Source organism: Robiginitalea marina (genome assembly GCF_024006985.1).
GTDB classification, from domain to species: domain Bacteria; phylum Bacteroidota; class Bacteroidia; order Flavobacteriales; family Flavobacteriaceae; genus Robiginitalea; species Robiginitalea marina.
The window spans coordinates 1-57,416 of the sequence record NZ_JAMXIB010000004.1 but is presented as its reverse complement, the minus strand read 5'-3'; the positions used below and the strand labels follow the sequence as shown (position 1 = coordinate 57,416).

Annotated in this window: 55 protein-coding genes (1 of these 55 running past the window's edge); 34 read left to right on the top strand and 21 right to left on the bottom strand. The window is 56.4% G+C overall.

The annotated features are described in order from the left end of the window. From NG653_RS06305 to NG653_RS06285, 5 genes are all read right to left on the bottom strand, one after another. Positions 1 to 142 carry the 5' portion of a TraR/DksA family transcriptional regulator gene (locus NG653_RS06305; protein WP_252740836.1) on the bottom strand. Its footprint begins 242 nt before the window's first position, so the window shows 142 of its 384 coding nt (coding positions 1–142); the start codon lies at positions 140 to 142; its stop codon lies beyond the left edge, outside the window. Positions 143 to 146: 4 nt separating this feature from the next. Beyond that, positions 147 to 3,548: an isoleucine--tRNA ligase gene (gene ileS, locus NG653_RS06300; protein ID WP_252740835.1), complete on the bottom strand. Its 3,402-nt coding sequence runs from the start codon at positions 3,546 to 3,548 to the stop codon at positions 147 to 149. A 99-nt stretch (positions 3,549 to 3,647) separates the two neighbouring features. After that, positions 3,648 to 4,367: a DNA repair protein RecO gene (gene recO / locus NG653_RS06295; RefSeq protein ID WP_252740834.1), complete on the bottom strand. Its 720-nt coding sequence runs from the start codon at positions 4,365 to 4,367 to the stop codon at positions 3,648 to 3,650. 99 nt (positions 4,368 to 4,466) lie between these two features. Next, complete coding sequence (gdhA, locus tag NG653_RS06290) at positions 4,467 to 5,819, bottom strand: NADP-specific glutamate dehydrogenase (protein WP_256470432.1); 1,353 nt, start codon at positions 5,817 to 5,819, stop codon at positions 4,467 to 4,469. Between the two features lie 132 nt (positions 5,820 to 5,951). Next, the gene (locus tag NG653_RS06285; RefSeq protein ID WP_252740833.1) at positions 5,952 to 7,112 is read right to left on the bottom strand and encodes a cystathionine gamma-synthase; all 1,161 of its coding nucleotides are present in this window, start codon (positions 7,110 to 7,112) and stop codon (positions 5,952 to 5,954) included. A 117-nt stretch (positions 7,113 to 7,229) separates the two neighbouring features. On the opposite strand from NG653_RS06285, the gene NG653_RS06280 reads away from it, so the two are divergent. From NG653_RS06280 to NG653_RS06245, 8 genes are all read left to right on the top strand, one after another. Next, the gene (locus tag NG653_RS06280) at positions 7,230 to 7,964 is read left to right on the top strand and encodes a DUF3298 and DUF4163 domain-containing protein (protein ID WP_252740832.1); all 735 of its coding nucleotides are present in this window, start codon (positions 7,230 to 7,232) and stop codon (positions 7,962 to 7,964) included. A 156-nt stretch (positions 7,965 to 8,120) separates the two neighbouring features. Then, the gene (locus tag NG653_RS06275; RefSeq protein ID WP_252740831.1) at positions 8,121 to 8,474 is read left to right on the top strand and encodes an arsenate reductase family protein; all 354 of its coding nucleotides are present in this window, start codon (positions 8,121 to 8,123) and stop codon (positions 8,472 to 8,474) included. Next, entirely contained in the window at positions 8,471 to 9,382 is a 912-nt protein-coding gene (locus tag NG653_RS06270; RefSeq protein ID WP_252740830.1) for a DMT family transporter, read from the top strand. Before NG653_RS06275 ends, NG653_RS06270 begins: the two co-directional genes overlap by 4 nt. A gap of 85 nt (positions 9,383 to 9,467) precedes the next feature. Beyond that, entirely contained in the window at positions 9,468 to 10,439 is a 972-nt protein-coding gene (locus NG653_RS06265; RefSeq protein WP_252740829.1) for an NAD(P)H-dependent flavin oxidoreductase, read from the top strand. A 38-nt stretch (positions 10,440 to 10,477) separates the two neighbouring features. Next, complete coding sequence (locus tag NG653_RS06260) at positions 10,478 to 11,440, top strand: YheT family hydrolase (RefSeq protein WP_252740828.1); 963 nt, start codon at positions 10,478 to 10,480, stop codon at positions 11,438 to 11,440. Between the two features lie 44 nt (positions 11,441 to 11,484). Next, positions 11,485 to 11,967, top strand: a complete 483-nt coding sequence (locus tag NG653_RS06255) for a c-type cytochrome (protein ID WP_252740827.1) — start codon at positions 11,485 to 11,487, stop codon at positions 11,965 to 11,967. Between the two features lie 76 nt (positions 11,968 to 12,043). Further along, positions 12,044 to 12,625: a 2'-5' RNA ligase family protein gene (locus NG653_RS06250; protein WP_252740826.1), complete on the top strand. Its 582-nt coding sequence runs from the start codon at positions 12,044 to 12,046 to the stop codon at positions 12,623 to 12,625. Between the two features lie 136 nt (positions 12,626 to 12,761). After that, the gene (locus tag NG653_RS06245; RefSeq protein WP_252740825.1) at positions 12,762 to 14,885 is read left to right on the top strand and encodes a glycoside hydrolase family 97 protein; all 2,124 of its coding nucleotides are present in this window, start codon (positions 12,762 to 12,764) and stop codon (positions 14,883 to 14,885) included. 3 nt (positions 14,886 to 14,888) lie between these two features. Here NG653_RS06245 and NG653_RS06240 read toward each other — a convergent pair whose 3' ends face one another. Then, on the bottom strand, positions 14,889 to 15,860 hold the full coding sequence (locus tag NG653_RS06240) for a phytanoyl-CoA dioxygenase family protein (RefSeq protein ID WP_252740824.1): 972 nt from the start codon (positions 15,858 to 15,860) through the stop codon (positions 14,889 to 14,891). A 156-nt stretch (positions 15,861 to 16,016) separates the two neighbouring features. Here NG653_RS06240 and NG653_RS06235 point away from each other — a divergent pair, with 156 nt between their 5' ends. Further along, positions 16,017 to 17,018, top strand: coding sequence for an NAD(P)H-dependent glycerol-3-phosphate dehydrogenase (locus tag NG653_RS06235; protein ID WP_252740823.1), 1,002 nt, complete (start codon positions 16,017 to 16,019; stop codon positions 17,016 to 17,018). A gap of 27 nt (positions 17,019 to 17,045) precedes the next feature. Here NG653_RS06235 and NG653_RS06230 read toward each other — a convergent pair whose 3' ends face one another. From NG653_RS06230 to NG653_RS06220, 3 genes are all read right to left on the bottom strand, one after another. Further along, a complete protein-coding gene (locus NG653_RS06230; protein ID WP_252740822.1) occupies positions 17,046 to 18,716 on the bottom strand; it encodes a glycerol-3-phosphate dehydrogenase/oxidase in 1,671 nt (556 codons plus the stop codon). 101 nt (positions 18,717 to 18,817) lie between these two features. Further along, a complete protein-coding gene (locus tag NG653_RS06225) occupies positions 18,818 to 19,138 on the bottom strand; it encodes an antibiotic biosynthesis monooxygenase family protein (RefSeq protein WP_252740821.1) in 321 nt (106 codons plus the stop codon). Then, on the bottom strand, positions 19,135 to 19,491 hold the full coding sequence (locus NG653_RS06220) for a hypothetical protein (RefSeq protein ID WP_252740820.1): 357 nt from the start codon (positions 19,489 to 19,491) through the stop codon (positions 19,135 to 19,137). The genes NG653_RS06225 and NG653_RS06220 overlap by 4 nt, the downstream gene beginning before the upstream one ends. 59 nt (positions 19,492 to 19,550) lie before the next feature. Between NG653_RS06220 and NG653_RS06215 the strand changes: the two genes are divergently transcribed. From NG653_RS06215 to NG653_RS06195, 5 genes are all read left to right on the top strand, one after another. Then, positions 19,551 to 20,051, top strand: a complete 501-nt coding sequence (locus NG653_RS06215; RefSeq protein WP_252740819.1) for a CvpA family protein — start codon at positions 19,551 to 19,553, stop codon at positions 20,049 to 20,051. Positions 20,052 to 20,313: 262 nt separating this feature from the next. After that, positions 20,314 to 20,787 (top strand): CAP domain-containing protein, encoded by a 474-nt coding sequence (locus tag NG653_RS06210; protein WP_252740818.1) that lies wholly within the window; start codon positions 20,314 to 20,316, stop codon positions 20,785 to 20,787. 93 nt (positions 20,788 to 20,880) lie between these two features. Beyond that, positions 20,881 to 21,426: a 3-hydroxyanthranilate 3,4-dioxygenase gene (locus tag NG653_RS06205; RefSeq protein WP_252740817.1), complete on the top strand. Its 546-nt coding sequence runs from the start codon at positions 20,881 to 20,883 to the stop codon at positions 21,424 to 21,426. A 184-nt stretch (positions 21,427 to 21,610) separates the two neighbouring features. Continuing rightward, entirely contained in the window at positions 21,611 to 23,164 is a 1,554-nt protein-coding gene (gene amaB, locus NG653_RS06200; protein ID WP_252740816.1) for an L-piperidine-6-carboxylate dehydrogenase, read from the top strand. Between the two features lie 422 nt (positions 23,165 to 23,586). Continuing rightward, positions 23,587 to 24,111, top strand: coding sequence for a hypothetical protein (locus NG653_RS06195; protein WP_252740815.1), 525 nt, complete (start codon positions 23,587 to 23,589; stop codon positions 24,109 to 24,111). A gap of 18 nt (positions 24,112 to 24,129) precedes the next feature. On the opposite strand, the gene NG653_RS06190 is transcribed toward NG653_RS06195, so the two are convergent. After that, positions 24,130 to 24,855 carry a metallophosphoesterase family protein gene (locus NG653_RS06190; RefSeq protein WP_252740814.1) on the bottom strand — a complete coding sequence of 242 codons (726 nt, stop codon included), beginning with the start codon at positions 24,853 to 24,855 and terminating at the stop codon, positions 24,130 to 24,132. 316 nt (positions 24,856 to 25,171) lie between these two features. Here NG653_RS06190 and NG653_RS06185 point away from each other — a divergent pair, with 316 nt between their 5' ends. Then, positions 25,172 to 26,125 carry a carbohydrate kinase family protein gene (locus tag NG653_RS06185; protein WP_252740813.1) on the top strand — a complete coding sequence of 318 codons (954 nt, stop codon included), beginning with the start codon at positions 25,172 to 25,174 and terminating at the stop codon, positions 26,123 to 26,125. Beyond that, on the top strand, positions 26,122 to 28,068 hold the full coding sequence (locus NG653_RS06180) for an amylosucrase (RefSeq protein WP_252740812.1): 1,947 nt from the start codon (positions 26,122 to 26,124) through the stop codon (positions 28,066 to 28,068). Before NG653_RS06185 ends, NG653_RS06180 begins: the two co-directional genes overlap by 4 nt. Here the strand turns inward: NG653_RS06180 and NG653_RS06175 are convergent. From NG653_RS06175 to NG653_RS06165, 3 genes are read right to left on the bottom strand one after another with little or no spacing between them, the layout of a single operon-like run. Then, positions 28,065 to 29,201 carry an ATP-binding protein gene (locus NG653_RS06175; RefSeq protein WP_252740811.1) on the bottom strand — a complete coding sequence of 379 codons (1,137 nt, stop codon included), beginning with the start codon at positions 29,199 to 29,201 and terminating at the stop codon, positions 28,065 to 28,067. The two genes, NG653_RS06180 and NG653_RS06175, sit on opposite strands and share 4 nt — an antisense overlap. Then, positions 29,198 to 29,947, bottom strand: a complete 750-nt coding sequence (locus tag NG653_RS06170; RefSeq protein WP_252740810.1) for an SDR family NAD(P)-dependent oxidoreductase — start codon at positions 29,945 to 29,947, stop codon at positions 29,198 to 29,200. The genes NG653_RS06175 and NG653_RS06170 overlap by 4 nt, the downstream gene beginning before the upstream one ends. Positions 29,948 to 29,958: 11 nt before the next feature. Then, a complete protein-coding gene (locus NG653_RS06165; protein ID WP_252740809.1) occupies positions 29,959 to 30,834 on the bottom strand; it encodes an aldo/keto reductase in 876 nt (291 codons plus the stop codon). A gap of 158 nt (positions 30,835 to 30,992) precedes the next feature. Here NG653_RS06165 and NG653_RS06160 point away from each other — a divergent pair, with 158 nt between their 5' ends. From NG653_RS06160 to pheS, 13 genes are all read left to right on the top strand, one after another. Continuing rightward, positions 30,993 to 31,994, top strand: a complete 1,002-nt coding sequence (locus NG653_RS06160; protein WP_252740808.1) for an AAA family ATPase — start codon at positions 30,993 to 30,995, stop codon at positions 31,992 to 31,994. Between the two features lie 64 nt (positions 31,995 to 32,058). Next, positions 32,059 to 32,925 (top strand): DUF58 domain-containing protein, encoded by an 867-nt coding sequence (locus tag NG653_RS06155; RefSeq protein ID WP_252740807.1) that lies wholly within the window; start codon positions 32,059 to 32,061, stop codon positions 32,923 to 32,925. Next, positions 32,926 to 34,584, top strand: coding sequence for a hypothetical protein (locus NG653_RS06150; protein WP_252740806.1), 1,659 nt, complete (start codon positions 32,926 to 32,928; stop codon positions 34,582 to 34,584). Next, on the top strand, positions 34,581 to 35,582 hold the full coding sequence (locus NG653_RS06145) for a vWA domain-containing protein (RefSeq protein ID WP_256470431.1): 1,002 nt from the start codon (positions 34,581 to 34,583) through the stop codon (positions 35,580 to 35,582). The genes NG653_RS06150 and NG653_RS06145 overlap by 4 nt, the downstream gene beginning before the upstream one ends. Before the next feature lie 7 nt (positions 35,583 to 35,589). Next, positions 35,590 to 36,636, top strand: a complete 1,047-nt coding sequence (locus NG653_RS06140; protein ID WP_252740805.1) for a VWA domain-containing protein — start codon at positions 35,590 to 35,592, stop codon at positions 36,634 to 36,636. Next, the gene (locus NG653_RS06135; RefSeq protein WP_252740804.1) at positions 36,637 to 37,467 is read left to right on the top strand and encodes a tetratricopeptide repeat protein; all 831 of its coding nucleotides are present in this window, start codon (positions 36,637 to 36,639) and stop codon (positions 37,465 to 37,467) included. Next, positions 37,468 to 39,252 carry a BatD family protein gene (locus tag NG653_RS06130; protein ID WP_252740803.1) on the top strand — a complete coding sequence of 595 codons (1,785 nt, stop codon included), beginning with the start codon at positions 37,468 to 37,470 and terminating at the stop codon, positions 39,250 to 39,252. Positions 39,253 to 39,254: 2 nt separating this feature from the next. Then, positions 39,255 to 40,025 carry a tetratricopeptide repeat protein gene (locus tag NG653_RS06125; RefSeq protein ID WP_252740802.1) on the top strand — a complete coding sequence of 257 codons (771 nt, stop codon included), beginning with the start codon at positions 39,255 to 39,257 and terminating at the stop codon, positions 40,023 to 40,025. A 106-nt stretch (positions 40,026 to 40,131) separates the two neighbouring features. Then, positions 40,132 to 40,398, top strand: a complete 267-nt coding sequence (locus NG653_RS06120) for a hypothetical protein (protein ID WP_252740801.1) — start codon at positions 40,132 to 40,134, stop codon at positions 40,396 to 40,398. A 60-nt stretch (positions 40,399 to 40,458) separates the two neighbouring features. Beyond that, the gene (locus NG653_RS06115; protein ID WP_252740800.1) at positions 40,459 to 42,042 is read left to right on the top strand and encodes a SulP family inorganic anion transporter; all 1,584 of its coding nucleotides are present in this window, start codon (positions 40,459 to 40,461) and stop codon (positions 42,040 to 42,042) included. A 12-nt stretch (positions 42,043 to 42,054) separates the two neighbouring features. Further along, a complete protein-coding gene (locus tag NG653_RS06110) occupies positions 42,055 to 42,681 on the top strand; it encodes a carbonic anhydrase family protein (protein WP_252740799.1) in 627 nt (208 codons plus the stop codon). A 99-nt stretch (positions 42,682 to 42,780) separates the two neighbouring features. Continuing rightward, positions 42,781 to 44,649, top strand: coding sequence for a SulP family inorganic anion transporter (locus NG653_RS06105; RefSeq protein ID WP_252740798.1), 1,869 nt, complete (start codon positions 42,781 to 42,783; stop codon positions 44,647 to 44,649). Positions 44,650 to 44,768: 119 nt separating this feature from the next. Next, positions 44,769 to 45,788 carry a phenylalanine--tRNA ligase subunit alpha gene (gene pheS / locus NG653_RS06100; protein WP_252740797.1) on the top strand — a complete coding sequence of 340 codons (1,020 nt, stop codon included), beginning with the start codon at positions 44,769 to 44,771 and terminating at the stop codon, positions 45,786 to 45,788. 2 nt (positions 45,789 to 45,790) lie between these two features. On the opposite strand, the gene NG653_RS06095 is transcribed toward pheS, so the two are convergent. The 3 genes from NG653_RS06095 to NG653_RS06085 are packed head-to-tail and all read right to left on the bottom strand — an operon-like array spanning position 45,791 to position 47,438. Beyond that, a complete protein-coding gene (locus tag NG653_RS06095; RefSeq protein WP_252740796.1) occupies positions 45,791 to 46,276 on the bottom strand; it encodes a YciI family protein in 486 nt (161 codons plus the stop codon). Next, positions 46,264 to 46,737, bottom strand: coding sequence for a CYTH domain-containing protein (locus NG653_RS06090; protein ID WP_252740795.1), 474 nt, complete (start codon positions 46,735 to 46,737; stop codon positions 46,264 to 46,266). Before NG653_RS06090 ends, NG653_RS06095 begins: the two co-directional genes overlap by 13 nt. Next, positions 46,734 to 47,438: an NAD(P)H-binding protein gene (locus NG653_RS06085; protein WP_252740794.1), complete on the bottom strand. Its 705-nt coding sequence runs from the start codon at positions 47,436 to 47,438 to the stop codon at positions 46,734 to 46,736. Before NG653_RS06085 ends, NG653_RS06090 begins: the two co-directional genes overlap by 4 nt. Before the next feature lie 26 nt (positions 47,439 to 47,464). Here NG653_RS06085 and dinB point away from each other — a divergent pair, with 26 nt between their 5' ends. Continuing rightward, entirely contained in the window at positions 47,465 to 48,565 is a 1,101-nt protein-coding gene (gene dinB / locus NG653_RS06080; protein ID WP_252741025.1) for a DNA polymerase IV, read from the top strand. Positions 48,566 to 48,570: 5 nt separating this feature from the next. Here dinB and pyk read toward each other — a convergent pair whose 3' ends face one another. The 5 genes from pyk to NG653_RS06055 all read right to left on the bottom strand — a co-directional run bounded on the left by pyk (position 48,571) and on the right by NG653_RS06055 (position 52,920). After that, complete coding sequence (gene pyk, locus NG653_RS06075) at positions 48,571 to 50,013, bottom strand: pyruvate kinase (RefSeq protein WP_252740793.1); 1,443 nt, start codon at positions 50,011 to 50,013, stop codon at positions 48,571 to 48,573. A 5-nt stretch (positions 50,014 to 50,018) separates the two neighbouring features. Further along, entirely contained in the window at positions 50,019 to 50,480 is a 462-nt protein-coding gene (locus NG653_RS06070; protein ID WP_252740792.1) for an IPExxxVDY family protein, read from the bottom strand. Between the two features lie 104 nt (positions 50,481 to 50,584). Further along, on the bottom strand, positions 50,585 to 51,319 hold the full coding sequence (gene rnc, locus NG653_RS06065; protein ID WP_252740791.1) for a ribonuclease III: 735 nt from the start codon (positions 51,317 to 51,319) through the stop codon (positions 50,585 to 50,587). 6 nt (positions 51,320 to 51,325) lie between these two features. After that, the gene (gene fabF, locus NG653_RS06060; protein ID WP_252740790.1) at positions 51,326 to 52,576 is read right to left on the bottom strand and encodes a beta-ketoacyl-ACP synthase II; all 1,251 of its coding nucleotides are present in this window, start codon (positions 52,574 to 52,576) and stop codon (positions 51,326 to 51,328) included. A gap of 107 nt (positions 52,577 to 52,683) precedes the next feature. Further along, on the bottom strand, positions 52,684 to 52,920 hold the full coding sequence (locus NG653_RS06055) for an acyl carrier protein (protein ID WP_252740789.1): 237 nt from the start codon (positions 52,918 to 52,920) through the stop codon (positions 52,684 to 52,686). A 146-nt stretch (positions 52,921 to 53,066) separates the two neighbouring features. Here NG653_RS06055 and purN point away from each other — a divergent pair, with 146 nt between their 5' ends. The 4 genes from purN (at position 53,067) to NG653_RS06035 (ending at position 57,218) form a co-directional block, all read left to right on the top strand. Then, a complete protein-coding gene (purN, locus tag NG653_RS06050; protein ID WP_252740788.1) occupies positions 53,067 to 53,642 on the top strand; it encodes a phosphoribosylglycinamide formyltransferase in 576 nt (191 codons plus the stop codon). Positions 53,643 to 53,645: 3 nt separating this feature from the next. After that, positions 53,646 to 54,281, top strand: coding sequence for a ribonuclease H1 domain-containing protein (locus NG653_RS06045; RefSeq protein ID WP_252740787.1), 636 nt, complete (start codon positions 53,646 to 53,648; stop codon positions 54,279 to 54,281). Positions 54,282 to 54,359: 78 nt separating this feature from the next. Further along, positions 54,360 to 55,286 carry a PfkB family carbohydrate kinase gene (locus tag NG653_RS06040; protein ID WP_252740786.1) on the top strand — a complete coding sequence of 309 codons (927 nt, stop codon included), beginning with the start codon at positions 54,360 to 54,362 and terminating at the stop codon, positions 55,284 to 55,286. A 33-nt stretch (positions 55,287 to 55,319) separates the two neighbouring features. After that, complete coding sequence (locus NG653_RS06035) at positions 55,320 to 57,218, top strand: amidophosphoribosyltransferase (protein ID WP_252740785.1); 1,899 nt, start codon at positions 55,320 to 55,322, stop codon at positions 57,216 to 57,218. Positions 57,219 to 57,416 lie beyond the last annotated feature (198 nt).

Here is a 57,416-nt window from a genome sequence, read left to right as displayed (position 1 = left end):
CCGTACCGTTGTTCCCGTCGTTCATATAGGAGCTCTTCAGCAGGTCAAGGTGATTTTTGGCCTTTTCGATTTTCTCTTCGATGATCGCCCTGAATTCTTCCAGTTCCTTGTCGGAATATCTCACTTTTACATCTTGTTCCATAGTGTCAATGTTTTTTAATAGACAATTTCGTGGCGACCTCATCGAAAGCAATTTCCGTGCCTTCTTCCAATTCATCCGCAAACTGCAGGCCGGCCGCCAGGGTTTCTGACTTAATATACTGCAAATTGCTCAAAACGGCCTTTTCAACCGTTTCATCTTTCAAAAATGTAATGTCAATCCGGTCGGTTACCTCAAACCCGGAATCCTTCCGGAGGTTCTGAATCCGGTTGACCAGCTCCCGTGCAATACCTTCCCGGCGCAGCCCGTCGCTTATGGTCACATCCAGGGCTACCGTGGTATTGCCTGAAGAAGCCACCAGCCACCCCTCAATGTCCTGGGAGCTGATTTCTACATCTTGTAACTGTAAAGTAAGACTTTTATTTTCCAGTTCAAGGAGAAATTCCCCTTCCCGCTCGATTTGCTGGATATCTTCCTGGGTCATGGCCGCCACGGCAACAGCAATGGCTTTCATATCTTTCCCGTACCTGGGGCCCAGGGTTTTGAAATTGGGTTTGATGCTTTTGACCAGGAGGCCGGAAGCATCATCGAGTAGTTCGATTTCCTTTACATTCACCTCCGATTTAATCAGGTCGGCCACCGATGCGATCTCTTTTCGCTGAGCGGGGTTCAGCACGGGGATCATGACCTTCTGCAGGGGCTGCCTCACCTTGATCTTTTCCTTCTGGCGGAGGGAAAGGACCAGGGAGGAAACGGTCTGGGCTTTCCCCATTTTGGCCTCGAGTCCCTTGTCGATCAGGGCAGCGTCCGACTTGGGGTAATGGGACAGGTGCACGCTTTCTTCCCCTTCCAGGATCGTGCCCCCGAGGAGGTCGCGGTAGAGTTGCTCCATAAAGAAGGGGGCTATGGGTGCCGCCAGTTGCGCGACCCTCAGGAGGCAGGTAAAGAGGGTCTGGTAGGCTGAAACCTTGTCCTGTCCGTACTCGCCTTTCCAGAACCTGCGCCGGCAGAGCCTCACATACCAGTTGCTCAGGTTCTCCTGCACGAAATCGGAGATCATGCGCGCAGCCCTTGTGGGTTCGTAGTCGGCGTAAGCCCTGTCGGTTTCGAGGATCAGGGTGTGGAGCTCGGAAAGGATCCAGCGGTCGATTTCGGGGCGCTCCACCACGGGGATCTCCGGTTCCCGGTAACAGAACCCGTCGATATTCGCATACAGGGCAAAAAACGAATACGTATTGTACAGGGTGCCGAAGAACTTGCGCTTCACTTCAACCACCCCTTCCATGTCGAATTTGAGGTTGTCCCAGGGGTTGGCATTGGCGATCATATACCAGCGGGTGGCGTCGGGGCCATGGGTGGCCACGGTTTCAAAGGGGTCCACCGCATTCCCGAGCCGCTTCGACATCTTCTTCCCTTCCTTGTCCAGGACCAGCCCATTGGAAACCACGTTCCGGTAGGCGATGGAATCAAACACCATGGTGGCAATGGCGTGCAGGGTATAGAACCAGCCGCGGGTCTGGTCTACCCCCTCGGCGATGAAATCAGCCGGGAAGGCGGTCCCGGAATCGATCAGTTCCCTGTTTTCAAAAGGGTAATGCCACTGCGCATAGGGCATGGAGCCGCTGTCGAACCAGACGTCGATCAGGTCAGCTTCGCGCTTCATGGGCCTCCCCGACGGGGAAACCAGGACCACCTGGTCCACGATATTTTTATGGAGGTCGATCTTTTCGTAGTTCTCCTCAGACATATCCCCGGGGACAAACCCGTCAAAAGGGTCGCGGTCCATGAACCCGGCTTCCATGGATTTCCGGATTTCCTCCCGGAGTTCCGCCACCGAACCGATGACCACTTCTTCCTGTTTGTCCTCCGTCCGCCAGATCGGCAGGGGGATGCCCCAATAGCGCGAGCGGGAGAGGTTCCAGTCATTGGCCGAAGCCAACCAGTTGCCGAAACGCCCTTCCCCGGTGGCCTTTGGTTTCCAGTTGATCTGCTGGTTGAGCTCAAACATGCGGTCGCGGATGGCGGTGACCTTGATGAACCAGGAATCCAATGGATAATACAATACCGGCTTATCGGTCCTCCAGCAATTGGGGTAACTGTGGGTGTATTTCTCGACCTTGAAGGCCTTGTTCTCCTCTTTCAGGCGGATGGCAAGTTCCACATCCACCGATTTTTCCGGGGCCTGGCCATCCTCGTAGTACTCATTCTTGACATATTTGCCCGCGAGTTCCCCCATTTCGGGGCGGAACTTCCCCTGCAGGTCCACCAGGGGCACGGGGTTGCCCATCTCGTCAAGCACCAGCATGGGGGGCACGGGCGGTTTCGCCGCCAGGGCTACCTGCATGTCATCAGCCCCGAAGGTAGGCGCGGTATGGACAATACCCGTACCGTCTTCGGTAGTCACAAAATCGCCCCCGATCACCCTGAAGGCGTCCCCGGCATTCTCATACGGGAGGGCATAATCAAGCAACTGATGGTAACGGACCCCGATCAGGTGTTCCCCTTTAAACCCTGCCAGGATGCGATAGGGGATTTTCCTGTCGCCGGGCTGGTACTCCGGCCATTCCCCCCCTGGGGGGCAGGCTTCGAACTTTGGACCAAACTGAGTGGAGACCAGCGCCTTTGCCAGGATGACCTTTATGGGGAGGTGGGTATACTGGTTGTAGGTTTCCACCAGTACATAGTCGATCTTCGGCCCCACGGTAAGGGCGGTATTGGACGGCAGGGTCCAGGGGGTGGTGGTCCATGCAAGGAGGTAAACCTTTCCCCCCAGCTGCCTCAGGTCGGCCGGCAGGGACTCCGGGAGGGCTTCAAACTGGGCGGTAACCGTGGTATCCGTAACATCCTGGTAGGTGCCCGGCTGGTTGAGCTCGTGGGAACTCAGCCCGGTGCCTGCCTTGGGGGAATAGGGCTGTATGGTATACCCTTTGTAGAGCAGCCCCTTGTCGTAGATCTGCCGGAGCAGCCACCATACGGTTTCCATGTATTTGGGCCTGTAGGTGACATAGGGGTCTTCCATATCGACCCAGTAGCCAATTTTTTCGGTCATCTCGTTCCAGACGTCCGTGTACCGCATTACTGCCTTTTTGCAGGCTTCGTTGTATGCTTCGATGGAGATTTCAGAACCGATGTCTTCCTTGGTAATGCCCAGTTCCTTTTCGACGCCCAGTTCAATCGGGAGGCCGTGGGTGTCCCACCCGGCCTTGCGCTTTACCTGGAACCCCTTCATGGTCTTGTAACGCGGGAAGATATCCTTGATGGTGCGCGCCATCACGTGGTGGATCCCCGGCATGCCGTTGGCCGAGGGAGGGCCTTCATAAAACACGTATGGGGTACCTCCCTCGCGGGAGCTGATGCTCTTCTCGAAGATCTTTTGGGACTTCCAGAACTCCAGGATGTCCTCAGCCACCTGCGGTAGGTCCAGGCCGTGGTATTCGTTGAATTTCATCTGGCGCTGCGCTATACGGTTCCTCAAATTTCTAAAATGCGCAAAATTAGTGAATTTAGCCGGAACCTGGAGGGTCCTGAACAGGGAAAACAGGGGGCCTCAGGAAAATACCTCATCCAGTACCGCCAGCGACTTTGGCTTCCTGAAGCCGTTCAGGTGTACTTCATAATACTGCACAAGGTGCCCCAGCAGGGCCCTTCGCTGTTTCTGCGTCATGCCAACCTGGTGGATAGCCTCGAAGCCCGTTCCCAGGAACGCCTTGAAGTGGGCCACTTCCTCCCCGGCCATACAGGGGTTCAAGGTGGGTTCCCGGCAAAAGGCGCCTTCCGCCAGGTCGAAAAACCCGGCCTCCGGGTCGTCCTGTGCCGGATAAAACCCTAAGTAGCGGCTCAGGCCAATGAGGAAAGCCAGGTGGAAATTGGCCACCTGCCCGTGCTGGTCCAGCCACTGCAGTGCCGTTTCCAAATACCTGAAAAGTGGAAGGTTGGGCTCCTCCTCCCTGAGGCTTTGGGCAAGCACCTCCGACAGGAACATGGCAATGGCGCTTTTGCGGATATCGGAGTGCAGGGAAATATAAGGGTAAGTGATGGCAGCCTCCCGCACATACCCGAGGCGGCCGGAAGGGCTTGTGGTAGCGATGATTTCCAATTGGGTGAGAGGCTGGAAATGGGCCTTCTTCAACTTCCCCCTGCGGCTCTGGAGGACCCCCCGGAGCATAAAGGACTGCACCCCTGCCTCAGCGGTAAACAGCTTTGCGATGAGGCTGTTGTCGCCATACTTGAGCGAATTCAGGACAATGGCTTTCGAATGGATGGGCACGGGCGGTTTGGCTTGCCCCAAAGATACGCCGAATCGCAAAAGAAATCCCCCGGGCCGTCGGCCCGGGGGATTAAAAGGTTACAGGTCCTGAGGGCCGCCTTAGATGACCCCCTGGGCCAGCATGGCATCTGCCACTTTTACAAAGCCTGCTATGTTTGCCCCTTTTACATAGTTGCAATAACCGTCCTCTTCCATCCCGTATTCGATACAGGAATCATGGATATCGGACATGATGGCCCGAAGGCGCTGGTCGACCTCTTCCCGGGTCCAGCTGATCCGCAGGGAATTCTGAGACATCTCCAAACCGGAGGTAGCCACCCCGCCCGCGTTGGAAGCTTTTCCGGGGGCGAATAAAATCTTCGCCTCCTGGAAAGCGTGGATCGCCTCGGGGGTAGAGGGCATATTGGCCCCTTCCGCCACACAGAGGCAACCGTTTTTGATCAGGACCCGGGCATCGTCGCCTTCCAGTTCGTTCTGGGTGGCGCAGGGCAGCGCGATCTGGCAGGGTACCCCCCAGGGGGTTTCCCCTTTGTGGAAGGTAGCCCCGGGGAACTGGTCCACATATTCCGAAATTCGGCCGCGCCGGTTGTTTTTGAGGTCCATGATCCAGGCCAGCTTTTCGGCATCGATCCCGTTTTTATCGTAGATGTACCCGCCGGAATCGGAAAGGGTCAGCACCTTTCCGCCCAGGTGGATAACCTTTTCCGCGGCAAACTGGGCCACGTTGCCTGAACCGGAAATCACCACGTCTTTACCCTCCACGGATTCGTTTCGCCTGGCGAGCATGTTTTCGGCAAAATACACGGTGCCGTAGCCGGTAGCTTCCGGGCGGATTTTGGACCCCCCCCAGGAAAGCCCTTTCCCGGTCAGGACCCCTGTAAATTCATTGCGGATTTTTTTATACATGCCGAATAGGTACCCGATCTCGCGCGCGCCAACCCCGATGTCACCCGCAGGCACGTCGGTGTTTGGGCCGATATGGCGGCACAGCTCCGTCATAAAGGCATGACAGAAACGCATGACCTCATCGTCGGATTTCCCCTTGGGGTCAAAATCGGAGCCTCCTTTTCCTCCCCCCATGGGCAGGGTGGTAAGGCTGTTTTTGAACACCTGTTCAAAGGCCAGGAATTTCAGGATACTGGCGTTTACTGAAGGATGGAACCTCAGCCCGCCCTTGTAAGGGCCGATAGCTGAGTTCATCTGAACCCGGTAGCCACGGTTGACATGGATTTCTCCCCGGTCGTCTACCCATGACACCCGGAAGGAGATCAGGCGCTCCGGCTCCACCATGCGCAGGAGGATGTTTTTTCCGTTGTAAATGTCGTGCTGGGCAATGTACGGGATGGTAGTTTCCGCTACCTCCTGTACGGCCTGGAGGAATTCGGGCTCATGACCATTTCGGGCTCTTACTTCATCCATAAAAGCCTCGATCTTCGCTTGGATATCGGACATAGTTCTTTAGGGTATGGTTGTCGATTTAAAAATATAGGCGCAAAATTATGTGTTTCCCTTAATTGCAGGAACCTTTTTTTGAAAAATCGACAAAATAATTTCCGGTGTCCACGAAGGGCGGCAACCCGCTTCCTATCCCAGCAAAGAGAGGGCCTGCCTGAGGTCCTCCACCAGGTCCCTGGCATCCTCGATCCCAACGCTCAGGCGGAGGAGGGCGTCCGTGACCCCGCTCTTTTCCCGTTCTTCCCTGGGGATGCTGGCATGGGTCATGCTGGCAGGGTGCCCGGCAAGGCTTTCCACCCCCCCGAGGGACTCAGCCAGGGTGAAGACCCTGAGGGACTCCGCGATCCGCACGGCATCCTGGTAGTCGGCGCCTTTGGGGACAAAGGAAATCATCCCCCCGAAATCGGACATCTGCGCCCTGGCGACCTGGTGGTTTGGGTGGTCTTCGAACCCGGGCCAGTATACTTTTTCCACCAGGGGGTGCGCCCGGAGGAAAGCAGCTACCTCCCTCCCGTTTTCACAGTGGCGCTGCATGCGCACGTGCAGGGTTTTGATTCCCCTAAGCACCAGGTAGCTGTCCATGGGGCCGCAGATCGCCCCACTGGCATTCTGGAGGAAATATAGCCGGTCTGCCAGATCCTTATCGCGCACGACCAGGGCCCCGGCCACCACGTCACTATGGCCCCCCAGGTACTTTGTGGCCGAATGCATAACGATATCGGCCCCCAGGTCGAGCGGTTGCTGCAGGTAGGGGGTGGCGAACGTATTGTCCACCGCGAGCAGGATATTGCGCCCGGAGGCCAGGGAAGCCACCGCCCGGATATCGATGATGTTCATCATGGGGTTCGTGGGCGTTTCCACCCATATCAGCCGGGTTTTGGGGCCGATGGCTTCCTCAATCCGCGGAAGGTGCTGCATGTCCACAAACCGGAAACGAATCCCCAGTGGCTCAAAAACCCTGCGGAACAGCCGGTAGCTCCCCCCATACAGGTCGTGTGTGGAGACGACTTCGTCTCCCGGTCCCAACAGTTTCAAAACCGTATCCATGGCCGCCAGGCCACTGGAAAAGGCAAGGCCGTACTCCCCGTTCTCAATGCTGGCGAGCGAATTTTCCAGGGCCTGCCGGGTGGGGTTTCCGCTTCGGGAATACTCGAATCCACGGTGGACCCCCGGGGATTCCTGGGCAAAGGTGGAAGTTTGGTAAATCGGCGGCATGACGGCCCCATAGGCCTTGTCGGGGTGCTGGCCTCCGTGGATGGTCCTGCTGTTGAAATGAAGGGGCTTTTTCATACCTCGGAACGGTTTGGGCAAAGGTATTCGGAATAGGGGCACATTCCAACCTTTCGCGGGAAAATGAACCCCATATCACCTCCTTTATAGTACCTTTGGACCAAGAACTAACCTTCCATGAAGAGAAGCCTTTACGTTATCCTTTTGCTCGTCCTGGGCGCTTGTGTGGAGGAAACCGCGTTCCGCATGGAAACCAGGGAATTCAGTGGGGAAGTCTGTCCCGATTGCCCCGTGGTATATATCTCCATCCCCCAGGCCAGTGGCAGGAGCGCCCTGGCCACGGCGATAAACACTTCCCTCAGGGAGGAGATCATCGATTTGCTCGACTATGATGAGGCGCGGGACGCCACCGATATCGGGGAGGCCATTTCCGCCTTCCAGGGGGGGTACAGGAAACTGCAGGAAGATTTCCCCGAGGAACTTTCGGGATGGGAGGCACGGGTGGAAGCCTTCAAAAGCTATGAAAGCCCCCAGGTGCTTTCCCTGCAGATCCGGTCGTACATTTTTACCGGGGGTGCCCACGGGTACGAGGGTACCCGCCTGCTGAATTTCGACAGGAAAACCGGGGAGCAGCTCCAGGCTGCGCAACTCTTTGCAGACACCCTCGCCTTTCGCAATTTTGCCGAAAAAGCCTTTCGGCAGCAATACCACATCCCCGAAAACGAACCGATCAACAGCACTGGATTTATGTTTCCCGGCGGGCGCTTCGAGCTCCCCGAAAATATTGGGTTTGCCCCTGAAGGCCTCGTGCTCCACTACAACCCCTATGAAGCGGCTTCCTATGCGGACGGGGACCTGGTCCTGGCCCTCCCCCTGGAGGAGGTCCGGCCCTTCCTTAAAGGGGAATACTAAGGGGTACCCCTTTTTGACCTTCCCTTTGAAGCCGTGGTTATCCAGGGCGCAGGGTGGGGGCCGAATCCGGGGCCGGCCGGCTGCCTATCCCAAAAATAGCCGTAATTTTGAACCCGGGCTCCTGATTCCCGAGCCCTAAGGACCAGCCCTGGCATCATGAAAAAGATATACCACCTCAGCACCTGCGACACCTGCAGGCGAATCATCGAAGCCCTGAACCCCCCGGCAGACACGGAATTCCGGGAGATCAAAACCGCCCCGTTGACCCGTGGGGAACTGGAAGCCCTAAAGGCGATGGCCGGCAGCTATGAAGCCCTTTTCAACAAAAGGGCACGCCTGTACCGGGAGCGCAACCTTGGGGCCCAAACCCTGGGGGAAACCGATTACCGCGACTTGCTGCTGGAACACTATACCTTCCTGAAACGACCGGTTGTGGTCGCCGGGGAACAACTGTTTGTGGGAAATGCGGCCAAAACTGTGGCAGCAGCCAAAGAAGCCCTGCACTCTTGACCAAACGGACACTGGCCATTTTGGCTGCGATCGGGGCCACTGCCATCTACGGCCTGAACCATACCATAGCCAAGGGGGTTATGCCCCATTACGTGCAGGCTTTCGGATTCATCTTCCTCAGGGTTAGCGGGGCTTCCGTGCTGTTCTGGGCCCTGGCCGCCTTCGGGCCCAGGGAACACATCGAACACCGCGACTGGGGCCGCCTGTTGCTTTGTTCCCTTTTTGGCATGGTTATCAACATGCTGGCTTTTTTCAAGGGCCTGGAGCTTTCCACCCCCATCAACAGCGCCGTGTTGATGACCATTACCCCGATCATCGTAGCCCTGCTTTCGGTTTTCCTGATCCGAGAGCGCATGACCTGGCTAAAGGTACTCGGAATCGCAATGGGTCTGGCAGGGGCGCTGGCCCTGATCTTCATGAGCGAGGATACCAGCACAAATGCCCCGAACATCCCCCTGGGGAATTCCCTGTTTATACTGAACGCCACGAGTTATGGGCTTTACCTGATCCTGGTCAAGAAACTGATCGGAAAATACCATCCCTTTACCCTCATGAAATGGCTTTTCACCCTGGCCTTTTTCATGAACCTGCCCCTGACGTTAGGCGAATTCAGGGAAATCAACTGGTCGGCAATCCCGGCTTCCGGCCTGGGGGCCATGGCCTTCGTCGTCATCGGCACCACCTTCCTCACCTACCTTTTCAATGTATTTGCCCTAACCCAGCTGAAAGCTTCCACGGTAAGCGCCTTCATTTACGGACAGCCGGTAATCGGCATCCTTTTTGCCCTTCTCACCGGCAAGGACCTGCTTACCCCGATGAAATTGCTGGCCACGCTCCTGGTCCTCTCAGGGGTATACCTGGTAAGCCGGCAGACCAGGCGGGGCTTTCCCGCCCGGCCCGGGGGCTGACAGGATATCAAAATTGGACTGATATTTGCCCAGGGGGCTTTTTTCCCCTTAAATTATCCCTATTTTTAACCCTCATATCACTCCTATGCCAGACAAAGCACCCTTTATCAAAGACCTGTCCCTTCCCATCGTAGCAGCCCCAATGTTCCTGATTTCCAATCCGGAACTGGTTATTGCCTGCTGCAAGAACGGAATTGTGGGCACCTTCCCGGCCCTCAACCAGCGCAGCAGCGAAGGCTTTGAGGCCTGGCTCATAGAAATCCGGCATGCCCTGGATACCTTTGAAAAAGAGACGGGTAAAAAAGCCGCCCCGTTCGGAGTCAACCTTATCGTGCATCCCACGAACCCGAGGCTTGAAGCCGACCTGCGGCTCTGTGTCAAACACAGGGTCCCCCTGGTTATTACTTCCCTGGGGGCAGTAAGCCAGGTGGTGGACGCCGTCCATAGTTACGGGGGGCTGGTGTTTCACGACATCATCAAGAAACGGCATGCGGAAAAAGCCGCGGAAGCGGGCGTTGACGGGCTCATCCTGGTCGCTGCCGGGGCCGGCGGGCACGCGGGTACCCTCAACCCCATGACCCTCATTTCGGAGGTTAGGAGCATTTTCGACAAGACCCTGCTGTTGTCGGGTTGCATCAGCACGGGCCGTGATGTGGCGGCAGCGCTGCAGATGGGGGCCGACCTCGCCTATATGGGAACCCGGTTTATCAATACCTCGGAAAGTGCCGCCCCGGAGGAATACCGCAACATGATTATAGAAGCCGGGGCGAATGACATCGTCTACACCGCGGCCATTTCCGGGGTACATGCCAATTTCCTCGCGCCAAGCCTGCGGGCGGCCGGGCTGACCCCGGAAGACCTGAAACGGGATACCAAAATCGATTTCGGGAAGGAACTCGACACCGAAGCCAAGGCCTGGAAAACCATTTGGTCCGCCGGGCAGGGGGTTGCCTCAATCGCCGATGTGCTGCCGGTGGAAACCCTGGTCAACCGGCTTAGGGAAGAGTTCCTGGCGGCCCTCAGGGAACAGGCTGCACTCCTGGAACGCTATACCTGATCCCCGGCCGAAATCAATCCTGAAAAGCCTGCCGATCCATGCCCCTGGTCCCTTCGGAATACACCCCCCCCTTACTCTTCAGAAACGGGCATGTGGCCACGATTTATGCCGCCCTCCTGAGAAAGGTTGCCCTGCCTGAACAGGAGCGGGAGCGCATTAGCCTGCCCGATGGCGATTTCCTCGACCTGGACTGGACCTATTCCCCGAAAGCGGCCTCGCGGCTGGTCGTGCTCCTGCACGGACTGGAAGGCAACGCACAAAGGCCCTATATGCTGGGTAGCGCCAGGCACTTCAGCCAGGGGGGCTTTGACGTCTGTGCCGTGAACCTGAGGGGCTGCAGCGGGGAGCCCAACCTGAAATTCAGGTCTTACCATTCCGGGGCCACAGAGGACCTCGAGGCGGTATTACAACACCTGATGGCCACCCGCGATTACCCTAAAACCTACCTGATGGGGTTCAGCCTAGGGGGCAACCTGATCCTGAAATACCTTGGGGAAAAACCGCTTTCCTATCCGGGAATCAGGGGGGCAGCAGCCATTTCAGTCCCCTGCGATTTACACGATTCCCTGCTGCAACTGAGCGGCCCGAAAAACCGGATATATGCCCGGCGATTCCTTACCAACCTCAGGGAAAAGCTCAGGGACAAGCAGCAACGGTTCCCCCGGGAAATCACCGATACCCTGTTGTCTCAGGTAAAAAGCCTGAAGGACTTCGACGACTTGTATACCAGCCGGGCCCACGGGTTCCGCGACGCCCTGGACTACTACACCCGGTGCAGCAGCCGGCAATTCCTGAAAGGGATCGCGATCCCCACCCTGCTGATCAATGCCAGAAACGATTCCTTCCTGGGGCCGCAGTGTTTCCCGGTGGAAGAAAGCCGCGAGCACCCTTTCCTTTACCTGGAAATGCCCGACCACGGCGGGCATGTTGGATTTGTGTCTGCCGGAAAACCCTATTATTATGAAACCCGGAGCCTCAAATTTTTTGAGGCGCACCAATAGCACGCGTTTTCTTATCTTAGGGCCCTAATCCAGATTGTATCCTCATGAAAAAGATCATCCCAATGTTCCTCTGCGCTGCGCTTGCCCTGAGCTGCGGGGAGAAAAAGGAAGAGAAAAAAGAAGGCTTCGAAATGAGCCGTACCAAAAAAGAGTCGCCTGCGGCGGAAACCGCTTCCCAGGGCGTTCCCGTGGACCTTAGCAATAAAGGTGTCGGACCCGTAAAATCGGTGTCCTTTCCCGACCAGATCGATCCGGAACTGGCAAAACAAGGCGAGGCAAAATACAAAATGCTTTGTACGGCCTGCCATATGGCCGGGCAGCGGTTTATCGGACCTGACCTTACCGGGGTGTTCGAAAGGCGCAGCCCCGAATGGGTGATGAACATGATCCTGAACCCCGATGGCATGCTTAGGGAAGATCCCATTGCAAAGGCCTTGCTGAAGGAGTATAACAATGCCCTGATGACCAACCAGAATTTAAGCGAGGAAGAGGCCCGGGCTGTAGCCGAATACCTGAGGACCCTGTAACGCGCTTCCCTGATCCTATCCAAGGCTGCGACACCCCATTCGGTTCGCAGCTTTTTTTTGCCCTGTTGTAATGGCCATGAAAAACCCAACCCATGATGCCCTGCTGCTGATTGCGCTGCTGCCCGAGGCCCCCCTTCGGGAGCGGATCAGGGCCCTCAAAGAGGAAATGCGGTTGCGGTTCGGGGCGGCCCATGCCCTGAAATCACCGGCCCACCTGACCCTGCAGATGCCTTTTCGCGCCAGCAGTTCTGAGCGCGCCGGCCTGGTCCGGCACCTGGAGGTTTTTGCCAGGCGGGAACCGGGCTTCGAAATACAGCTGTCGGGCTTCGACGCCTTCCCCCCAAGGGTAATTTTCATCAGGGTCCTGGACCATGAGCCTATTATCGGCCTGCATGCGCGACTCAGGACGATACTGCTCGAAGAGGCCGGGCTGGCCGAAGAAACCACCACCCGGGAAATCCACCCGCATGTCACCATTGCCACCCGCGACCTCAGCGAAACCGCCTTCCTGAAGGCCTGGCCCGAATTCCAGGCAAGGGGGTTTGAAGCCTCCTTCCGGGTTCGCAGCCTGTTTTTGCTACAACACAGCGGAAAGTCCTGGGAGCCCTTCCGGGAATTTCCTTTTCGCGGGGCCGAAGCACCGGGAAACAGTATATAAACCGCGATTCCACCCGGTATTTTTCTTATCTTTAGGCTTCACCAGATTCCCGGATACAGCAGGCTCCCCTGGAGCGTGTTTTCTCCATCTGAACGCTACAGGTCGGTGTCCGGGGAGGCTAACAAGTACTTACCCTATGACCCGAAATTCAGCAATGGGATGGCTCGCCGCCGTCTCCCTTGGCATCATGGGATGCCAGAGCCCCCCAAAGGAATCCATGACCCTGAAATCCCCGGAGGGAACACATGAAATCAACATTTACCTCGATGCCACAGGCAGGCCCGGGTACCAGGTATCCCGAAACGGGAAGATGGTAATCGACAGTTCCGGGCTTGGTTTCGAGTTCAGGGACCAACCGGCACTCCTGTCGGGGATGCAGTGGAAGGAAAGCACCTCGTTTGCTCAGGATGAGACCTGGGAAATGCCCTGGGGGGAACAGCGCACAGTCAGGAACCATTACAATGCTGCCAGGGTCGTGCTCGAGGAAGAGCAGGCACCGGGGAGGTCGCTCATTCTCCATTTCCGGGCCTATGAGGACGGGGTGGCGTTCCGCTATGAATTTCCGGAACAGGCCGGGGCCGATACCCTGGTCATCTCGGAGGAACACACCGAATTCCAGCTGACGGGAGACCATATGAGCTGGTGGATCCCCGGGGACTGGGACATTTACGAACACCTTTACAATACCACGCGCGTCTCTGAGATCGATGCGATTTCCAAACGGGACCACCCGAACCTGGCATCGACCTATATCCCGGAAAATGCCGTGAACACCCCCTTTACCCTCCGCACTGAAGACGGGGTGCACCTGAGTTTCCACGAGGCCGACCTGACCGACTACGCCGGGATGACCCTTAAAGTGGATACGGCCACCCTGAAACTCAGCAGCGGGCTGGTGGGGTCGGACCGCTTCAACCACAAGGTCAAACGGGCCCTGCCCTTCCAAACCCCATGGCGGACCCTGCAGATTTCGGACCGGGCGGGCGGGCTGATCGAATCCCGGTTGATCGAGAACCTGAACGAACCGAACAAGCTGGGGGACGTTTCCTGGTTCAAACCGATGAAGTACGTCGGGATCTGGTGGGAAATGCACCTGGGGATCGCTACCTGGGACTACGGCATGACCCTGGATGAACAGGGGCGCTGGGTAGACACCGGAATGGCTCACGGAAAGCACGGGGCCACCACGGAAAACACTAAACGCTATATCGATTTTGCAGCTGCCAACAATATCAAAGGGGTGCTGGTGGAAGGCTGGAACACCGGATGGGAGCGCTGGATCGGCTTTGAGGACCGGGAAGGGGTTTTTGACTTTGTTACTCCCTATCCCGACTACGACCTTGAAGCCCTTGCGGCCTATGGCCGCGAAAAGGGGGTGGAGCTCATCATGCACCACGAAACCTCGGCAGCCCCCAGGACCTACGAACAACAACTGGATACGGCGTACGCCCTTATGCAGGGCCTGGGGATCCATTCCGTAAAGACCGGGTATGTGGGGAAAATCATCCCAAAGGGGGAATACCACCACGGCCAGTGGATGGTTAACCATTACCGCAAGGTACTGGAAACCGCAGCGGATTACCAGGTGGCCATCAATGCCCATGAACCGATTAAGGCTACCGGGCTGAGGCGGACCTACCCGAATGCGATTTCGCGGGAGGGGTTGCGCGGGCAGGAGTTCAATGCCTGGTCCGTGGAAGGCGGAAACCCTCCGGAACACCTCCCCATCGTGGCCTTTACCCGCATGCTGGCAGGCCCCATCGACTTCACCCCGGGGGTGTTTGACATCGGCCTTAAACAAAAGCCTGAAAGCCAGGTCAACACGACCCTGGCGCAACAACTGGCGCTTTACGTGGTCATCTACAGCCCGATCCAGATGGCGTGCGACCTCCCTGAAAATTACGAGGGGAACCCCGCTTTTCAGTTTATCCGGGAGGTGGGGGTAGATTGGGAACAAACCCGGGTCCTGGACGGCGAAGTGGGCGATTTTGTTTCCATTGCCCGGGAGGAGCGGGAAACAGGCAACTGGTTTGTTGGCGCCATTACGGATGAAACCCCGAGGGAAGTGGAAATTGACTTCAGCTTTTTGCCGGAAGGCAGTTCCTATAAAGCCACCTTCTACAGGGACCATGCTGAGGCCCACTACCGCGATAACCCGACAGCCATTGAGATCGAAGAAGCGGCGATCGACCATGGGTCGCGCCGAACCTTCCGGCTGGCCGCCGGGGGGGGGCTGGCGATCAGCCTTATAAAACAATAGGCCCTACCAGGGGTCCAGGCCCAGCAATTTTTTGCCAAGGGCCGAGAGGCGGGCCCGGCCGTACCGGGTTTGTTCCCAGTTGCGGGGGTCCCCCGGAAAGGCGTATCCCTCGGGGGCGACCCGGTGCTTCCAGGAATGGATGCGCCATTGCCGCAGGGCTTCGTTTTCGGGCTCGGCGGGCATCATGGAAATGTACTGCGCAATGCGCACCTTGTTTTCGGAGCGGTTGGGCCGGATGCCATGCGGCAGCAGGCTGTTGAAAATAAGCAGGTCGCCGGCCTCCAGCTTTACCTTGACCAACTTGTCTTCCAGGCCGGTGATATCGGGCTGGAAAGGGTCCCGGCCTTCAGGTTGGGTTTTCTTCCAGTCGTCGTAATGCCGATAGAGCCAGGGGATGCACTGGAACCCTCCCATCTGCTCGTCCGTCTGGTCCGAAAGGGCCAGGACGCCCTGCACGTTTTGGGGGCGGGTTTCCGGGTCGTAGTCCCAATGGATAAACCCCTTTTGTTCAAAACCGGGGCGGGAGGGGAAATTCAGGTTGGCCCGGTCGATCGTCACCCAAAGGGCTTCGGTGCCCCAGATGTCCACAAAAGCGTCATAGATGCGGGGTTCCTGACGGTTTTCCCAAAGCAGCTGGTGGTTGTAGACCTCCACCATGCCGGTGCCCACAAGTTCCTTCATCTGCATTTGCGAACGGGGCGGGGTGTACCAGGTTCCCGGGTCCTGGGGGTCCTTCTCTTCAAATTCCCAGAGCAGGGCAGCGGTCCTTTCGGCCTGTTCCGTGGAAATTGCCCGGCGCACCACCACATACCCCTCCCTGGTCCAGTGGTCCCAGTCGGTTTCCCCAAGTAACCGCAGGCTTTTCCTTTCGGAACGGTCGTTGAGCTTTCGCCGGCTACTGGTGGCTGTGGAAGGGTTTCCGGGGATTTCCCTGTGGGCCTGGTTGCCCATTTCGACTTTCGGGTTCTTTTTCATCGGGGTGCGGATTAAAGCTTCCCGTTAAGATACTAAATTCCGGGGTTCGCCCTACGCCCCTTCCGAAAGGCTCCTGCCCCCGGGCCAGAAGACGGGGCCGGCTTTTCCCCTCCATTGGAAACAGCAAATTTGAGTACTTTTGGGAAAAATCACCACGTGAAGAAACTGCCGAAATTTGCCGTGCTCGGAGGGGGAAGCTGGGCCACTGCCCTGGTAAAAATGCTGTGCGAGAACCTTGGGGAAGTAACCTGGTATATGCGGAACACCGAGGCGCTCCGGTATATCAGCGAACACGGCCACAACCCGAATTACCTCAGTTCCGTGAGCTTCAACACCGCGCAGCTCAGGCTTACCGACCAGATCGATGAGGCGGTTTCAGGGGCGGAGGTGCTCATTTTCGCCATTCCTTCGGCCTTTCTGGACGGGGAATTATCCAAGATCAGCGCTTCCCTCGAAGGTAAGGTGATCGTCTCCGCCATTAAGGGGATCGTGCCGGAAAGCGGGAAGATTGTCGGGGAGCATTTCCACGACAAGTACAATATCCCCTACAAAAACATCGGGGTGATCGCCGGGCCCTGCCATGCTGAGGAAGTAGCCCTGGAACGGCTTTCCTACCTGACCATCGCCTGCGAAGACAAGGCCCGGGCCAGGCAGGTGGCTTCCGCCCTGGAGAGTTCCTACATCAAGACCCGGGTGAGCCGTGACATCATAGGGACCGAGTACGCGGCCATGCTTAAAAACATCTATGCCATTGCTGCGGGTATTGCCCATGGGCTGGGGTATGGCGACAACTTCCAGGCGGTACTGATGAGCAATGCGATCAGGGAAATGAAGCGGTATACCAAATGCCTCTACAACATCGACCGGAACATCAACCACTCTGCCTACCTGGGTGACCTGTTGGTGACCGGCTACTCCGTCTTCAGCCGCAACCGCATGTTCGGGAACATGATCGGGAAGGGGTATACCGTTAAAAGCGCTATGATGGAGATGAATATGGTGGCCGAGGGGTATTATGCGGTCAAAAGCGCCTTTATCATAAAGGAAGGGTTCAAAAAAACGGTAAAAACACCTATCATCGACGCAGTTTACAAGGTGCTTTATAAAGGGGCCAACCCCAAAAAAGTCTTCCTTGAGCTGGCCGACCAGATCAGTTGATCATTGTAGCCCGGGCGTCCCGGAGGTTCAGGCCGTTTCCAGGTCAAAGGCACTGTGCCGCTGAATTTCGGCCTGCATGGCTTCCTTCCAGGCCTCCCGTTTTTCGATGCCTTCCCCCAGAAGTTCACCACATTCCTCCACTACCCGGTCGAGGTATTTGCGGACAGATCCAATGTCAAAATACAGGCGCCCCGTCCGACGGATGAAAAAGTCTATGGGGTTCTGGACCATCTCATGTGCAATCCCGAAATGCAATTCTGCCCGCATCAGCCTCCATTGCGCGTCTTTATCGGTGAAGTTGGCAAAGCCTTCAAGGATCTGCCCGGTCTGCCTGCCGTAGGTGGTCACCAGGTACCAGGCGTCGTACGGGGTAAAGCCCTCCGAAACCAGGCGCTCCGTCACCTCTTCGAGGTACTTTTCCACCTGTTTGAATTTTTTGAAATCGCTGCCGCACAGGGGAATCTTGTCGGTCTGGCACCCTTTCAGCTTGCGGCCGTGTTCCTCTTCCATGGTTGCGGCAACGCGGTTCACCACCCGCTCGGCCATCTTGCGGTATCCGGTAAGCTTTCCCCCGGCAATGCTGACCAACCCTGAGTCGGAAGTGAAAATCTCGTCCTTGCGCGACAGCTCGGAAGCAGATTTGCCCTCTTCGTGGATCAGTGGCCTCAACCCGGCCCAGGACGATTCGATGTCTGACAGTTCCAATTCTATGGAAGGGAACATGTTGTTGACGGCAGAGATCAGGTAAATCGCATCGGCCAGGTCGGTCCTGACATCGTCCTTATCGGCCTCGTAATTCGTATCGGTAGTGCCCACGTAGGTGACCTTTCCCCTGGGAATGGCAAAGATCATGCGCCCGTCGGGCACATCGAAATATACCGACTGCCGGACCGGGAGCTTCTCATGCGGGAATACCAGGTGTACCCCCTTGGTCAGGTGCAGCCGCTTTCCCCGTTTGCTTTGGTTCAACCCCCTGAGTTCATCCACCCATGGCCCCGCGGCGCTCACTATATATCGGGAGGCCACCTCCAGGGATTCCCCTCCGCACAGGTCCGAAACGATTACCCCGGCCACCTTGCCCTGCCCGTCATACCGGAAGCCTGTCACTTCGGCATAATTTAGCGCCAGGGCCCCGTACTGAAGGCTCGCCTTGATACTTTCAAGGGTAAGGCGGGCATCGTCGGTGCGGTATTCGGCATAGTAGCCGGCACCCTTTAAGCCCTTTTTAGGCAGGAGCGGTTCCAGTTTCAGGGCCTCCTTTTTTTCGAGCATCTTCCTCTTGTCGTCCCCGCTGACCTGGGCGAGGATATCGTACACCTTCAGGCCGATGGATGTAAGCCATTTCCCGTATGACCCCCCTTCTATCAGGGGCAGCAACATTTTTTCGGGCAATACCAGGTGGGGGGCCAGCTTGTGGACGATGGCCCTTTCGGAACCCACTTCCTTCACCAGCCAGAAATCGAATTGTTTCAGGTAGCGGAGCCCGCCGTGGATGAGTTTGGTGGACTTGCTGCTGGTCCCCGAAGCGAAATCCCCCTTCTCGAGCAGGGCCACCTTCAGCCCGCGGGAAGCGGCATCGAGGGCAATCCCCGCCCCGGTTATGCCCCCTCCGATCACCACAAGGTCAAATTCCGCAGATTGAAGTTCTTTGAGGTGTTCGGCCCTGTTGCGCGCAGAAAAAGGAAGTGGGGTTTTCATAATGGGATCATTGGGTTACAAAAATAGGGCTTTGGGGGCAAGGGGTCAACCGGCCGGTATTATGAAAAGGTCAAATCCGGCGACACGGTACCAAGGGGGGTTCAGGGGTGCTCCTGCGGAAAGCCGTATTCCCGCTCTACCCTGCAGATGCGCACCCGGTACGATTCGTACCACGACCGGCGCCCCAGCTGCTGGGCGATCTGATGGTCGGCCTGGGATTTCCACCGGGCGATATTTTCCAGCGAATCCCAGTAGCTGACGGTAATCCCAATACCCTCGCGGGCATGTTCCATCCCCAGGAAACCGGGCTGCTGCCGCGCCAGTTCCTCCATGGCTTCGGACATGGCGGCATATTCCTCCTGCCCCGCTGCTGAGCGCTTTGAGGTAAAAATAACGGCGTAATAGGGAGGGGTTGCGTTCATTCCAGGTACTGCTTTTCCAAAAAATAGGCAACGATGGCCTCTTTCATCAAAACGGACTGCTCCCCCGCCTTGAGGGGGGGCAGGGGCTCCAGCAACTGGTAATGTGGCCAGCCTTCCTCGTCAAAATGGTCGAAGGTGTAGTACCCATACGGCTCGAGCAACCGACAGATCGCAATGTGCATCAGGTTGATCTTTTCGTCCTTCTTATAACGCCGGTGGTAGTGGCCGAACTCCTGGACCCCGATCAGGTAAATGATGGCATCCAACTCCAGGGGAGCCCCTTCGGCAAACTGGGCTGAAAGCTTTTGGGTCAGTTGGTCCCAACGTTCTCTGAGCAGGGGATCGCGCGCCATGGACTATCGAATGGGTAAGAGGTTCCGAAGGAGCAAAGGTACAAAGCAATCCCTTATATTTGTTTGAAAACATCCCCATGGAGCTCGTGGATATTGTACTGGCACTCCTGCTGGCCTCTGGTTTTTTTATGGGCCTGAAAAATGGCCTCATAGTGGAAATCGCCTCGGTGGCTGCCCTGATCGCTGCTGTTTACGGGGCCATCCATTTCTCTTACTTCGTTTCCGATTACCTCGAGGAAGCGGTAGATTGGAATGGCACCAATGTTAAGGTCAGTGCTTTTGTGGCGACCTTCCTGGGGATCCTCATCGGGGTTCACCTGCTTGCAAAATTGCTTACGCGCATTGCCCGTCTGGCCATGCTGGGCTTCCTGAACCGCCTGGCCGGAGGAATTTTCGGACTGGTGAAGGTGGCTGTAATCCTTGGGGCACTCATCATTTACCTGGAGCGGGCAGGGGTTTCCGACGACTGGCTGGTGACAGGGGTCCTGGAAGACTCCGTACTTTATCCGCCCCTTCGGGAGACAGGGGACCTGGTCTTTTCCCTGGCCCTGGAGCCATAAAGTATTCTAAAACCCCGCTAAGCCGGTGCCGTTTACCGACCTTTTTTGACCGGTTGCCCCCCGGGACCTGTAGGCGTGCGTCCGATCAGGGACAGGTTTATTGCCGATCTTCGGCAGGATTGGGGCATTGGTCGAAAAAACACCCCCGATTTATCCGGGGATGCGGAATTCCTCCCTAATATTGAATCCCGGCCCGGTCCCGGGAAAAAGACACTCCCCCAAGTCTTTGCCATACAGAAGCCTGCTTGCAATCAGAACACCTATGAAATTGCGGCACGCCTTTGTAATTCTGTTTACCGCCCTGGCCCTTTCCTGTACCAAGGAGGCGGCGGACCCTGTTGAGGGTCCGAAAGGGGTAAACCTGGAAGCGATGGAAAGCGAAGTACTGGCCCTGGTCAACGACCACCGGGTCGGCAGAGGCCTTTCCCCCCTGGCATTCAGCGAAGTGGCCTACCACTACGCCAATGAACACAATGACTATATGATCGCTACCGGCACGCTGAGCCACCATAATTTTACGGCGCGCGCCACCGGGATTGCCTCTGAAGCCGATGCAAAAGCGGTTTCAGAAAACGTAGCCAAAAACTACGCCACCGCTGCCCAGGCCCTCGAAGGCTGGCTTGCAAGCGAATCGCACCGCAAAACCATGGAAGGGGATTACTCCCATACTGCGGTCAGCGTTAAAAAAGACACGGAGGGCAACCTGTATTATACCCAGTTGTTTTTTCTCCAGTAGGCAGGAAGCCGACACCTTTTATGAGAAAAGCCACATCCCTTCGCGGGCTGTGGCTTTTTGGCTATCTTTAGGGTTATAACGCTGTTCCTGCTTATGAAAATAACGCCTCCCTTCAACCTGCTGGAATGGGTAGATACCCACCGGGACGAACTCAAGCCCCCCGTGGGGAACCGGAACCTTTTCAAGGAGGCCACCGATTATATCGTGATGGTTGTGGCCGGGCCCAATGCCCGAAAAGATTACCACTATAACGAGACCGAAGAGTTGTTTTACCAGCTGGAGGGGACCATCGAGGTCCACGTACAGGAAAATGGCATGAAAAAAACCATGAAACTGGGACCCGGCGACCTCTACCTGCATCCGGCCGGGGTGCCTCACTCCCCGGTTCGCCATCCGGGATCCATAGGGCTGGTGGTGGAACGCCGGCGCGAACGCCTGAACCTGAAGGACGGCCTGCTCTGGTATTGCGAGCAATGCAACCATAAATTACACGAAGTCTATTTTACCCTGCGGGACATTGAGCAGGATTTCCTGCCCCATTTCAGGCATTTCTACAATTCGCAAGCCCTTCGGACCTGTGAGCGCTGCGGCACCGTCATGGAAGCCGATGAGCGGTTTGTGGCCAGGCCAGACCCCTGAGGGCGGAACCTTCCGGGCCGGACAACAGAAACGGGGATGCCCCCCGGCTTACAGGCTTTCCCGATCCGTGCTCCGGAGAGGCACGGGCAGCCATCAAAAGATTCTTCCGCCGGATATGGGCCGCCGGGGCAAGAATTCGTAATTTTGTGGCTATTCTAACAATTTCGATTTAAAAAGTTATAAAATGACAGATGTGGCAGTTGCTTTCGGCATGGATAACGCCCTAAAGGCGTTGGGGATTCAGGAACTGAACCCGGGGTCGTCCACGGGCGACAACAGTTTTGCAAACGGGGAAATCCTGGAATCCCGGTCCCCGGTGGACGGGGCCCTGATCGGCCGGGTACAGGCCACCACCCGGGAAGACTATGAGCGGGTAGTGCAGACCGCCATGGAGGCTTTCAAGGCCTGGCGGACAATCCCTGCCCCGAAAAGGGGGGAAGTGGTAAGGCAGTTCGGGGAGCGGCTGCGCGAGCTTAAGGAACCCCTGGGGAAGCTGGTTTCCTACGAAATGGGAAAATCGTACCAGGAAGGCCTTGGGGAGGTACAGGAAATGATCGACATCTGTGATTTTGCCGTGGGCCTTTCCCGACAACTTCACGGATTGACCATGCATTCCGAACGCCCGCTGCACCGCATGTACGAACAATACCACCCCCTTGGCCCGGTAGGGATCATCTCGGCCTTCAATTTCCCGGTAGCCGTGTGGAGCTGGAATACTGCCCTGGCCTGGGTTTGCGGGGATGTCTGTATCTGGAAGCCTTCAGAGAAGGCCCCCCTGTGCGGGATTGCCTGCCAGCATATTGCCGCGGAAGTCTTCAGGGCCAATGGGCTCCCGGAAGGGATTTCCTGCCTGATTACGGGGAATTACCAGGTAGGGGAATACATGACCCACGATGAGCGCGTCCCCCTGGTGTCGGCCACAGGTTCCATCCGCATGGGCAAAATCGTGGCGCAGGCCGTTGGGGCCCGCCTGGGGAAAACCCTGCTGGAACTCGGTGGGAACAACGCCATTATCGTAACGCCGGATGCCGACATCAAAATGACGGTGATCGGCGCGGTATTCGGGGCCGTCGGGACCTGCGGGCAGCGATGCACCTCCACCCGCCGCCTGATCGTGCACGAAGCGGTTTACGACCAGGTCAGGGAAGCCCTGGTTGCTGCCTATGGGCAATTGCGGATCGGGAACCCCCTGGATGAAAAGAACCACGTTGGCCCCCTGATCGACAAAGATGCAGTGGGTATGTACCAGGCAGCGCTTGAAAAGGTGGTGGCCGAGGGAGGGCGCCTCATTGTGCCCGGCGGTCTTGTGGACGGCCCGGGATACGAAAGCGGCTGCTACGTGAAGCCGGCCATTGCCGAAGCCGAAAACCACTATGAGATCGTCCAGCACGAAACCTTCGCCCCCATCCTCTACCTTTTGAAATACAAAGGCGGGGTTGAAAATGCCATCGCCCTCCAAAATGGGGTGCGCCAGGGGCTGTCCTCGGCCATTATGACCAATAACCTCAGGGAAGCCGAAACCTTCCTGTCGGTTGCGGGTAGTGATTGCGGCATCGCCAACGTCAACATCGGGACCTCGGGAGCCGAAATTGGCGGGGCTTTTGGAGGGGAAAAGGAAACAGGCGGCGGCCGGGAATCGGGGTCTGATGCCTGGAAGATCTACATGCGCCGGCAGACCAACACCATTAATTACGGCAGGGAACTCCCATTGGCCCAGGGGATCAAATTTGACCTCTGACGGAAGGGTCCATGCTCGTTTGGTTGCCTGGCGACCGGGCCATGGCTTCATGCCCCCTAACAAAAAATCCGCCCGGGCAGCTTAGCGGACCGAGGGCGGATTTTCAAACTAACCAAACTAATCCAAAATAAAACCCACTTGGATGGTTCCCTGTAAACGTATCGGGTCTGCAACCGTTAAAGGAAGGACTCCTTTGAGCTTTCAACGAATTTGCCTTATTCCAAACTTCTATGGTAGCGGAATTGTGTAAGCGGCCCCCTTCCCTGTATGCTTTGCAAATTTGGGCCCCGCCTGCAAAACCCGGTTGGGAAGCGCGGCCTGCAAGGCCGGGGGGAGTGCCCTGTTTCACCCCGACGGGCATAGGGATATTTTTAATATCTTGTAGGGACCCAATCCGGGGGAACCCTTAATACGTGTTGGCTATGAACCAGGAACCTGTAACCTTGCTTTATTGGATTATCCCCATGCTCTCGGGCATCCTTTGCGGGGTCATCGGTTATTTGCTGGGAAGGGGCCCAATGGGGCCTGCTGCCCTGCGCAATGAGGCCGGGGCCCTTAAGGCCGCCAACAAAAAACTCAGGAGAGAATTGGATTCCTGTATGGATCGGCTGGCATCGGCCAGGAGCCAGGGAATATCCAGGGCGCTCCCATTTGACGCCGCGGCGGCAAGGAAGGCCTTCGGAAAGACGATCCGGCAGGACGACCTGACCCTCATCGAGGGAATTGGACCCAAGATTGTAGGGCTCTTCCAGAATTTCGACATCCATACCTGGAAGGAGCTTTCGGAAGCCTCTGTGGCCAAATGCCAGGAAGTGCTGGACTCCGGGGGGGAGCGGTACAAGCTCCACGACCCGTCTTCCTGGCCCATGCAGGCCCGCATGGCATACGAGGGAAAATGGAAGGAACTCGCGCGGTGGCAACGCGAACACCTGCACGGCAAACTCTGATCTTTCCTCCATTTTTGCCTAATTCCGGCCCTTTTCCCCGGGATAGTATGCAAATACCGGTTCGCTTTGCCAAACCTCTTTGGTATGTATGTCCATTACGGACAGGGGGCCTTTGAAGGCCGCACCGGTATCTACGTTCCAGACATTCGCCGCCCGGTAGGGGGTGTCGAGCCCCAGGCGGGAAACCGGGGTATGCCCGATATAGATTTCCCGGTAAAGTTTCAGGCGGGGGGGATACAACGGATCGTCCTGTGACAGCCCGGGGTTCAGGGCAAGGGCCGTTTCCCAAAGGGTGCGGTCCCAGTAAAAGGTCTTTCTGAAGTACTCGTGCCCCACCCCTTTAAGGTTGGTGAAGCCTGCGTGCAGGAATAACCGGTTTTCCGCGTCGAGGCAGTAATCTTCCAGGGATTCCAGGAAGCGGGCATGCCCTTTACGCGTTGCCTCCCCCAGACCCCGGTAAGACTCCCGGGTGGCGGCGCCGCCAGACTGCAGCCAAAGCTCGTGCTCCACCCCTTCCGACAGCCATTGCAGGCACAGGTCATCGTGGTTGCCCCTCAGGAGGGCGCAATGGTGCTTGCGGCGGAACCCCATCAGGAAATCGATGGTTTCGGCCGCCTCGCTCCAGCCATCCACATAATCGCCCAGGAAGATGAACCGGTCGTTTTTACCCGGTTCCACCTTTTCAAGGACGTCTTGCAGGGCCTTCAGGCCCCCGTGTATGTCGCCAATAACCAGTGTCCTCATTTCTGCCATGCACTTCAGGCCCCCTACGTGTCCGATTCGGGCCAGGTCTATAATTGCTGCCCCAAAGCTAGGAAAATCGGGGCAGGGAACCATTGGCCCCCAGCCGAAACGGCCCCAGATTCCGTCGTATTTTTTGGGTTTAAACCGGTTTTCTCAGTACATTTCGCTCCGATTTAACTCCGGAAAACCGTGCTGAGGCCCTGCATGGCAACAAGACCAGTTCAGTATACCCGCGGTTTGGCGTCAGTATGGGGAAACGGTTTTAAGTTATGGGCATCAGATCCATGCCCCCATTAGCGAAAAGAGCGGGAAGACCATGAAAAAAATATTCTGTGTAGGGGAATTGCTGATCGATTTTGTGGCGGAAAACCAGGGCAATGACCTGGGACACGCCACCGTCTTTACCAAAAAAGCCGGCGGCGCACCGGCAAACGTCGCCTGTGCCATTGCAAAACTGGGCGGAAAAAGTGCCTTTGTCGGATGCATAGGGGAAGACCCCTTCGGGGACTTCCTTTTGGAGGTGCTGACCGAAAACGGGGTGGAAACCCTGCTTGTGCAGCGCAGCCCGACCTTCACCACCCTGGCCTTTGTATCCATAGCCGAAGACGGGGAACGGGATTTTGTATTCAGCCGGGGTGCCGACCGGGAACTGGCCTACCAGGAGCGGTCGGGCAAGGCCTTCGAAGGCAACATGCTGCACCTCGGGGCTGCCACCGCCCTGCTTGGGGGGCCGCTGGAATCGGCCTACAGCCGCTATTTTTATGATGGCCTCATTCACGAAGCCTTCATCAGCTTCGACCCTAATTTCCGTCACGACCTATGGAAAACCCGGGAAAAGGAGTTCGTAAAAAAAAGCCTCCGTTTTGTGGAGAAGGCACAGCTTTGCAAGTTTTCGGTAGAAGAGGCCCGGCTGCTGAGCGGGGAAACAGACCTGGTCAGGGCCTGTGACGCCCTGCATGCCAGGGGTGCGGAAACCATTGTCATTACCCTGGGTGCCGGGGGTACATACCTCAGCACCCCCAACGGGCAGGAAACCATTCCCAGCATTGCCATAAAACCTGTGGATACCACAGGGGCAGGGGACGCATTCATCGGTTGCCTCCTGTACCTCCTCTCCAGGGAAAAGGACCTGTTTGAAGCGGTAAAAAACCAGGAACTGATGGCAGAGAACGTACGAATCGCCAATGTTGCCGGGGCCCTGACCACCACCCGGTTCGGGGCGATCCCATCCCTGCCCGACCAGGAACAACTCAAGGCTGCCCTGCAATGAACCAGGCTGCCCTGCACCGGCTGCTGGCCGGCGAAACCCTGGGAGGCACCCTCCCTGCAAGTGCCAGGGAGGCCCTGTTCGCCAAACGGTTGGCGGCCAATGCCACCCTGCTGAAAGACCTCTTCTTTTCCCTCTACCCCGAATCTCACCACCGGGAAACCTTCATCGGGCTTATGCAACTGCTGCAGGAGCGCTTCCGTTTGCGGCCCGTTGAGCTGCAACGCCTCGACCTGGAGCGCCTGAATCAGGGGAACTGGTACCAGTCCGAACACTGGGTGGGCATGCAACTCTATGTGGACCGCTTTAGCGGCGACCTGAAGGGGTTAGAGGAAAAGTTGCCTTATTTCGAGGCCCTTGGCATTAATTTCCTGCACCTGATGCCCATTACCAGGCGGCCTTCCGGGCCCAATGACGGGGGATATGCCGTCAACAGCTACACGGAAGTGGACCCGGCTTACGGAAGCGAGCAGGACCTGGCCAGGCTGACCAAAAAATTCAGGCAAAAAGGGATTTGCCTGATGCTCGATTTTGTGGTAAACCACACCTCGGACGAATTCCCCTGGGCTGTGAAGGCCAGGGAAGGCGACCCGGAATTCCAGGGCTTTTATTACACCTATCCCGATCGCAGCATCCCTGACCTGTTTGAACAGAGCCTCCCGGAGGTGTTCCCTGAAACCTCGCCCGGGAATTTTACCTACGATGCACAAATGCAGCGGTGGGTGATGACGGTATTCAACTCGTACCAGTGGGACCTGAACTACACTAACCCCAGGGTCTTCCTGAGCATGCTGGAAAACCTCCTTGCCCTCTGCGATAAGGGGGTGGATGTGGTCCGTTTCGATGCCCTGGCGTTCCTGTGGAAAAAACCGGGGACCGATTCCCAGAACCTTCCGGAGGCCCACCGGCTAATCGCCCTTTTCCGGCTTTGCCTGCAGGTGGTGGCCCCGGGAGTGGCCATCCTGGCGGAAGCTATCGTGGCCCCACATGAAATCGTGAAGTATTTTGGGGAAGGGGCCCTGGAGGGAAATGAATGCGAGATCGCCTATCACGCGACCTTCATGGCCTGCCTGTGGAATTCGGTGGCCACCCGTAAAACGCTGCTGCTGCAGCGCAGCCTCAACCATATGCCCCGAAAACCCTCCGATGGGACCTGGATCAACTACGTCCGCTGCCACGACGATATCGGCCTGGGGTTCGACAATGCCCACATTGCCGCCCTGGGGTGGGACCCCGGGGCACATCGCCGCTTCCTGCTCGATTACTTTGGGCAACGGCTTTCGTGGTCGCCTGCCAAAGGGGCGGTGTTTATGTACAACCCCACCACCGGGGATGGCCGGATTACGGGGAGTACCGCCTCCCTGCTCGGCCTCGAAAAGGGTATGGAACAGGGCGATGAGGCGGAGGTCCACAGGGCCATTTCCAAAATCCTCCTGCTGTACGGCATTGTCCTGGCCTCCCCGGGGATCCCGCTGGTCTATGCCGGGGATGAGATCGGCATGCTGAACGATTATTCCTATATGAAGGACCCGAAGCGGGCCGGTGACAGCCGCTGGATGAACCGACCCCTGCACGACTGGGATGCGGTTGAACAACTGGGCCGGGAACATTCCCCTGCCTCACAAATTTACTCCGGCCTTCAGCACCTGATCCGGTTGCGCAAGCAATACCCCGTTCTGGCAGACCGGTCGAACCAGGCCCTGCACCCGGTGGGGAATGACCACTTGTTTGTTTTTGAACGCAAGGGCGATACGGGGGAAGGCCTGCTGGTGATTGCGAACTTCGACGATCAACCGCAGGTCATCAACGCTTCCTGGCTTGCCGCACTGGGCTATGTCAGGGAAGGGGCCTACCACAACCTGATCGACGGCAGCACAAGGCAGGTCAGGAGCGGCCTTCTGGAAACGGCTCCCTTCGAATTGCTCTGGATTTCCCGATTCATTTAGCTATAGCGTACCTTCCGGAGGATCCTGAGGGCTTCCTTCAGCGACAGGTAGGCCTCGGGGTCGGTCTCCTTGAGCCATTTCCGCGCCTCCTGCATCACCTCCTGGGCTTCTTCAAAACCATTCAGGAAGCAGATCAGGGAGGTCGCCGGAAAACGCCGCAGGTCGGCCTTTTCGGCCGGCCGGAGGCTACCCCCGCGCTGGAGTTTCTTCAAAAGGGCCTTGTTGGCGTTTAGGATATGGTACAGGGTTTTGCGGTCGTACTGGGGCGGTTCGAAAACCAGTTTGCCCTGGATCTGGTAGGTTCCGTTATCGGCAAAAAGGATGGAAACCTCCTCCATCGGATAGTAGCGCTTTTGGTCCCCAAGGCCCAGATAGACATACTCCGTTATGCTGAAGGAATCTTCATTCCACGAAATGGAAACTTCATCGAGGGCCGAATAGAAAAGTTTTACCTGCTCGTTGATCAGTTCAATGTCTACCCGGGAATAATAAACCGATTCCTTCACTTTTTTCCGGTTCCCGCACCAACAGACCACGAATTGCTCCTTGAAAACCTTGTAATGGCTGTCGAGGTGGCGATGGCGATGGTTGATGAAATCGATGACCCCGTCCAGGGTGAGCTCGATATTGTTGCGCGCATGCTGCTCAATTTCCCCAACCGTCGCAGAATTGACGTCCCTCAGGGTGCTGTCGAAATTCCTCGGCATGCTGATGCTTCCTTCCCGGAAAAAGACAGCGCCTCCGTAGTACTTCCAGATATTGCGCTTCAGGGAACAGATGCGGCCGGATGACCGGATCGTGACCAGGCCCACCACCTTCCCCTCGGGCAGGTGCGGGAAGAGCACGTTTTCATAAGAGATCAGGGGAGGGTTGTCGAGGTAGGCATTAACCAGGTTCTGGATTTTGCTGTCGTCAAAAAAATCGACCCCGTTGATTTCATTATCGGCATCCTCCACCCCGATCACCATGTAGGAACGGTTGGCCGGGTTGCTGTTGGCCAGGGCACAGACGTGCTTCAGGAACTTGGCCTTCCCTTCCTTCTGGCTGATGTCGAGGAACCGCTTTTTGTCGTAAAAGCTGTTTTCGTCGTTGTGGGCCAGGAGGTTTTTTATCAGAAGGCGCTTGTTGATCATGTCTCTTTTCGCACGAGGGTACTACTGGCCTGGTCGGTCGGCATGACCACCAGGTCGGCAATATTCACATGAGGGGGCCGGGTAATGACAAAATGGATGATCTCCGCGATGTCTTCAGGGGTGAGCGGACGGAATCCCTTGTACACCTGGGCGGCCCGGGCTTCATCGCCTTTGAAGCGGACCTGGCTGAATTCGGTCTCCACCAGGCCGGGGTTCACCGCCCCCACCCTGATGCCGTGTGCGTTCAGGTCCATGCGCAACGCCTGGTTAATGGCATCCACGGCATGCTTGCTGGCACAGTAGACATTCCCCTTCGGATAGACTTCCTTGCCGGCGGTGGAGCCAATATTGATGATGTGGCCCCGCCCATCCTTCAATAAGGATGGCAGGAGGGCTTTGGTCACATAGAGCAGGCCCTTGACATTGATGTCGATCATGGCATCCCAGTCATCGAGGCTGGCCTGATCGAAGGGATCCAGACCGTGGGCATTGCCCGCATTGTTGATCAGCACATCCACCTCCCGGAACCCGGGAGGCAGCGAATCGACAGCCTCGCGGACCGACTTCCGGTCGCGCACATCAAAACAAAGGGTGTGGATCTGCTCCCCCCACTGTTGCTTCAAGGCGGCCAGGCGGCTCTCCCTTCGGCCGCAAGCGACGATGCGGCATCCCTTTTCCGCCAGGAGCAGGGCAGTAGCCCGGCCAATCCCGCTACTGGCCCCGGTAATAAACACGATATGTTCCATTGGTGTATTTTTCAAGGTACTTTATGGCCCTGGCTGGCGACCAGCAGGGCAAACCAGTCTTCCAGCTCCAGTTCTAGGGAGAGCGCCCCCACTGCCTCGGTAAGGCGCCCGGCCCGGGTGGTTCCCACCACGGGATGGATTTTCGCCGGGTGCCGGAGCAGCCAAGACAGCAATACCTGCGACTCGGTAGCCTGGTATTTCGGACAAAGGGTCGCCAGGCATTCCCCTATTCTCTGGTTGCGCAAATCGGGTTCCCTGAAATAGCTTCCCAGAGGGCTCCAGGCCATCGCCAGCCGCCGGCCAATAATGCAATCGTCCAGGGTGCCATCCCAAAGGGCACCCTCCGAAGTTAGGGAGCACTCAAACTGGTGGGCCTCCACCGGAACAGCGGATTCGATGAGCCGGATCTGGGAAGGGGTGAAATTCGAAACCCCGAAGGCGCGGACCTTGCCCGAATCCCTGAGGGTGCTGAAAGCGGCCGCCACCTCTTCCGGGTCCATCAAAGGACTGGGGCGGTGCAACAGCAAGAGGTCCAGGTAATCGGTTTTCAGGTATTTCAGGGAAGCCGTGGCAGAATGGATGATGTAATCCATCCCGTATTCGTAATGCTTTACCCTGACGGGACGGGCCTCACTCACATACTGTATCCCGCATTTGCTGATCAGCTGGATGGCATCCCTGGGGATACCGCTATCGGAAAAGGCCTTCCCGAAGTCAGCCTCCGTGGTATATCCCCCGTAAATATCAGCGTGGTCAAAGGTGGTAATCCCCACCTCAAGGCAATGGTGCATCAGCCGGGCCATTTCACCGGTTGGAAATTTCATTCCGCCCTGCCCCCAGGTCATGGTGCCGGCGATGATTCTGGAGTAGTTTTTCAGGGTTTCCACAGGCTGTGAAAATAGTGAGAAAATCCCTTAAAACCATCACAAAACTGGGGGTTTTCGAGTTTTTTTAACCAATCGTTAACAAGCAGTGAGTAAATAAATTTTCAATTTGCGGGGTGCAAATACCAGGGGTATTGACAAACTATTACTAAAGCCAATTTATGGAAGAAACCAGGACGGTTGATATCAGCGCCGTGAATGAAAAAATTGCCGTTGAGAGCGCCTTTATCGATCTCCTTATCCAGGAAATGGACAAGGCGATCGTGGGCCAGCGCCACATGATTGAGCGCCTGCTGATCGGATTGCTGGGAAGGGGCCACATCTTGCTGGAAGGGGTTCCCGGCCTGGCGAAAACCCTGGCCATAAACACCCTGGCCAAGGCGGTAAAAGGGGATTTCTCCCGCATCCAGTTTACCCCCGACCTGCTCCCGGCAGACGTTATCGGAACCCTGATTTACAATGTGAAGGAAAACGATTTTTCGGTCAGGAAGGGTCCCATCTTCGCCAACTTTGTGCTGGCCGATGAGATCAACCGGGCCCCAGCGAAGGTACAATCGGCCCTCCTGGAGGCCATGCAGGAACGGCAGGTAACCATAGGGGATGAGACTTTTCCCCTCGATGAGCCCTTCCTAGTAATGGCCACCCAGAACCCGGTAGACCAGGAAGGTACTTACCCCCTGCCTGAAGCCCAGGTGGACCGTTTCATGCTGAAGGCCGTGATCGATTATCCGAAAATGTCGGAAGAGCAGGCGATCATGCGTCAGAACCTAAGGGGCGCGGCGCAACCGGTCAGGCCCGTGGTAAGCCTGAAACAAATCTTGCGGGGGCAGGAAGTGGTGCGGGAAGTCTATATGGACGAAAAGATTGAGAAATATATCCTGGATATCGTATTTGCCACCCGGTACCCCGACAAATATAACCTCGCCGACCTGAAACCCCTGATCAGTTTCGGGGCTTCCCCCAGGGGGAGCATCAACATGGCGAATGCTGCCAAGTGCCATGCGTTTATAAGGCGCCGGGGCTACGTGATCCCTGAGGATGTCAGGGCCGTGGTACACGACGTGCTCCGCCACCGGATCGGGATCACCTATGAGGCAGAGGCCGAAAATGTGACTTCCGAAGAAATCATCAACCGGATCGTAAACGAGATCGAGGTACCGTAGGGATTTTCCCCGGGGTACCGGTTTCTGCCGCCTGCCTGCAGGCCAAAATTACCCGTGAACGGTCATGGATACCAAAGCGCTATTAAAGAAAGTCCGAAAGATCGAGATAAAGACGCGTCGTCTTTCCGATCACATTTTTGGGGGGGAATACCATTCCACCTTCAAGGGGCGCGGAATGACCTTCAGCGAAGTCCGGCAATACCAGTTCGGAGACGATGTGCGGAGTATCGACTGGAACGTCACCGCCCGGTATAACGAACCTTTTGTTAAGGTATGGGAAGAAGAGCGGGAGCTTACAATGATGCTCCTGGTCGATGTTTCAGGCTCCGAATTCTTTGGTACGGTGGCCCAGCTGAAACGATATATACTGACCGAGATCTCCGCTACCCTGGCCTTCTCGGCCCTGCAGAACAACGACAAGGTGGGGCTGATCCTGTTCTCCGACCAGGTAGAGCTCTTTATTCCCCCCAAAAAAGGAAAAAGCCACGTGTTGCGGATTATCAGGGAGCTGTTGGAGTTCGAGCCCAAAAGCCACCTTACCGACCTTTCCGGGGCCCTGAAATTCCTTTCGAACGTGCTAAAGAAAAAATCCATCGTCTTCGTGCTGTCCGATTTCATGGCGGCAGACTACGAGCACAACCTCCGGATCACCGGGAAAAAGCACGACCTGACGGGCATCAGGGTCTATGACCCCATGGAAGTATCCCTCCCCAACCTCGGGGTGGTGGCCATGAGCGACGCCGAAACCGGGCATACCCAATGGGTCAACACCGGTTCGCGCCAGGTAAGGGACGCCTACGCGTCCCGATACGCGGAGCAGGTGGCCTATTTCCGCGACACGTTTACCCGGGCCGGATGCGGGCAACTCGATTGCCGGGTAGATGAAAGCTATGTGCGAAAGCTGTTGGGATATTTTAAACGAAGGGCCTGAATGAAGAAAACCGGCACATATGGTTCGTGGGACATGGCGTACTGGTCCAGGGCTTTGCTGTTCGCGGCCTTTATGGCCCTCCCGTTGCTGCTGAAGGCGCAGGAGGCCCCACGGGTGCAATCCGGGGTCGATACCGCCTCCATACGCATAGGGGAACAAATCCGTTGGACGGTTGCCGTGGAAGTGGATACCACAGCCCAGGTGATTTTCCCGGAAGGGCAGACCTTTTCCCCCCTGGAGACCGTGGAGGCCTTCAAAACGGACACCACCCGAAAAATGGACCGGATGCTGCTCCAAAAAACCTATGCCCTTACCCAGTTTGACTCCGGCTCGTACCTGCTGCCCACCCAGCGTATCGAAATTGACGGGCGCGGTTTTTTCACGGATTCCCTCCTGATATCGGTAGCCACCGTACCCGTGGATACCGTAAACCAAAAGATGTATGACATCAAGCCCATGATGGAAGTGCAGGCGGGAATCCCGGGTTGGTTGAAGTGGTTGCTGGGCATTCTGGCCGTCTTGCTGGCCGCGGCAGGCGTTGCCTGGTACTTTTTGCGGAAAAACCGCCTTTCGGAGCAGGAAGCCGAAGCGCTCCTGCCCCCTTTTGAGCGGGCCATGCGCGAGCTGAAGCGCCTGGAGCAATCGAGGTACCTGATACAGGAGGAGTACAAACAATATTACACTGAACTGACGGGTATCGTAAGGGCCTACCTGGAAGAGGAAGTGCACATAAGTGCCCTGGAAAGCACTACCGCCCAATTGCTGGAGAAACTGGAGCTCCTCAGGGACGCGGGCAAATTGAAACTGGATGAACAGACCCTGGTGCAGTTCCAGAAAATCCTGGAAACGGCCGACCTGGTAAAGTTTGCCCGTTCAAGGCCGGAACTCAGGGCAGCCGAGCAAGACCGGCTTCAGGTGGAACAAATCGTTCAGAAAACCCGGGAAGCCCTGCCGGAACCCACAGAGGAAGAATTATTGCAGCAGGAAGCCTACCGCAAGGAATGGGAGGCCCGAAAAAAACGAAAGAAAATCCGCATAGCAGCCATGGCTGCCGGGGCGGTGCTCCTGGTTGCCCTGGTGGCTTCCGTGGCGTACTTCGGGGTACAGAACGTTAAGGACTCCCTTTTTGGAACCCCCTCCAAATCGCTGCTGCAAGGGGAATGGATAGCGAGTTCCTACGGCTACCCCCCTATTCTGCTGGAAACCCCGGAGGTTTTGGTGCGCAGGGAAGTTCCCCTGCCGCCGGAAGCCTTGGAAGCCATCAGCGACCTGGATGCCTTTGCCTACGACAACCCCAAAGCACACCTGTCGATCTCGGCAATTTCCACCACCTTTAACCAGGCCGATACCCCCCCGGATTTTGAAGCCGCCGTGGACCAGGCCCTGGTGGGAATGGAACGCAACGGAGCCCGGAACATCATCACCAAGCAAGAGGAATTCACTACCGTTTCCGGGGTGAAAGGGGTAAAGGTCTTCGGACGGGGCGAATTCAAACAACCCGGCTCCGGGAATTACCTTAAGGGAAAATATACCCTGCTTCTCTTTGGGGGCAATGGATTCCTGCAACAGGTATTCCTCTCCTGGGAAGAGGGGGATTCCTATGCCGAGGAAATCGTGGAGCGAATCCTGAACACTGTGGAAGTTAAAACCGTTGTATGATAGGGCCCGATATTCAATTTGCCAACCCTGAGTTCTTCTGGCTGCTTTTACTGCTGCCAGTGGCCCTGCTTTGGTATTTCTTCAGGCGGAAACAACAGTTGCCCACCCTTCGGATTTCGAGCCTCAGGGCGTTTTCAACCCCCTCGCTGGTAAGCCGCCTGCGTCCGCTGCCCTTCATTTTGCGCCTGCTCGCCCTGGCCGCAGTCATTACGGCCCTGGCCAGGCCGCAAACGGAAAATATTTCGACCCGTACCAAAACCACCAAGGGAATCGATATCGTGATGGCTATAGACGTGTCCTCCAGCATGCTCGCAAGGGACCTGCGCCCCAACCGCCTCTCCGCCCTTAAGGAGGTTGCCGCCGAGTTTGTACGCCAACGCCCCAGCGACCGGATAGGCCTGGTGGTTTATGCGGGGGAAAGCTATACGAAAACCCCGATTACCAGCGACAAACGCATTGTCCTCAGCGCCCTGGAAGACATTACCTACGGACAGCTCAGCGACGGGACCGCTATCGGCATGGGGCTGGCCACCTCCGTAAACCGCCTGAAGGACAGCAAAGCCATCAGCAAAGTGATCATCCTGCTGACCGACGGGGTAAACAATGCGGGGTTTATAGAACCCCAAACCGCTGCAGACATGGCCCTGGAATACAACATCAAGACCTATACCATCGGCCTGGGCACCAATGGCAATGCGCTTTCCCCTATCGGCTATAATGCCGACGGCACCTTCCGGTACGGGATGCGGGAGGTGGAGATCGATGAGGCCCTGCTGAAGGACATCGCCACAGCCACCGGGGGGGAATATTTCAGGGCCACCGACAATGAAACCCTGGAAACGATTTATGATGAGATCAACAAGCTTGAGAAAACGGAAATAGAAGAATTCAAATACTACCGCTATGAAGAACGCTTCCGCCCCTGGGTGCTCCTGGCCGGTGGCCTGCTCCTGCTGGAATGGGTTTTGCGGATAACGGTATTCAGGAGTTTTATCTGACCTGCATATGATACAACTCGAAGAAAAAGCGTATTTCTACCTCCTGGGGCTTATCCCGGTGCTGGTGCTGTTGTATTTCGCTCACCTGTGGTGGAAGCGCCGTGCGCAACGCAGGTTCGCGGAGCCTGCCCTGTTGCGGCAACTCGCGCCTGACCGGTCTTTTTTCAAGCCCCACCTGAAACTCTTCATGCTGTTGCTGGGGATATCCCTGCTGACCCTTGGGTTGGTAAACCCCAAAATGGGGACCAAACTGGAAACGGTTAAGCGGGAAGGAGTAGACATCGTTTTTGCCGTGGATGTTTCCATGAGCATGCTGGCAGAGGACATTGCCCCGAACCGGCTTGAAAAAGCGAAGCGTTTGGTTTCGGAAATCATCAACGAACTGGGCAGCGACCGGGTGGGCATCATTGCCTATGCCGGACAGGCCTTTCCCCAATTGCCCATCACCACAGACTACAGCGCCGCCAAGATGTTCCTCCAAAGCATGAATACCGACATGCTTTCGTCCCAGGGAACAGCTATTGACGAAGCCATAAAACTGGCCTCCACTTATTTTGACGATGAAGAGCAGACCAACCGCGTGCTGTTTATCATCTCCGACGGGGAGGACCATTCGGAAGGCGGGGTCACCGATGCCGTGGACCTGGCTGTGGAACAGGGCATCCGGATCTTTACCCTGGGCGTGGGGCAGGAAAAGGGCGGCCCAATACCCATTAAACGGAACGGGGTTTTGGAAAGCCTGAAAAAGGATGCCGAAGGGGAAGTGGTCATTACCCGCCTGAATGAGGAGATTCTCCAGGGTATAGCCGAGCAGGGCAATGGCGAATACCTCCGGGGCGAAAATACGCAAGAGGCCGTGGCTGCCGTAAGGGATATTCTGGAGCGGATGGACAAGAAGGAATTCGAGGCCAAACAGTTTGCAGAATTCAAAGACCAGTTCCAGTGGTTCCTGGGGGCTGCCCTCCTGGTCCTTTTTCTCGATATCTTTGTACTGGAACGCAAAACAGCCTGGCTGAAAAAATTGGATTTGTTCAACGAAAAAAATGCCGCCTGAATGAAATACCTGCTGATCATCCTCGGGCTTTTATCGCCTTCCCTGCTGCAGTCGCAACAGGAGGAGCAACCCGACCCCAGGGCCTTGCAGGAATCCCGTGACCTCACCCGGGAGGCCGGCAAAGACCTTTCCTCCGACGACTTCGCAGGGGCAGAGGCCAAATATCGCAGGGCCATTGCCAAAAGTGAGGAGAATGCCGCGGCCCCCTATAACCTGGGAAGTGCCTACTACCGCAAGGAAAGTTACGGGGAGGCTTTCGGGCGGTTCAGGGAAGCGGGGGAACGGGCCGGAGAAAAGCCGGAGAAACACATGGCCTTCCACAACATGGGGAATGTATACATGCAGCGGAAGGAATATGAAAAGGCCGTGGAAGCCTACAAGGAAGCGCTGAGGAACAACCCGACAGACGAAGAAACCCGCTACAACCTTGCCCTGGCGAAGGAACTGCTCAAAAAAGACCCCCAGCAGCAACAAAACGACCAGGACGACCAAGATCAGGACCAGCAGGACCAGAAAGAACAGCAAGACCAAAACCAGGACCAGAACCAGGGAGGGGAGGACCAGCAGCAGGACCAGGACCAGAAACCCGAGGACGGGGATTCTGAAAAGGAAGAGAACAAAGAAGGGGACGGCGAGCAGAAGGAGGAGAAAGGCCAGAAACCCGAGGAGTCCGAACCGGACCAAAAGCAGCCGCCACGTCCGAATCAGCTTTCCCCCCAACAGATTGAGAACCTGCTGGAAGCCATGGAAAACGAAGAAAAAAAGGTCAAGGAAAAGATCGATGCCCAAAAGGTGAAAGGACCCAAAGTAAAAAAGGAGAAAGACTGGTAAATGCGAGCCCCGGGCCTACATATCTTCATGCTGCTCTGCCTTGCGCTTTCCGCTGCCAATGCCCCGGCCCAGGATTCGCGACAGTCGGTTACCTTCGAATTGGAGCTGAGCAAGGAGCGCCTTGGGGTGAATGAAAGGCTGACGGCTGATTTTGTGATGAACCGCGATGGGGATAATTTCATCCCACCCGCCTTCGACGGGTTCCGGGTGCTTATGGGCCCTTCCCAGGCCATCAGCTCCTCCTGGATCAACGGGGTCCGCTCCTACTCCAAAACGTATTCTTATGTGCTCCAGCCCCTTTCCAAGGGGCAGCTGACCATCGGCCAGGCGAGCATCGAAATCGAGGGGAATACCTATAAGACGAGCCCGAAAAAAGTCACTGTAACCGATGCCGTCAGCAACCCTAACGGGGCCCCGTCTGTGGACCAGATTGCTGACGAAAGCCTGCACCTGGTGGCTGAAGTCTCCAGGGCAGACCCCTACCTGAACGAACCGGTGAGCGTGGTTTATAAACTCTATGTCAGCCCCTCCGTAAACGTTTCGAATTTCAGGCCCCTCGACAACCCGAAGTACAACAATTTCTGGAGCCAGGACATCCCGCTGACCCGTTATCAGGTGGAAGAAGGCCTGTTCGAGGGGAAACCATACCGTTATGTCATTTTGAAGAGGGTAGTCCTGTATCCGCAGAAAAGCGGGGCCCTGGAAATAGAGCCCCTGGCCCTGGACGTTTCCCTGGAAGTACCCACGGAAAAAGTGGATTTCTTCGGGAACCGCATCTACGGCAGGGCCAACAAGGTCGTTTCTGCAGGGCAGCGGACCATCCAGGTCAGGCCGCTGCCGGAGGCAGGGAAACCCGAGGGGTTCAGCGGGGCGGTGGGGGAATTTACCTTCGGGGTTACCACCACCAAGGAGGTCCTCAATGCTTCGGAATCCCTTCAGGCCAGGGTTAGCGTTTCGGGGAAGGGGAACCTGAAACTTTTCCAGCTCCCGCGGCTGACCCTCCCCAGTTCCCTGGAAGTCTATGAACCCGAGTTTTCAGAATCTGTGCGAACCACCATAGCCGGGATGCAGGGCAGCGTGACGGAGGAATACACCATCGTCCCTTCCTTCCAGGGCAAGTACCCCATCCCCTCCCTTTCATTTTCCTATTTCAACCCTAAAACAGAGCAATACGAGGTGCTTCGTTCAGAGGAAATCACCATAAATGTGGAGGAGGGCCCGGTGGCCGCAGTAACCCCTCCTGCAACCGGGCAGGAGCCGGCCAGGCAGGCCGTACAGGCCGGGGAACAGTTCTATTTCCTGAAACTCCGGCCAGGGTTGCAGGCCAGGCAATGGACCCCTTTCTTCGGTTCCGTCAGCCATCTCGCCTGGTTATTGGGCCCCTTGCTGCTGATCCCGCTTTTCCTGGTGCTTCGCAAAAAACAAAAGGAACGGGAGGCCGATTTTGAAGGGATGCGCATCAAGAAAGCAAACCGCCTGTCGCGGAAGTACCTCTCCAGGGCCAAAACGGCCCTGGGAGACAAAGAAGCCTTCTATGTAGCCCTGGAAAAGGCCCTGCACAATTACCTGAAAGCCAAGCTGTCCATCGAAACCTCAGAGTTCAGCAAGGATAAAATCCATAGCCTGCTTTCGGAGAAAAAAGTAAAGGAGCCTACCATTGCAGGCTTTGTAAGCCTCCTGGAAAATTGTGAACGGGCCAGGTACAGCCCCTTCTCACAGGTTCAGATGGAGCAGGATTACCAGAAAGCCGGGGAAGTCATCACGGCCCTGGATAAAGAATTGTAAGCATGAAACTGCCGTTGAAAATTTGCATTGCAGTGCTGGCCCTCTTCCTTACGGCCACCGGGAAGGCACAGGGGGAAGCCCTTTTTGACCAGGCTACTGAAGCCTACAACCAGGGCGAATACGACAGGGCCATCTCCCTTTACCAGGAAATCCTGGAGGGAGGCCAACATTCTGCCGCGCTCTATTTTAACCTGGCCAATGCGCATTACAAGAACAATGAAATCGCCCCGAGCATTTATTACTACGAGAAGGCCCTGCTACTGGAACCGGGAGACCCGGAGGTCCTCAACAACCTCGCCTTTGCCCGGAATATGACCCTGGACGCCATCAGCCCCATCCCGAAGACCGACCTGCAGCGCTTCTTCGAGAAGGTGGTTTTTGCACTGACTACGAACCAGTGGGCCTATCTTGGGGTTTTCCTGGTGATCCTGTTTGTGGCGGGTTACGTAATGTTCCTGGTTTTCAGGACCCCGAACCGCAAGCGCATCGCCCTGCTCGGAAGCCTCGCTGCCCTCGGGCTGGGCCTGTTGAGCACGGCACTTTCGTACCTGCAACTGAGGGCCTACCAGCAGGACCAGCCGGCCATTATATTTGCCCGGGAACTCCCGGTCCGGTCCGAACCCAACCCGGAAAGCCAGGAAGCATTCCTGTTACACGAGGGCACCCGCGTGCAGGTGGAAGATTCCCTGGGCCAGTGGCGTAAAATACGGCTGGCCGATGGTCAAATCGGCTGGGCCCCGTCTTCCTCCCTCCGCCTGCTGAAAGACTTCTAAAGAACTTCGGCAAAACGGGGGCAGTCTCCCATATCTTGTTATCTTTGAAGGGAAGCCAATTAAAATGATTCCCCGTTTTGTAGTCACATACATGCTTTGTGTGTGGGTGTTTTCTATTCTGGCACCCCCTGCCCTGTATTGTGCGGCTGATGACCCTTCCCTTGCGGTATCCTTCAGCACAGGGGAGGAAGAACCCGGGGAGGGTGAAAAAAAGGATGGCTGCGAAGAATCCCCCGACTTGCCCGAGTCGTGGTTGTCCCAGCCCGGGGAACAGGAAAAACTGGCTGCGCAGGACGCACACCCCCGGCCAAAATTGCCGGAGCTGATTTGGGAAGTGGCCTCCCCCCCTCCGGAGGGAAAGCCCGGCTGCTGATCCCATTCCCCCCTGACCATTTAACCCGCGTGCCCCAGGGGCCGCCAAATCCTATCTCACATGTTCAAGCATCTGAAGCAGGACCTGCCTGCCAGTATTGTCGTCTTCTTTGTGGCCCTCCCACTCTGCCTGGGGATTGCGCTGGCCAGCGGGGCCCCGCTCTTTTCAGGCCTTATTGCCGGGATCGTTGGGGGCATCGTGGTGGGAGCCCTGAGCGGCTCGGCAGTTGGGGTAAGCGGCCCGGCCGCGGGCCTGGCCGCCATTGTGCTGACGGCCATCGGCACCCTTGGGGGCTACCAGAACTTCCTCCTGGCCGTGGTGTTGGGGGGGGCCATCCAATTGCTGTTCGGCGTTCTGAAAGCAGGCATTATCGGCTATTATTTCCCCTCCTCGGTCATCAAGGGGATGCTCACCGGTATAGGCATCATCATTATCCTGAAGCAAATCCCCCATTTCTTCGGGTATGACGCAGACCCGGAAGGTGACTTCGCCTTTTTCCAGGTCGATGGGGAAACCACCTTTTCGGAGATCCTCAGGGCGTTCCAGAACATCTCCCCGGGCGCCACCCTGATTGCCCTTGTGGGCCTTGGGATCCTTATCCTCTGGGACCGGGTCCTCTCCAAAAAACACCGGGTGTTCCAGCTTGTCCAGGGACCCCTGGTCGCCGTGGTCCTGGGGATCCTTTTCCATGCCCTCACCAAAGGAAATAAAACCCTGGGGATCGCTGCCGAGCACCTGGTGAACGTACCCATCCCCGAAGACGCGTCTTCCTTCCTGGCGCAGTTCAGCTTTCCGAATTTCGGGGTGATCGGGCAGCCTGAAATCTGGATCACTGCCTTTACCATCGCCCTGGTTGCCAGCCTGGAAACCCTCCTGTGCGTGGAAGCAACCGACAAGATCGACCCCATGAAACGGGTGACCCCCACCAACCGGGAACTCCTGGCCCAGGGGGCCGGGAACATGTTGTCGGGCCTGATCGGCGGCCTGCCCGTAACCCAGGTCATCGTCCGCAGTTCGGCAAATATCCAGTCAGGGGGGCGCACCAAGGCGTCGGCCATCATTCACGGCTTCCTCCTGCTGGTCTCCGTGATCCTCATCCCGCGGCTGCTGAATATGATCCCCCTTTCAGTCCTGGCTGCAGTGCTCTTCCTGGTGGGCTACAAACTGGCCAAGCCTTCGCTGTTCCGCCACATGTACTCCCTGGGCTGGAAACAATTTGTCCCTTTCGCGGCCACTGTTGGGGGGATCGTGTTCACCGACCTGTTGGTGGGTATTGGCCTGGGCCTGGGCGTGGGCATTGTGGTAATCCTGGTCAAAAGTTACCAGAACAGCCACTTCCTGCATATCCTGGATAAAAGCAACGGGGTCCACAGGGTGCGGATGACCCTGGCCGAGGAAGTCACGTTCTTTAACAAAGGGGCCATTTTGAATGAACTGGACCGGCTTCCCAAAAACACCTTCCTCGAGCTGGACGTGCGCAGTACCCGTTACCTGGATTACGATATTATCGAAATCCTGGATGATTTTTCCTTTAAGGCCCGGGACCGGAACATAGACGTCCTGCTCATTTCAGACAAGGGCTCGGTTAAAAACCCCATGAGCTACCTGGAATTTTTCAACCTCCAGCAAAAAAATACCACCTAACCCCGACATCCCATGAAAGCACATACCCGAGAAACACAGGCCACCATGACCCCTGAAAAAGCCCTGCAGTTTTTGAAAGAGGGGAACAAACGGTTCCAGAACAACCTGAAAGCTCACCGGAACCTGCTGGAGCAGGTGAACGAAACCGCTGACGGCCAGTTCCCATTTGCCACCATCCTGAGTTGCATCGATTCAAGGGTTTCGGCCGAACTGGTCTTCGACCAGGGACTGGGAGACATCTTCAGCATCCGGATCGCCGGGAATTTCGTCAACCAGGATATCCTGGGGAGCATGGAGTTCGCCTGCAAGCTTGCGGGAAGCAAGTTGCTGGTGGTCCTTGGGCATACCAGCTGCGGGGCGATCAAAGGCGCCTGCGACCATGCCCGGCTCGGGCACCTGACTTCCCTGATCCATAAAATCGAACCGGCGGTGGCTGCGGTGAAAAAGCCCAAAGAGGAAAAACTCCGGACCTCCCAAAACCTGAAATTCGTCGATGCCGTGGCCGAAATGAACGTAAAAATGGCCATTGACGACATCCGGTCCCAAAGCAAGATCCTGTACGACATGGAAGAGGTGGGCGAAATTGCCATTGTCGGGGCCATGTACGACCTGAGCAACGGGAAGGTGACCTTCCTCTGACCGACTTTTGGCCCGCCCATAGCCCGGAGAGGCAAAATAAAAGGCCGCTGAACCGGATTGTTTCTAAATTGCCTTAATTTTGATAAGGACGGTTACGGCATGAAACACTTTTTTGCGCATTTCAGGGGCGATCTCCTTGGCGGTATTACCGCCGGGATTGTAGCCCTCCCCCTGGCCCTTGCCTTTGGGGCAAGCTCCGGCCTGGGCCCGAGTGCAGGGCTGTACGGGGCCATTTTTCTCAGTTTTTTTGCGGCGCTTTTCGGGGGTACCCCCACCCAGATTTCAGGGCCCACCGCCCCGATGACGGCCGTGAGCATGGTGCTTATTGCAGAACTCATCGCCCTGAACAACGGGGTGGTAAGCCAGGCCCTGCCGGGCATCCTGATGGTCTTCCTGCTGGCCGGACTGATGCAGGTTGGCCTGGGGTTCCTGAAAATGGGCAAATACATCCGCTACATTCCCTATCCCGTCGTTTCGGGGTTCATGACTGCCATCGGGCTGATCATCATCATCACCCAGCTGCTGCCCGCCCTGGGCTATTACCCCGAAGAAGATGCAGAATTTGTCAGCCGGTTCAGGCCTTATGCCCAGGAAGTCCTGCTGGAGAAAATCCTTACGGAGGAAACCGGGGATGACCTCCTCAGGGTGGATCACCTCGGGGAAACGATCCGACGCGCTGAAACCATTACGGAGGAAGACATTATGAAAGAATCCAAAACCGTTGCCGGCGCTGCCGCCTCGGGGGTGATCGGGGCCATCCGGTCGCTTCCCAGGGCCCTGTCCCATATCCGCTGGCTGGAATTCCTGCTCTGTGCCATTACCATTGCGGTTATTTACGGGTTCAAAAAAATCACCACGACAGTCCCCAGCACCCTGGTGGCCCTGATTCTGGTTTCAGGAGTTGCCTATGCCGCGGGGCTCGAATACCGGCCCATTGCGTCAATCCCCGAGGGCTTCCCTATTCCCGAGTTCAGCATGTTCACGGGGTTCAGCGCTTCTGCGGTGACCCCCTACCTTTTTACCGCCTTTACCCTGGCCCTGCTGGGGGCCATAGATTCCCTCCTGACTTCGGTGGTCGCCGACAACATGACCCGCACCACCCATAACCCAAACAGGGAACTTATAGGCCAGGGCATAGGCAATAGTGTAGCTGCCCTTTTCGGGGGCCTCCCCGGGGCCGGGGCGACCATCCGCACCGTGGTGAACATCAAAGCCGGGGGGGTAACCCGGCTTTCCGGGATGACTGCAGGCGTCCTCCTGCTGCTCATCTTGCTGGTCCTTGGGCCGGTGGCTTCCCAAATTCCGGCTGCCGTCCTTGCAGGGATCCTGATCACGGTAGGGATAAGCGTAATGGATTACAAGGGGTTGAAAGCCATTGCCACCCTCCCGCGCGACATCCGTTTGGGTCCCTTCAAAATAAGTTCCGAAGTACTGATCATGATTGTGGTGATACTCCTTTCAACCTTCTGGAACCTGGTGTATGCGGTTGGTGTGGGCCTGGTCATTGCCTCCCTGATGTTTATGAAAAAAATCGGGGACCTCACGGCAATACAGTCCGATGTATTCCCCCTGAAGCGGGAACATTCCTGGCCCGATGAAAAAATCTTCCCCTCGAGGCTGGAAGAGGAAGTATTCATCAAGCACCTTAAAGGCCCTTTGTTTTTCGGCACCACCACGGAATTCCAGCAGTTGGCCAAACAAATCCCGAAAACCGCCACCACAGTGATTATCCGCCTGGGCCGGGTCCCTTACATGGACCAATCAGGGCTCTATGCCATGGAAGAGGTGCTCAGAGACCTGGAAAGCAAGAAGATTACCGTGTTGCTGGTAAACATCATGCAGCAACCCCGATATATGATGGAGCGTATCGACATTATCCCAGACCTGGTGCCGGAAACCCATATCTTCAGGGATTTCGCCCAGTGCGTGGCCTGGGTTCAGGAAAACGTCGCAGATGTAGTCCCTTGAAAATTGCCTTCCCCGGACCCCAACGCATTGCCAGGGGATGGGCGGGGAGCCGGGGAAAAGTTTTACCTTTGCCCGAGCACAGGGCTGTAAGCCCAGCATATGCCAAACCGGCCAGTACCATGATTGACCAACTGAGAGAACACATTGAAGCCGTCAGGGCTTTTTCGGCAGAGACCCCAGAGGCGATCGAAGCCTTCCGGATTAAATACCTCGGGAAAAAAGGCCTTTTGAATACCTTTTTCCAGGAGTTGAAAAACATCCCGAACGACCAGAAAAAAGATTTCGGCCAGGCAGTAAATGAACTGAAGGTAGCCGCCACGGAAAAAATAGCCACCCTCAGGGAAGGACTGCAGGCGGGGGAACCCTCCGAAAACCTTTTCGGGGACCTTACCCGACCGGGGGAACCCCTGCTTTTGGGGGCGCGGCACCCGGTTTCTATCGTCCGCAATCAGATCATCGATATTTTTTCCAGTATCGGTTTTACAGTTTCCGAAGGACCGGAAATCGAGGACGACTGGCATAATTTCACCGCCCTGAACCTGCCCGAGCACCACCCTGCCCGGGATATGCAAGATACCTTTTTCATCCAGACTGACCCGGATATATTGCTGCGGACCCACACCTCCTCCGTACAGGTCCGTTACATGGAAAACCATACCCCCCCGATCCGGACCATTTCCCCCGGAAGGGTCTACCGCAATGAGGCCATTTCTGCCCGTTCCCACTGTTTTTTCCACCAGGTTGAGGGGCTCTATATCGATAAGGGCGTTTCGTTTGCTGACCTGAAGCAAACCCTGCAGTATTTTACCACGGCCCTTTTCGGAAAATCGAAGATCAGGCTGCGCCCCTCCTATTTCCCGTTTACCGAACCCAGCGCTGAGGTGGATGTCTACTGGGGGCTGGAAAGCGAAACCGATTACCGGATGACCAAAGGCACGGGCTGGCTGGAGATCATGGGCTGCGGGATGGTGGACCCCAACGTGTTGGACAACTGTGGCATTGATTCCAGGGAATACTCGGGGTTTGCCTTTGGGATGGGGATTGACCGGATCGCCCTGCTGCTTTATCAGGTTTCGGACATCAGGCTGTTGAGCGAAAACGACCTCCGCTTCCTCAAACAATTCAAAAGCATCGTGTAAGCCTAACGCAACGAATACCCCTTGGCTGCCCACCAGGGGTGCACCTCAATGGCCAGCCGCCCGGCCTGCACCATGGGGTCGAGGTTTGCAAGGCTATCGGCCATCTCAAGGGTTGTGGTATTGTAGATGGTAATTCCGCGGATTTCCCCCTCATCGCCGAAAGGTCCGGAAATGTCCGCAAACCCTTCCCGGTACATCCGCGCCAGATGCGCCAGGTGCAACCCCTGCAGGCTGTCGGCCTCCCCGGGGCTCTGCGAGCGATTGGGCCCGCGTTTGAGGAAAACCATGAAGTACTGCTGCATCACCAGGGTATCGCCCGTTTCCGGGTCCACATAGTCGAATACCTGGTACCCCCTGGCGCGCAGGGAATCCATGGTTTGTGAAACGGGGGCGGGGGCTGGATCGGCGCTGCCGACAGGTTGCGGGTTGTCTGGCCTGCAGGAAGCCAACAGGGCCAAAAAGGAAAGCATGCGAACTATTTTTTCCATTTTGAATAGGGGTTCAGGCTGAGCTGGGAATTATAATACTCTGGTTTACCGGTCACTTCCTCCCCCAACCAGGAGGGACGGGGAAAGTCTTCCGCTTCCCCCGACAGTTCCACTTCCGCCAGGACCAGCCCCTGGTTCTCCTTCAGGAACTCATCTACCTCGAAAGTGTGCTCGCCCACGGGGACCTGGTAGCGGGTTTTTTCTATGGTCGCGGGAAGGCAGATCGAGAGCAGCTCCCTGGCCTCCTCCAGGGGGATATCGTACTCCCACTCTGCCCGGGACGTCCCATGCCCGAAGGTCTTTCCCTTGATGGTGATAAAGCCCTGTTCCCCGATGCAACGGATGCGCACCGTCCGGTCCGGGTCAGTGCTCAGAAACCCCTGGACCAGGTGGATCCGGGAGGTTGCCGCCTCGCGGTACCCGGTATCCTTCACCAGGAATTTGCGTTCGATTTCTATCATGAATCACATTCTTTTTCTGCCCGGCGCAACTGTTCCCGCCCGGCCAGGGCCCGGATGTGCTCCGAAGTTATGCGCGGCCCGCCCCCGGGATGGTTGGCCAGCCACAACATGGCATCGGCGATATCCGATGCGGAAATTATGCGCGCCCTGGACAGGGGGCCTACCATCAGGGGGGCCAAAATACCCATCAGCGCCCTGGCCACCCTTTCCGCGGGACGGTTTTCTTTCCGGGCTCCCCCGATAAGGGACGGTTGCAGGAAAACCGCCCGCGGCAGGCCCTGCTTCAAGACCGCCTCCTCCATTTCGCCCTTGACCCGGTTGTAAAAAAACCGGCTCGCCGTATCCGCCCCAAGGGCCGATACCACAAACAGTGACGGGATACCCCTGGCCACACACAGTTTTGCCGCAGCAACCGGGATCCCCTTATCCACGGCAGCATAAAGGGTCCTATCGGGGGTTTTGGCCCGGGTTGTCCCCACACAGCAATACACTTCGTCTGCCGTGAACTGTGTCTCCTGCCCCGCCAGTTCCAGGAGGTCGGCCACGACCACCTTCAGCTTTGGATGGGCCAGCCCCATGGGACGTCGGGCAAAAACCAAGACCTCCCCGTAACGCCCGTCCTCCAGGAGCCGCCGTGTGAGGATGCCGCCGACAAGGCCTGTAGCCCCGAGGACGATGGCCTTTTTCTTTCCGCCTTCCATCCTCTAAATATACCGTAAATTTGAATATGGAATCGGCCGGGACCCTGCGCAAGATCATCCATGTGGACATGGATGCCTTCTTTGCTTCCGTGGAGCAACGGGACAACCCGTCGCTTCGGGGAAAGCCTGTAGCCGTGGGAGGTGGCGACAAGAGAGGGGTGGTGGCCGCCGCCAGTTATGAGGCCCGGAAATACGGGGTCCGATCGGCTATGAGCGGTGCCCTGGCAGGTAGGAGTTGTCCGGGGCTCATCTTTGTAAAGCCCCGGTTTGAACGCTACCGTGAAGTTTCCCTCCAAATCCGGGAAATCTTCCTGGAATATACCGACCTGGTGGAGCCGCTCTCCCTGGACGAAGCCTACCTGGATGTAACCGAAAACAAGAAAGGCCTGCCCTCTGCCACCCTGATCGCCCGGGAAATCCGACAGAGAATCTTTGAAAAAACAGGCCTTACCGCTTCCGCCGGGATTTCCATCAATAAGTTCCTTGCGAAAATGGCCAGCGAGATCCACAAGCCAAACGGGCAGAAAACCATTCCCCCGGAAGCCGTGGAACCGTTCCTGATGTCTTTGGAAATCCGAAAGTTTCACGGGGTCGGCCGCGTAACGGCCGAAAAAATGCACGCCCTGGGAATCTTCACCGGGGCCGACCTGAAACGGCGCTCGCTGGAGGAACTCACGTCGCATTTTGGGAAGGTGGGGAACCACTATTTCCAGGTGGTTCGCGGTATCCACCCCAGCCCGGTGCAACCCAGCCGGGTGCCGAAATCCGTAGGGGCCGAGCGTACCTTTTCTGAAAACCTCAGCAGCGAAGTCTTCCTGCTCGAGCGGCTTCAGGCAATCGCAACCGAGTTGGAAGGGCGGCTGAAGGCGCGAAAAAGGTCGGGGAAAACAGTCACCCTGAAAATCAAATACAGCGATTTCAGGTTACAGACCCGCAGCAAGACCCATCCCTATTACCTCGCTTCTGCAGACCTGATCCTCGAAGCGGCCAGGGAGCTGCTTTACCAGGAGCCCCTGCAGGATTCGGTACGCCTGATCGGCATTGCCCTCTCAAACCTCAATACGGAAAAAGAAAAAACCGGGCCCGGGGAGGGCTCGGTTTCCGTGCAGTTGAGTTTTGGCTTTTAAGGCCTTTAAAAAGAACAGCTTTCAATTTCCGTAACCCGGAGGGTATTGACCATCCCCTTATCCCGGATGGGCATGGCGGCCAGGCTGATCAGCATATCCCCTGCCTCGAGGAAGCCCTTTTCACAGGCGATGCGGTTCACATCTTCAATGGTTTCATCGGTCGAAACGAAGCGGTCGTAATAAAAGGCCTTTACCCCCCAGAGCAGGTTCAGCTGGGAGAGGATCTTCCTGTTGGAGGTAAACACGAGGATATGGGCTTTGGGCCGCCAGGCTGAAATCTGGAAGGCCGTGTACCCGCTGTTGGTGAGGGTGGAAATCGCCTTGGCCTTGATCTCGTTGGCCATAAGGGCCGCGTGGTAGCAAACAGACTTTGTAATGTAGCGCTTGGTCCTGACATGGGGGGGCTCCTGGGGTACCTTGATCAGCTCAGACCCTTCCACGCTGGTCAGGATGCTGGTCATTTTCTCGATGACCTGTACCGGGTAATTCCCCACCGAGGTCTCCCCGGAAAGCATTACGGCATCGGCCCCGTCCATGACCGAATTGGCCACGTCGTTAACCTCGGCCCGCGTTGGGGTTAGGCTGGTGATCATCGATTCCATCATCTGGGTGGCTATGATGACCGGGATGCGCGCCTTTTTGGCCCGCAGGACCAGCTTTTTCTGGATCAGCGGGACTTCCTGGGCCGGCACCTCCACGCCCAGGTCGCCCCGGGCCACCATCAGGCCGTCGCAATAGGCCACGATCTTGTCGATGTTCTGCACCGCCTCGGGCTTCTCGATCTTCGCGATGATCGGGATTTTATGGGGGGCGTGCTTTTCGATAATTTGCTGAAGGTCAATAAGGTCCTGGCTGAACCGCACAAAGGAGAGGGCGATCCAGTCCACGTCCTGCGAAATGGCGAAAATGGCGTCCTTCATATCCTTCTCCGTAAGGGCTGGCAGCGAGATATTGGTGTTCGGCAGGTTGACCCCTTTTTTGGATTTCAGGGGGCCGCCCTGGACAACCCTGGCCCTGACACTGTCTTTTCGGTTGGTCTTCAGGACCTCGAAGATGAGTTTTCCGTCATCCAGCAGGATCCGCTCCCCGGGATTCACATCCCTGGGGAAATTTTCATAGTTCATGTAGACCTCTTCCGCAGTCCCCTCAAAGGGCTTTCCGGTCCTGAAGGTGATCTCGTCCCCGGGGTCCACCACAACCTCCCCCGACATCACCCCCACCCGGAGTTTAGGCCCCTGCAGGTCTGCCAGGATAGCGGTGGAAACCCCGAGCTCCTCATTGAGTTCACGGATCATCCGGATGCGCGCCTCCACATCGGAATAATCGGCATGGGAGAAGTTGATGCGGAACACATCCACCCCGGCGTTTATCATATCGCGCAGGACCTCTTTCCTGCTGGTTGCAGGACCAAGGGTGGCCACGATTTTTGTCTTCTTCTTATTGGGCATAGGCTCTAGTAAATAAGGTTGTATCTGGATTTTAGTTTGGAAGTGTCAAGGCGGTAGGCAGTAATTACCCTGGGGAGCGCCAGCAAGAGGGAAAGGACTTTCAGTTCCTGCTCCTCCCCTTCGAGTTTCAGGAAGTAATCGACCTCCTTCTTTTCGGGAACCAGGTAAGGCCGCTTCAGGGTGGTTTCCCCGGCAAAGAGCCCTTCAGAAGGGTTTGCCATGGCATCCCTCCCCGGGTTCCGGAAGAGGGTCCACTCCCTGAACGAAGCTTCATCCTTCCAGGAAAATACGGTAAACACCCCCTGCTTCACGAGTTCCAGGTCACGGGGGGTCCGTTTCAGCCTGAGGCCACAAGCCTCGTTCAGGACATACGCCATGGCGTGGTCCTCTACATTGCTGTGGATGGCAAACAGGCTGTATGAGGCCTCATCGAGGAGACTCTCCCAAAATTCCTCCAAAGCTCCCATCGCTTTATCACGAAAGGTAAAGATACAGGTTCTGCGGAAAACCACCTACTGGGCAAAGGTGAAAGCAATGTGTATCAGGCCCGAAAACGTTGTAGTAGCGGGCGCTATTTTTTCCTTTTGCCCTGAAGGGCGAAAAAAGCCCGCTTGGAAGCCTTCTCCTCCGCCTTCTTTTTGGAGGTGGCCCTGGCTTTGGCCCTGATCTGCCCATCGATCCATAATTTCACGGCAAAATGCTTCAGGGCATCCCGGCCCGTATCCTCATACACCTCAAAGCGGAACTCCTTTTTCTGCTTCTGGCACCATTCAATCACAAGGCTCTTATAGCTGATGACCTGGCCTTCCAGTTGTTCGATGTCGACGTAGGGCTCAATGACCCTGTTCTGTATAAACCGTTCGCAGTAGTCGTACCCCCGGTCGAGGTAAATGGCCCCCACCAGCGCCTCGAAAACGTTGCCGTAGATGTTTTCCCCAAAATGCTCCTTCGGGATCCGGCTCTCCAGATAATTCAGCAAGCCAAGGTCCTTCCCCAGCTCGTTGAGGTGTTTCCGGCTGACGATTTTTGACCGCATTTTGGTCAGGTATCCCTCATCGCCCCCGGGCACTTCGTTATAGAGGTGTTTCGAAATGATGGTCCCCAGCATGGAATCGCCCAGGAATTCCATCCGCTCGTAATTCATGGGGTGCCCGTTTTTATCCTTCCTGTTCACTGAACGATGTAAGAAGGCCCTTTTATAGAGTTCGATCTTTTTCGGCTTAAACCCGAGAATCCTGGTCATCCCCAAAAAAAAATCCCCATCCTCTTTGGGATGGGAATTGAAAATGTTTCCGGGGAATGTCATAGGTATTTATCCTATTTTCTTAAAAACAATACAGGCATTATGCCCCCCAAAACCAAATGTATTGCTCATGGCGACGTTCACCTCCCGGGGCTGGGCCTTGTTCAGGGTCAGGTTCAAACTGGGGTCGATCTGGTCGTCTACCGTGGTGTGGTTGATGGTCGGGGGCACCAGGCTATGTTCCATGGCCAGGATGGAGGCAATTGCCTCGATGGCCCCGGCGGCCCCAAGCAGGTGGCCGGTCATGGACTTGGTCGAGTTGATGTTGATCTCCGGTGCATGGGCCCCGAAAACCCTGGAGATCGCCTTGAGTTCCGCAACATCCCCCAGGGGTGTGGACGTGCCGTGGGTGTTGATGGCGTCTACCTCCCCGGGGGCCATCCCGGCATCCTTCAGGCAGTTTTCCATTACCCTCACCACCCCGATGCCGTCAGGATGCGGGGCTGTCATATGGTAGGCATCGCTGGAGAGCCCTCCCCCGGCGACTTCGGCGTAAATTTTAGCGCCCCGGGCCTTGGCGTGTTCGTATTCCTCCAAAATCAGGGCCCCGGCCCCTTCGCCCAGCACAAAGCCGTCGCGGGTGGCGTCAAAAGGGCGGGAAGCGGTTTCCGGGCTTTCATTGCGCGTGGAAAGGGCGTGCATGGCGTTGAACCCGCCCATACCGGCTATAGTCACAGCAGCCTCGCTGCCTCCCGCGACAATCACGTCGCAGTACCCCAGACGGATGTAGTTCAGGGCGTCGATCAGGGCATTGGCCGAGGAGGCACAGGCGGAGACCGTGGTATAGTTCGGCCCCATGAAGCCGTGTTTGATAGAGATATTCCCGGGGGCGATGTCGGCGATCATCTTCGGGATGAAAAAGGGGTTGAAGCGCGGGGTACCGTCACCTTCGGCAAAATTGAGGACCTCGGTCTGGAACGTTTCCAACCCGCCGATCCCGGCCCCCCAGATGACCCCAACCCGGAATTTGTCGAGCGTATCGAGATCGAGGCCTGAATCAGCTATGGCCTCATCCGAAGAGACGAGGGCATACTGGGCAAAACGGTCGAGCTTCCTTACCTCCTTGCGGTCAAAAAACTGCAGGGGATCGAACCCCTTCAGTTCACAGGCAAATTTTGTCTTGAACTTTTCTGTATCGAAATAGGTGATCGGGGCACATCCGCTTTTCCCGTTCTTCAGCCCTTCCCAGTATTCCGCAACAGTGTTTCCTATGGGCGTAAGGGCTCCCAGACCGGTAACTACTACTCGTTTTAATTGCATGAACGAATCTGTTTAGTTGCTGCCTAACCCAAGCGTAAATTAAAAAAAATTATCCACGCAGCCCGATTGCCGCATGGATAATTTCAAATCTTAAAGGTATGATGTCATTAATTTTTGGCCTCCTCAATATAATTGATTGCCTGGCCAACAGTTGCAATATTTTCTGCTTGATCGTCAGGGATTTGGATATCGAATTCCTTCTCAAATTCCATTATCAGCTCCACGGTATCCAATGAATCTGCCCCCAGGTCGTTGGTGAAGCTGGCCTCAGCAACCACCTCATTTTCGTCAACACCCAGCTTATCTACGATGATAGCCTTTACTCTTGATGCAATGTCTGACATATTGTAAGGTTTTAAATTAAAATGATGGCAAAAATAAAAAACTTTGGTGTAAAACCACCTTTTGCCGACAAAATGTCCTCCAATATACACATTTTAGGTGCAACTATGTTAAATTTGCCCTTGATTTTCACCTTCCGGACCCCTACATGGACAACCCCAAAAACTTGGTATTATTCGCCTCAGGATCAGGATCTAATGTTGAAAACATCCATTTGTATTTCCAGCATGATCCGAAGGTCCGCATCGCAGGGGTGTTTTGCAACAACCCCGGGGCAGGGGTAGTGGAGCGGTGTGCCCGCCTGGGGTTGCCCCTGTTTTGTTTTAACAGGGCTGCCTGGCAGGAAGGGCAGGGCCTGATGGCCCTCCTGCACGCACTTTCCCCCGACCTGATCGTGCTTGCGGGTTTCCTGTGGAAAATCCCTGCGCCCATGGTTGAGGCCTATCCGCACAAAATCATAAACATCCACCCGGCCCTCCTGCCAAAATTCGGAGGTAAAGGGATGTACGGGATGCACGTGCACCGGGCTGTTTTGGAAGAAGGGGAGTCCCGCTCGGGCATTACAATCCACTACGTAAACGAGGCCTACGACAAAGGTGCCATCGTGTTGCAGAAGGAGGTGGACATTTCCCGGGAAGAGACCCCGGAAAGCCTTGCCCAAAAAATCCATACACTGGAGTACGAATACTTTCCAAAAACCATAGCATCCCTCCTATTCCCCTGATCCATGGCCCAAAAAAACCAGTTTTATGTGGTCTGGAACGGGAAAACCCCGGGGATCTATTCCAGTTGGGCGGCCTGCAAGGCGCAAATCGAAGGTTTCCCCGGGGCGCGCTACATGGGGTTTCCCACCCGGACAGCAGCCGAAAAAGCCTATAAGGCCCCCTATGAACAGGTACAACGCGAGCGCCCCCCGGGTAAGGGCAGGAATCCGGCAGTCCTTAAAAGGGTCGGGGTGCCCAATTACCATTCCATTGCAGTAGACGCGGCTTCGAGCGGCAATCCCGGGATAATGGAATACCAGGGGGTGGATACCCGCACCGGGCAAAGGCTCTTCAGGCAGGGGCCATTCCCCGAGGGGACAAACAACATCGGGGAGTTCCTTGCCATTGTGCACGGGCTGGCCTACCTGAAAAAGAAAGGCAGTGACCGCATCCTCTATTCGGATTCCAAAACGGCCATCAGTTGGGTCAGTCGAAAAAAATGCAATACCCGCCTCGAAGAATCCGAGAACAACCGGCAACTATTCGACATGGTCCGGAGGGCTGAGGAATGGCTCCGGACCCACACCTATACAACCCCTGTGGTAAAATGGGAAACCAGGGCCTGGGGGGAAATCCCTGCAGACTTTGGCAGGAAATAGCCTTTGGGGCCACCCCGGCCAAAAGGCTAGGTATCGCCATCCAAAAGCGTATATTTGCAGCACATTTAAACAAAAGGTTTGGGAAAGCTACTGGTAATCGGGACCGTGGCATTTGATGCCATTGAAACCCCCTTCGGAAAAACCGATAAAATCCTGGGCGGTGCAGCTACTTTTATTGGCCTTGCCGCCTCGTTTTACAACGTCAGGCCGGCCCTGGTTTCAGTGGTGGGGGGCGATTTCCCCTCCAAATACCTGAAACTGTTCCGGGACAGGAACATAGACATTTCCGGCCTGGAAGTGGTGGAGGGGGGCAAGACCTTCTTCTGGAGCGGCCGCTACGAGCACGACCTCAACAAAAGGGACACCCTGGCTACGGAACTCAACGTGCTTTCGGATTTCAGGCCCAGGGTCCCGGAAGCCTTCCGCAATGCCGATGTGGTCATGCTCGGCAACCTGCATCCGGAAATACAGATGCAGGTACTGGACCAGCTGGAGGCCAAACCGAAGCTCACTGTGCTCGACACCATGAATTACTGGATGGAACATACCTGGGATTCTCTGCTGGATGTAATTTCGAGGGTAGATGTTATTGCAATCAATGATGAAGAAGCCCGCCAACTCTCGGGAGAATATTCCCTGGTAAGGGCCGCCGCCAAAATAAGCCAGATGGGGCCCGCCTACGTCCTGATCAAAAAGGGTGAAAACGGGGCTTTGCTCTTCCATGAAGACCGGATCTTTTTCGCGCCTGCCCTTCCGCTGGAAGAGGTCTTTGACCCCACCGGGGCCGGGGATACTTTTGCAGGGGGGTTTACCGGTTACCTGGCAGAGTCGCAGAATATTTCATTCGAAAACCTTAAAAACGCCGTGATCCACGGGGCCAACCTGGCCTCCTTTGCCGTGGAACGGTTCGGTACTGAACGCCTGCTGAACCTTAATTCTGCTGAGATTGCCAGCAGGTTGGAACAGTTCAGGGAACTGACCCAGTTTGATTTTGAAGTACAATAACCCCAAATACGGGGTTTTTTTAATACCGACAGCATGAGTGATGCCATCAAACACGAATGTGGGATTTCCCTCATCCGCCTGCTAAAGCCCCTGGAATACTACCAGGAGAAATACGGCTCTGTCTTTTACGGGGTGAACAAAATGTACCTCATGATGGAGAAACAGCACAACCGTGGGCAGGATGGGGCCGGACTGGCGAGCATCAAACTCGACATGCAGCCGGGGCAGCGCTACATGAGCCGTATCCGGTCGATAGAGTCCCAGCCCATACAGGATATCTTCGACAAAATAAACCTGCGCATCAACACCTCCCTGAGGGATAACCCGGAATCGGCAAATGATGTCCCCTGGCTGAAGCGGAACATCCCTTACGTGGGGGAACTACTGCTGGGCCACGTCCGTTACGGGACCTTCGGCCAGAACAGCATCGAGAGCGTGCACCCGTTCCTGCGCCAGAACAATTGGATGCACCGCAACCTTATCGTCGCCGGGAATTTCAACATGACCAATGTAAAGGAATTGTTCGCAAACCTGGTGCAGCTGGGGCAGCACCCCAAGGAGATGGCCGATACCATTACCGTGATGGAGAAGATAGGCCACTTCCTCGATGACGCCGTGGCCAAGTTGTACAAAGACATCAAAAAGGAGGGCTACAACAAGATGGAGGCTTCCCCCCTGATCGCCAGCCGGATCAAAATCGGGAAAATCCTGAGGAAATCGTCCAAAAACTGGGATGGCGGATATGCCATGGCAGGGATGCTGGGGCATGGGGATGCCTTTGTGCTGAGGGACCCCTCTGGCATCCGCCCGGCCTATTACTACCAGGATGACGAAGTGGTGGTGGTCGCTTCGGAGCGCCCGGCCATACAAACCGTCTTTAACGTCCCCTACGAGGAGGTACGGGAACTCCCTCCCGGGAATGCCATTATTATTAAGAAGGACGGCAGGGTAACCATCGAGGAGATACAGGAGCCGCGCGAGCGCAAGGCCTGCTCCTTCGAGCGCATCTACTTCTCCCGGGGTAGCGACCGGGAAATCTACCAGGAACGCAAGGACCTGGGGAAACTCCTTTTTCCACAGATCCTGGAGGCCATAGACTATGACCTCGACAAAACGGTGTTTTCCTACATCCCCAACACGGCAGAGACCTCCTTCCTGGGGATGATCCGGGAGGCGCAATCGTTCCTGAACAAAAAGAAAGAGGAACAAATCCTGGCCCTGGGGCCGGGGATGGACCGGGAATCGCTCCACCGCATCCTCGACAGCCGGCCCCGAATTGAAAAAGTGGCCATAAAGGACGCCAAACTCCGGACCTTCATCACCCAGGACAGCAGCCGCGATGACCTGGTAGCCCACATCTATGACGTTACCTACGGCTCCGTTAAAAAAGGGGATTACCTGGCGATTATCGACGACAGCATCGTGCGCGGCACCACCCTACGCAAGAGCATCCTGCGTATCCTCGACCGCCTGAACCCCGATAAAATCGTGGTGATTTCCTCGGCCCCGCAAATCCGCTATCCCGATTGTTACGGCATCGACATGGCGAAGCTGGAAGATTTTATCGCCTTCCGGGCCGCCCTGGAACTCCACCGCGACCGCGGACAGGAAGACCTCATTGATGCGATCTACAAAAAATGCAAGGCCGAATCGGAGGTGCCCGATACCGAGGCCGTAAACCACGTGAAAGCATTCTACGAGCCCTTCACGCCAGAGGAGATCTCCCGTAAAATAGCCACCCTGCTCAGTCCCCCGGAAATAAGGGCAGAAGTGGAAATCATTTACCAAACCATCGAAAACCTCCACAAGGCCTGCCCAAATAACCTGGGCGACTGGTATTTCACGGGCGACTATCCCACCCCGGGAGGAAACCGGGTGGTAAACCGGGCATTCGTGAACTTCTATGAAGGCAAAAACCAACGGGCCTACTGACAATTGAGGTCCTTAAAGCCTTGTTTTGTGCGTTTTGTCGGTATTTTTGGCCGTTCGTCGGCATATGCGAATCCCGAAGGGTTACCGCCCTACCTTCGGAAGGCCATAGCATAAGTAGGTTAAGTTCATGGTAAGATTTGGGGAAAAAAGGTGGGGTCACTCCCACCTTTTTTTACAGGAACCAACCCCAGCCCCCCT

Coding starts and splice junctions, on each gene's coding strand:
- amaB (WP_252740816.1), top strand. CDS start 21,611: ATGACAGATGTGGCAGTTGCTTTCGGCATGGATAACGCCCTAAAGGCG.
- pheS (WP_252740797.1), top strand. CDS start 44,769: ATGATTGACCAACTGAGAGAACACATTGAAGCCGTCAGGGCTTTTTCG.
- NG653_RS06095 (WP_252740796.1), bottom strand. CDS start 46,276: ATGGAAAAAATAGTTCGCATGCTTTCCTTTTTGGCCCTGTTGGCTTCC.
- NG653_RS06265 (WP_252740829.1), top strand. CDS start 9,468: ATGCCAGACAAAGCACCCTTTATCAAAGACCTGTCCCTTCCCATCGTA.
- NG653_RS06190 (WP_252740814.1), bottom strand. CDS start 24,855: ATGAGGACACTGGTTATTGGCGACATACACGGGGGCCTGAAGGCCCTG.
- NG653_RS06285 (WP_252740833.1), bottom strand. CDS start 7,112: ATGAAAAAGCCCCTTCATTTCAACAGCAGGACCATCCACGGAGGCCAG.
- NG653_RS06155 (WP_252740807.1), top strand. CDS start 32,059: ATGGATACCAAAGCGCTATTAAAGAAAGTCCGAAAGATCGAGATAAAG.
- gdhA (WP_256470432.1), bottom strand. CDS start 5,819: ATGTCCGATATCCAAGCGAAGATCGAGGCTTTTATGGATGAAGTAAGA.
- NG653_RS06055 (WP_252740789.1), bottom strand. CDS start 52,920: ATGTCAGACATTGCATCAAGAGTAAAGGCTATCATCGTAGATAAGCTG.
- rnc (WP_252740791.1), bottom strand. CDS start 51,319: ATGACATTCCCCGGAAACATTTTCAATTCCCATCCCAAAGAGGATGGG.
- NG653_RS06240 (WP_252740824.1), bottom strand. CDS start 15,860: ATGAAAAAGAACCCGAAAGTCGAAATGGGCAACCAGGCCCACAGGGAA.
- NG653_RS06180 (WP_252740812.1), top strand. CDS start 26,122: ATGAACCAGGCTGCCCTGCACCGGCTGCTGGCCGGCGAAACCCTGGGA.
- NG653_RS06230 (WP_252740822.1), bottom strand. CDS start 18,716: ATGAAAACCCCACTTCCTTTTTCTGCGCGCAACAGGGCCGAACACCTC.
- NG653_RS06185 (WP_252740813.1), top strand. CDS start 25,172: ATGAAAAAAATATTCTGTGTAGGGGAATTGCTGATCGATTTTGTGGCG.
- NG653_RS06085 (WP_252740794.1), bottom strand. CDS start 47,438: ATGGAAGGCGGAAAGAAAAAGGCCATCGTCCTCGGGGCTACAGGCCTT.
- NG653_RS06260 (WP_252740828.1), top strand. CDS start 10,478: ATGCCCCTGGTCCCTTCGGAATACACCCCCCCCTTACTCTTCAGAAAC.
- NG653_RS06070 (WP_252740792.1), bottom strand. CDS start 50,480: ATGGGAGCTTTGGAGGAATTTTGGGAGAGTCTCCTCGATGAGGCCTCA.
- fabF (WP_252740790.1), bottom strand. CDS start 52,576: ATGCAATTAAAACGAGTAGTAGTTACCGGTCTGGGAGCCCTTACGCCC.
- NG653_RS06225 (WP_252740821.1), bottom strand. CDS start 19,138: ATGAACGCAACCCCTCCCTATTACGCCGTTATTTTTACCTCAAAGCGC.
- NG653_RS06110 (WP_252740799.1), top strand. CDS start 42,055: ATGAAAGCACATACCCGAGAAACACAGGCCACCATGACCCCTGAAAAA.
- NG653_RS06115 (WP_252740800.1), top strand. CDS start 40,459: ATGTTCAAGCATCTGAAGCAGGACCTGCCTGCCAGTATTGTCGTCTTC.
- NG653_RS06170 (WP_252740810.1), bottom strand. CDS start 29,947: ATGGAACATATCGTGTTTATTACCGGGGCCAGTAGCGGGATTGGCCGG.
- NG653_RS06195 (WP_252740815.1), top strand. CDS start 23,587: ATGAACCAGGAACCTGTAACCTTGCTTTATTGGATTATCCCCATGCTC.
- NG653_RS06245 (WP_252740825.1), top strand. CDS start 12,762: ATGACCCGAAATTCAGCAATGGGATGGCTCGCCGCCGTCTCCCTTGGC.
- NG653_RS06175 (WP_252740811.1), bottom strand. CDS start 29,201: ATGATCAACAAGCGCCTTCTGATAAAAAACCTCCTGGCCCACAACGAC.
- NG653_RS06135 (WP_252740804.1), top strand. CDS start 36,637: ATGAAATACCTGCTGATCATCCTCGGGCTTTTATCGCCTTCCCTGCTG.
- NG653_RS06280 (WP_252740832.1), top strand. CDS start 7,230: ATGAAGAGAAGCCTTTACGTTATCCTTTTGCTCGTCCTGGGCGCTTGT.
- NG653_RS06220 (WP_252740820.1), bottom strand. CDS start 19,491: ATGGCGCGCGATCCCCTGCTCAGAGAACGTTGGGACCAACTGACCCAA.
- NG653_RS06035 (WP_252740785.1), top strand. CDS start 55,320: ATGAGTGATGCCATCAAACACGAATGTGGGATTTCCCTCATCCGCCTG.
- purN (WP_252740788.1), top strand. CDS start 53,067: ATGGACAACCCCAAAAACTTGGTATTATTCGCCTCAGGATCAGGATCT.
- pyk (WP_252740793.1), bottom strand. CDS start 50,013: ATGCCCAATAAGAAGAAGACAAAAATCGTGGCCACCCTTGGTCCTGCA.
- NG653_RS06275 (WP_252740831.1), top strand. CDS start 8,121: ATGAAAAAGATATACCACCTCAGCACCTGCGACACCTGCAGGCGAATC.
- NG653_RS06160 (WP_252740808.1), top strand. CDS start 30,993: ATGGAAGAAACCAGGACGGTTGATATCAGCGCCGTGAATGAAAAAATT.
- dinB (WP_252741025.1), top strand. CDS start 47,465: ATGGAATCGGCCGGGACCCTGCGCAAGATCATCCATGTGGACATGGAT.
- NG653_RS06210 (WP_252740818.1), top strand. CDS start 20,314: ATGAAATTGCGGCACGCCTTTGTAATTCTGTTTACCGCCCTGGCCCTT.
- NG653_RS06250 (WP_252740826.1), top strand. CDS start 12,044: ATGAAAAACCCAACCCATGATGCCCTGCTGCTGATTGCGCTGCTGCCC.
- NG653_RS06125 (WP_252740802.1), top strand. CDS start 39,255: ATGAAACTGCCGTTGAAAATTTGCATTGCAGTGCTGGCCCTCTTCCTT.
- NG653_RS06105 (WP_252740798.1), top strand. CDS start 42,781: ATGAAACACTTTTTTGCGCATTTCAGGGGCGATCTCCTTGGCGGTATT.
- NG653_RS06205 (WP_252740817.1), top strand. CDS start 20,881: ATGAAAATAACGCCTCCCTTCAACCTGCTGGAATGGGTAGATACCCAC.
- NG653_RS06150 (WP_252740806.1), top strand. CDS start 32,926: ATGAAGAAAACCGGCACATATGGTTCGTGGGACATGGCGTACTGGTCC.
- ileS (WP_252740835.1), bottom strand. CDS start 3,548: ATGAAATTCAACGAATACCACGGCCTGGACCTACCGCAGGTGGCTGAG.
- NG653_RS06090 (WP_252740795.1), bottom strand. CDS start 46,737: ATGATAGAAATCGAACGCAAATTCCTGGTGAAGGATACCGGGTACCGC.
- NG653_RS06130 (WP_252740803.1), top strand. CDS start 37,468: ATGCGAGCCCCGGGCCTACATATCTTCATGCTGCTCTGCCTTGCGCTT.
- NG653_RS06045 (WP_252740787.1), top strand. CDS start 53,646: ATGGCCCAAAAAAACCAGTTTTATGTGGTCTGGAACGGGAAAACCCCG.
- NG653_RS06255 (WP_252740827.1), top strand. CDS start 11,485: ATGAAAAAGATCATCCCAATGTTCCTCTGCGCTGCGCTTGCCCTGAGC.
- NG653_RS06140 (WP_252740805.1), top strand. CDS start 35,590: ATGATACAACTCGAAGAAAAAGCGTATTTCTACCTCCTGGGGCTTATC.
- NG653_RS06145 (WP_256470431.1), top strand. CDS start 34,581: ATGATAGGGCCCGATATTCAATTTGCCAACCCTGAGTTCTTCTGGCTG.